Origin of the sequence: uncultured Desulfovibrio sp., from assembly GCF_910584445.1 — a bacterium.
GTDB lineage: Bacteria > Desulfobacterota > Desulfovibrionia > Desulfovibrionales > Desulfovibrionaceae > Desulfovibrio.
Genome location: NZ_CAJUBO010000006.1, coordinates 57307 through 107170, shown reverse-complemented (window position 1 = coordinate 107170; position 49864 = coordinate 57307). Strand labels below are relative to the sequence as shown.

Genomic DNA, 49864 nt, shown 5'->3' with positions numbered 1-49864 from the left:
TCCTGCAAAAATTCTGCACAGAATTCTGTGCAGAATTTTTGCAATTAGACACTAGTCCCGTTTGTCCCTGGTGCCCGGGGCGTCATGCAGGTCCGGGGCGCGCCGGATCTCGGGACGCGGCGCGGACAGGCGGCGGGAAGGACGCAATGGGGGGGCCTCCATGTCCCGCCGGGTGCCTGGCTGTTCGGCATCCGGCGGAAACGGCGCGGCGCATGCGCCGGACAGGCACTGGAGAAGCGCGGAAGGCAAAGGCTTGCCCAGCAGCGCCGTGAATTCCGCGGCATCGCAGGCATCCCCCACCAGGGGAGAGACGCCCGCGGCTGCCAGATGCAGCCAGCGTTCCAAAGCCGCCGCCGCAGCCATGGCATCGCCTTGCGGCGTGGGGAGCGCCATGCCGAAGCGCCACCTGCCGTCTGGGATCCCCGACGGCAGGCCGGGGATTTCGCGGCCTGCCATATCGCGTCCCCGTGGACGTACATGGACATGGCTGCCGTCCGCGTCCGCAATGATTTCGAGAGCATCGGGAGGGAAGAGCCGAAAGGTCCTGCGCCCGAAGCGGCGCAGGCACAGCGCGGCCACATCGTGTTCCCCGTCCAGCGCGAGAAGGGGGGCGTGGCCCGGGCGCACGGCACCCAGAAGGACCAGACCGGAAAAAATGCAGGCGCCCCCGGCTGCAAGGGCAGGGGCAAGATCTTTCTGGGTGCCCGCCAGGAGCAGGAGCAGCCCGAAGGCAAGAAACGTCGCGCCGAGAAACCGGCCGAGGCTTTGGCCGCGTCCGCCCTGTCGTGCGGCAAGAACAAAAAGCCGCCTCCCTTCATTCAGGCAGGGCCAGGGAAACCGGAGTTCCGGGGCATCCTGCGACGGTGGAGGGGAGGAGGCGGGGGCTTGCATCGTGACTGGCGGCCGTGGCGAAGCGCGGGCCGGTTTTTCCGCGCCTCGTCACGGCCCGGGAACGCCCGGGCTACTTGCCCATGGCGTTCAGGAAATCCTTGTTGGAGGGAGTGCCGCGCATTTTGTCGAGGAGGAACTCCATGCTGTCGAGCGGGGCCATGGGCGCGAGGATCTTGCGCAGCAGCCAGACCCTGTTGAGCACATCGTCGGGCAGGAGCAGATCTTCCTTGCGCGTGCCGGTGCGGTTGATGTCGATGGCCGGGAAAACGCGTTTTTCGGAGAGATGGCGGTCGAGATAGATCTCCATATTGCCCGTGCCCTTGAACTCTTCGAAAATGACCTCATCCATGCGCGAGCCGGTATCGATGAGCGCCGTGGCGATAATGGTCAGGCTGCCGCCTTCTTCAATATTGCGGGCGGCGCCGAAGAAGCGCTTGGGCCGCTGGAGGGCGTTGGCGTCCAGACCGCCGGAAAGCACGCGGCCGGAGGACGGGGTCACGGCATTGTACGCCCGGCCGAGACGGGTGATGGAATCAAGCAGGATGACCACATCACGCTTGCGTTCCACCAGTCGCTTGGCCTTTTCCAGCACCATTTCACAGACCTGGACATGGCGCTGCGGCGGTTCATCGAAGGTGGAGCTGATGACTTCCGCCTTTTTGACCGTGCGCTCCATGTCCGTCACTTCCTCGGGGCGCTCGTCGATGAGCAGGACGATGAGGTACACGTCAGGATTATTGGCATTGATGGCATTGGCGAGCGACTGGAGCAGGATGGTCTTGCCCGTGCGCGGCGGGGCCACGATAAGGCCGCGCTGGCCGCAGCCGATGGGGGCCATGAGGTCAATGACGCGGTTGGAGAGATTTTTCTCGCCATCTTCCATGACGAGCTGGTGATCGGGATAGATGGGCGTGAGGTTGTCGAACAGGACGAGATTCTTGGCGTTTTCCGGCGGCTCGAAACCGATCTCCGTCACCTTGAGCAGGGCGAAATACCGTTCCCCCTCCTTGGGCGGCCGGATCTGGCCCGAAACCACATCGCCCTTGCGCAGGGAAAAGCGCCGGATCTGGGAGGGGGAGACATAGATGTCGTCCGGCCCGGGCATGAAGCTGTAGAGCGGCGAGCGGAGAAAACCGAAACCGTCCGGCAGGATCTCAAGGACACCGTCGCCGTAGATGGCGCCGTTTTGTGAAGCGCAGGTGGACAGGAGGGCGAAGATGAGTTCCTGCTTGCGCATGGAGCTTGCATTTTCGATCTCATACTGTTCCGCAAGCTCCATAAGCTCTTGCATGCTGCGGGTTTTCAGGTCAGTGAGGCTCATGCCGCTGTCAGTAAGGAGGGCGGGTGTGGTTTTTTTCTTGCGCATACAGGGTACTGATGGTTTCAAACAACGGTGGAGGCATGTATGTCGCATGCCGGACACTGAGGCCCAAAAGGACAATGGGATGGGATGAAGTACAGATGTGCGGCAAAAAACTTAGGGCATTTCGTCACAAATAGCAAGAAAAAAGGTGAGGATTTTCAAAAAACGGGACTGTCGCGCTATCCGGTGCCCCAAATGGAATGGTTCCGGGGAATATCCGGGCGGCGCGCAGGGCGGTCCGGCCGCATGGGCCTCCCAACGCGCAACAGACTGTGGACATGCATGCACATCGTGATCTGCAAAATGCCCTGCCGCCCGCGCGGGCAAACGGTCGCGCGAGGGCGCGTTCCATGCCGGGCGCGTGATCTGCGACCGCGTGAGCTGCGAAGTGGGGGATGTCTTGCCTGATGCTCAGGCACTTTTGCACTGGGCTTCGGCAACGGCCTGGGGCGCCGCATACAGCGCAAGCAGCTCCTCTCGCAGTTCGTCCTGCGAAAGGCCGAGCACTTCCGCCAGCTCTCCGCCCACGAGGCTCATGGCCTGTTCCAGAAGGCGCCGCTCGCCGAACGAGAGTTCCTTGGTGCGGCCGATGAGCAGCAGTTCGCGCAGCACGTCGGCCACAACGGCAAGATCCGGGCTTTTCAGGCGTTCGGAATATTCGCGGAAGCGGCGGTTCCAGTTCTGGCCGGTGAAGACGGTGCGTTCGCGGTCGCTGCGGAGCGCGTCAAGGATGCGGGCCGCCTCCTTGCGTGTGATGAGCGAACGCAAGCCCACATTGATGGCGTTATGCACGGGGACCATGAGCGTGATGCTATTGGCCCGGATGCGCACGATATAAAATTCGCAGGCAACGCCGCCGATGTCCTTGTGGTCGATGCGCTCGATCCTGCCCACGCCCTGGGCCGGATAAACCACGAGATTGTCCGGTGCGAACATATGCCTTCCCCGTGCCTGAGGCGCAACTACGCAGATTGTGGATGGTTGGTTCATCACTGCGGCGGCTCCCGGCTGCGTCCGGGTGGCCGATTCCCGTGGGGGAGAGGCAGGGACAAGGACAAGGTTTCGCAAGGGGGCCAAAATACGACTATGCTTAACTTGTAACACAATCACATATGGGTGTCCAGTGAGGGAGCCTTTTTTCTTTTTTTCACCGGGCCTCCGTTTCCCCGGTCTCATGGGCGGGCACGGCGGCCGCGCGCGCCAGTCTGGCCGCTCCGGCCGCGTCCCCCCCGGCGGCGGCGAAGAAAACCTCCCTGGCGGCGGGCATGGCGCCGGCGATGCGTGCCGCGTCTTCCGCATCGGGGCGCCCCAGCACCCAGTTGATGACGTCGCCCTTGTGCGGCGGTCTGCCGATGCCGATCCTCAGGCGGGCGAAATCCGGCGTGCCCAGCTGGTCGCGGATGGAGGCGAGACCATTGTGCCCGGCATTGCCGCCGCCGACCTTGAAGCGCAGTTCGCCGGCCGGGATGTCCAGTTCGTCATGGGCCACGATGAGCCGGCCGGGCGTGATCCTGTGCCAGGCAAGCAGGGGCTGGACGCAGTGCCCGCTGGCGTTCATCATGGTCAGGGGCATGGCCGCGAGCCAGGTGCCACGCAGCCCCGGCATGCTGAAGCGCCAGAGATCGCACTGGAACTTGCCGCCGTTCAGGGGTTCCACGCGCCCCGTTTCCCGCGCCTGGGCGAGCAGGCGGTCCACGAAGGCGAAGCCGCAGTTATGCCGTGTGCCCGCATATTTGTTGCCGGGATTTCCCAGACCCACCAACGCGCCTGCATATTCCATGACTTCCTCCGTGGCTGGTTTTGCTTCAGACCGTCGCAGTGGGCGTGTCCTGCGCCTCGAGGCGCAAGGGCATGCCCAGGCCCGCGCAGACGGCGGCCGCATCACGGGCGATGAAGCGGGCAAGGGCCGGGTCCATGGGCGCGAGGTGTCCTCCCCCGGGGAGCCAGACGAGCGTCTTCGTCGGAGCCTGGATCTCGCTGAGGAACGCACGGGCAAGCGCTGGCGTGAACAGGGCGTCATCGCCGGCATTGTAGAGTCGGAACGGGCAGTGGAGCAGGGGAGAAACGCGCGCGCTGAAAAGGCTTGCCAGAAAGCCCAGTGGATAGGTGAGGCGACTGCCGCGCCTGTCGATGCGGATATCGCGATGGCCGGCCAGGACCCGCCGGACAGGGAGATAGCAGGCCAGCGGAACAGGCAGGCGCGGCAGGATGCGGCCCAGGGCGGCGATGCCGCGTTCGAGCTTTGCGCGCCGGTCCGCAAGGCGCGCGAAACGGGTCAGGGCAATGGCCTGCGGCATCTGCGGCAGGATGGCGCAGATGGAGAACGCGGCCGTGAGGGTGGTTGAGATCCCGGCATGGGCCGCGCTGAGGATGCCGCCCTGGCTGTGTCCGCACACGGCCACCGGGCCGAAGCCCGCGTCCTGGAGCCACCGCTCGGCGAAGAGTCCATCCTCAAGGAGCGAAGCGAAGGTAAAACCGCTCCGGCGCGGATTGACGCCATGGCCTTCAGGATGCAGCCCCGCCACGGCAAAGCCGGCTTCCCGCAGTGCGGCCATGAGCGGGCTGTATTGCCGGGGCGAAAGCATGGTTCCCGGATAGAAGAGCATGGTCCCGGCGCCGGGGTTGGGCCGGATTTCCAGCGCAAGGCTGTGGCCGTTTCGCCGGAGGCGTTGCAAGCGCAAGGTGGAGTGGGGCATATCCGTAACAGCAGAAAAGGCCGACCCGCGAGGGCCGGCCTCAAAATGGTGACAAACGCCGCGCCACAGCCAGGACGCTGCCGAAAGCGCCGTCCGCCGGGCAGGGCCATGAAGGGACGCCTATTCGGCGGCTTCCTCGGTTTCGCCCTCTTCCGCCACATCATCCTTGCTCTTGGCGAGCACGCTGACAATGGCGAAATTCCTGTCATGGACGGCGGAAACATTTTCGGGAAGCTTGAGATCGGCCACGGAAATGGTGTCGCCGATATTCATCTCCGTCACGTCCACAACGACCTTTTGCGGCATGTCCATGGGCTTGCTGGCAAGGCGCACATATTCGCGATAGGTCTCAAGGATGCCGCCGAGCTTGGTGCCCTTGGCAACGCCCACGAATTCCAGCGGCACATCCACCTTGACTTCCTTGTTCAGATCGACGCCGTAGTAGTCGATATGCAGGAAGCAGTTTTTGTAGGGATGGCGCTGCACCTGCCAGATGAGGACGGGATGCACTTCTTTGGCGCCGTCGTTCTCTATCTCCAGATTGAACACAGTGGTGTGTCCCACGGATTCGTAGAGCTTTTCCAGCGGCAGGGTCGGCGCCTGGACCATGATGTTCTCGCCCGAGGCGGTATAGAAGACGCCGGGCACCATGTCCCTGGAACGCAGACGACCGTTGGCCCCTTTGCCGCGGGCGTCGCGCTTCTGCACATTCAATGTCTTTTCGATGCTCATCTCCCTCTCCTTGCTGACCGCCGAAACGTGCGGAAACTGTTCATCCTGAAGATCCCCGCCATGCTACACGAAGAGCACGCTCACCGAGGAACCCGTATGGATATTGTGGATGGTCTTGCCGAGAAGCGCGGCCACGGAAGCCACCTTGAGCTTGGGGCAGCGCTCCAGTTTGTCGCCCAGAGGAATGGTGTCCGTCACGATGACCTGCGAAAGGGCGTCCGTCGCATTGATGCGGTCAATGGCCGGTCCGGAAAGCACCGGATGCGTGGCGCAGGCCACGATGCGGGTGGCGCCGTAGCTGAGGAGCACCTCCGCGCCGGCGCAGAGCGTGCCCGCCGTGTCGATCATGTCGTCCACCACAATGGCGACGCGGCCCTCCACATCGCCGATGACGTGCATGGCCTGGGCCTGATTGGGCTTGTCGCGCCGCTTGTCCACGATGGCGAGCGGCGCGTTGAGCCGCTTGGCATAGGCCCTGGCGCGCTCCACGCCGCCCGCGTCCGGCGAGACGATGACGATATTGTCCTCGTGCAGGTCGCGCAGGCTGTCCATCATGACGGGCACGGCAAAAAGATTGTCCACCGGGCAGTTGAAAAAGCCCTGGATCTGGCCCGCGTGGAGGTCGATGGTGACGACCCTGTCCGCTCCGGCCACGCTGATGAAATCCGCCACCATCTTGGCGCTGATGGGCGCGCGCGGGCTGACCTTGCGATCCTGGCGCGCATAGGCATAGTAGGGGATGACCGCTGTGATGCGCCCGGCGCTGGCACGTTTGAGGGCGTCCATCATCAGGCAGAGCTGCATGAAGTTGCGGTTCACTTCCGGCGGGCATGTGGGCTGGACGACAAAAACGTCGTCCTCGCGCACATTGTCGCCGATCTCGATCCGCAACTCGCCGTCGCTGAATGTGGTGGCAAGGGTGGGGGTGAGCTGACAGCCCAGATGATCGCAGATGGATCGGGCAAGCTCGGGATTGGAGGAACCCGTGACGATTTTCAGGTCGCTGAACATGGAGCCGCCTTGGCAAATCCGTTCAAAAACCGACAGTGGTCATCTGGCGCTGCCGCAGTTTGGCTGGGATGGAAGGGTTCGAACCTTCGGATGACGGAGCCAAAACCCGTTGCCTTACCACTTGGCTACATCCCAGCGGTCCCCAGTGCCTGGCAATAGACGCGCGGATATGCGCCGCGCAGCCGGGTCGCGGCATCCTGTGCCGCCGCCTCCGCCGCGAAAAGCCCGAACACGCTTGAGCCGCTGCCGGTCATGCCGGCTGCCAGCGCCCCGAGCCGCCCAAGCTCCGCCTTGAGTCGGGCAAGCTGCGGATGCCGGGGGAAGACGGCGGCCTCAAGATCATTGTGCAGATCAAGGCGCGCCGTTCCAAAGAGAAGAACTCCATTAACCGCGCACGCGCGCTTTGTCAAGCTGTTTTGGGCGCGGCATGCGGCGCCGGAAGCGCCCCCGGCCCGCAGTTCATCCAGCCGCGCGAAGGCCTGCCCCGTCGCCACATGGATACCGGGGCAGACGAGGACGAGAAACAGGGGCGGCCAGTCATCTTCCAGCGGTTCCACCATCTCACCGATACCGCGCACCCGGCTGGGACGGCCGCTGAGGAAGAACGGCACATCGGACCCGACGGCCAGCGCCGCCTGCGCCAGCGCCGCCTGCGGGAGCGGGCGCTCACGCAGGGAATCGAGCCAGAGCAGGAGGGCGGCCGCGTCGCTGCTGCCGCCGCCCAGGCCGGCGCCCGACGGGATGCGCTTGACAAGTTCCACTTCCACCCCGGGCGCCTCCCCCGCGGCGGCCAGAAAGGCGGCATGGGCCTTGGTGAGAGTATTGCGGGCGGGGTCGATGCCCGGAGCATCGCAGCGCACGATGATGCCGGCTCCCGGCCGATGGCGGATGCGCAGTTCGTCGCGCGGCGCGGCCAGCGGCCAGAAGAGGGAATCCAGCTCATGGTAGCCGTCCGGCCTGCGGCCGAGGACGCGCAGGCCGAGATTCACCTTGCAGCCCGCAGTGAGGCGGATCACAGGGTTTCCAGGGTCAGGCGGTCATTGGTATAGACGCAGATCTCCGCTGCGATTGCCATGGCCTCCCGCGCCACCTCGGCCGCGTCCAGGCCGCTGTGGCGCAGCAAGGCCCGCGCCGCCGCCAGGGCATAGGGTCCGCCGCTGCCGATGACCGCCACGTCGTCATCGGGTTCGATGACATCGCCCGTGCCGGAAACGAGCAGGAGGTGTTCGCTATCGGCGAGCAGGAGCATGGCCTCAAGCTTGCGGAGGTATTTGTCCTTGCGCCATTCCTTGGTCATCTCCACGGCGGCGCGCAGGAGATTGCCCCGCATTTCCTTGAGTTTGGCCTCAAAAAGCTCAAAAAGGGTGAAGGCATCGGCCGTGGCGCCCGCAAAACCCGCGAGGACGCGTCCTTCATGGAGCCGGCGCACCTTGTGCGCGGTATGCTTCATGACCATGCTCTGCCCAAGCGTCACCTGACCGTCCCCGGCCATGGCGACCTGGCCGTTTTTTTTCACGGCGAGAATGGTTGTGGCGTGTGTTTCCATCATCAGCTCTTTTCCCAGATTTCCTTGCGTTCCTTGTACGCGGCCTCCAGGCGCCGGAAGGCGCGCTGGTCCGCCATTTTTGCGGCCAGGGCCTTTGCCTGGTTGAAATAGCGTTCCGTCAGTTTGCGATTATTGGCGTAGAGCGCGCTGTAGGTCATGTGGATATAGGCTTCGGGCGTCCTGCCCGCCGTGCCGAGAGAGCGCGCATAGGCTTCATGCACTTCCGGGTCCTGCGGCACATGGCGCAGGACATCGGCATAATGCCTGGCCGCCTGCGCGTGACGCCCGGTTTCGTCCAGCATGCGGGCGTAGAAAAAGGATGCCATGAAGTCCCGGGGATCGCGGCGCATGGCTTCGCTCAGCAGCTTCTCGGCGCGATCCATGCTGCCCTTGCGGTAGTGGAAGGCTCCGGCCTCGCGCAGCACCAGGGGGTCGGCGGGGGCGGCGGCCAGCGCCTCCTCGAATGCCGCGGCGGCGTCGTTGACGCGGTTCTGGCGCGCCAGGACGATGCCCCTGCCCATGCGGGAGAGGCCGTCCCTGCCCGAAAAGCGCTGCAATGCCGCCTGTTCGTCGCCATAGCGCGCCCAGAGCAGCGTCTTGACGCGCTGGTAGCGGCGATTGTCGAAGGTGCGGTTGCGGACGGACGCGGGCAGCGTTTCGATACGGGCCTGGAGTCCGTTGACGCGGTCGCCGATGGCGGGATGGGTGGAAAGGTAGGTGGGGATGTTGATGCCGCTCATCCAGTTCTTGTGGCGCAGCACCTTGAAACCGCCGACCATGCCCGAGGGGGGGTAGCCCGCGGCCACCAGATATTGCAGGCCGAGGTTGTCGGCCTCGCTCTCATCCATCCTGCTGTAATTGAGCATGGCCGACTGGCTTGCCCCGGCGGCGCTCACCGCCGCTGCGCCCCCCGCGGGACCGCCCAGCGCCACCCCTGCCACGGCCACGAGCAGGGAACCCAGGGTCAGGTACTGGGCACGTTCCAGTCGCGCCGCCACATGGCGCTGCGTCACATGGGCCAGTTCGTGGGCGAGCACGCCGGCCAGCTCCTCCTCCCGTTCCAGATTCATGATCATGCCGGTAAAGACGAAAACATAGCCCCCGGGCACGGCGAACGCATTGAGCGCATTGTGCAGCACCACCGAGGACGTGAACTCAAAGGGCTGCGGCGGAATGGCCCTGACCAGCCGCTTGAGCACGCCGGCCACATACTGGCTGACTTCGGGGTCTTCGACGATGGGCAGGTGGGAGCGGACCATGACATCGAACTTGTGGCCCATCTCCTTTTCATCCTTGAGCGAAACGCCGCCAAGGAAGAATGCTCCGGCCCTGGGCGGAAACGCCAGGGGGAGCAGGAGGGCAAGAATGACGAAGAGCGCCGTTACGCGGCGAAAATGGCGGAGGGAAAAGGACATATGCTCCTTGGGTCGGGTCTGTCCCCGGAAGCGCCGGGAACGCGGGGGGCGGTGATCACTCCAGGTCCCATTCCTGGCCTTGGGGGGTGTCGCGCACGCTCACGCCCATGGCGGCGAGCGTTTCGCGCAGGGCGTCCGAGCCGGCAAAGTCTTTTGCGGCCCGGGCCTGGACGCGCCGCGCGAGGAGTTCCTCCACGCGGTCGAGGTCGAGCTTGCGGCGCCGGGCGCGCATGGCGCGCAGGTCCGTCAGGAACGCGTCTGGCTCCTGGCCGAAAAGACCGAAGCGCGTGTGCCACTGGCGGGCACGCGCGAGAAAGTCCTCCAGCAGGTCGCCCGTGCCCCGGGCGGCCCGCAGCGCCTTGTCTTCCAGCAGACGGTTGACGATGCGTACCTGCGAAAAGATGTGTCCCAGCGCCTGGGCCGTATTGAGATCGTCGTCCATGGCGGCGGAAACGGCGCCGTCGAGGGCGTCCCATTCCTCCCGCAGACCGGCGGGAAGCGGCGTCGCCTTCCACGAGGCGCGCCCCAGCGCACGCACGGCATCGCGCAGGGCCGCATATACGCGCTGCTGGCCTTTTTCCGCATCATCCATGGCCTCCGGGCTGAAGTCGATGGGGCTGCGGTAGTGCTTGCCCAGCAGGAAGAAACGCAGGCTCTCCGGCAGATAGTCGCGCAGGATGTCGCGGATGGTGGTGAAATTGCCGAGGGACTTGGACATCTTTTCCTGATCGATCTGCACGAATCCGTTATGGACCCAGAACCTGGCGAGTTCGCACGCGCAGACCGCTTCCGTCTGGGCGATCTCGTTCTCATGATGGGGAAAAATGAGATCCTGGCCGCCGCCGTGGATATCAAGCGGCAGGAAGGGCTGGCTCATGGCCGAGCATTCGATGTGCCAGCCCGGGCGCCCCGGTCCCCACGGGCTTTCCCACGAAGGCTCGCCGGGCTTGGCGGCCTTCCAGAGGGCAAAGTCGAGCGGGTCTTCCTTTTCCTCGCCGGGGACCACGCGCGCCCCGGCCATGAGTTCGTCGAGGCTGCGGCGCGAAAGCCTGCCGTAGGGAGCATAGGCGCGCACGCGGAAATAGACGTCGCCGCCGGGCGTGGCGTACGCCTTGCCGGCGGCGATGAGGCGGGAGCAGAGTTCCTGTATCTGGGGGATGGATTCCGTGGCGCGCGGCTCAAGGTCGGCCCGGAGGACGCCCAGACGATCCATGTCTTCATGGAAGGCTGCCATATAGGTGGCGGCGATTTCGCGCCAGTCGCGGTTCTCGCTTTCCGCGCGGCGGATGATCTTGTCGTCCACATCCGTAAAATTGCGGACAAAGAGCACTTCCAGCCCCAGGTGACGGAGCTGGCGCACCAGGATGTCGAAGACGATGGCCGAACGGGCATGGCCGATATGGCAGTAGTCGTAGGAGGTGATGCCGCAGACGTAGATGTGCGCCTTGCCGGGGCGCACGGGAATGAATTCCTCCTTGCGCCGGCCAAGGGTGTTGTACAGTTGCATGACAGTCCTTCAGGCCGCGCCGGCGGCCTCTGATGTCCGGATTCAGGCGCGGGGCGTGATCTGGTCGATGCGCCGCTGGTGGCGGCCGCCTTCGAACCCGGTCTCAAGAAATGCCGCCATGATGGCGAGCGCCAGCTCCTCACCCGTGATGCGCGCGCCCAGGCACAGCACATTGGCATCGTTGTGGCGGCGGCTCAACCGGGCATGGAGTTCGGTGGTGCAGAGGGCCGCGCGGATCCCGTCGTGGCGGTTGGCGGCCATGGACATGCCGATGCCGCTGCCGCAGACGAGGATGCCCTGGCCGCCCTCATGCAGCAGCGCCGAGCAGAGCCTGTGGGCAAAAACCGGATAGTCGCAGCTTTCCCGGGAATCTGTGCCGTGATCCCTGACTGTGAAGCCCCGGACGGCCAGCTCGCGGGCGAGAAGGTCCTTGAGCGCGTACCCGGCATGGTCCGAGGCCAGATGAACGAGGGACATGCAAGACTCCTTTGCGCGTGCGTCCGGAACCGCTCTCGCGGCTCAGGAATTGTGGGCGCGATACTGGGAAAGCGGAAGCAGGGGCGCCCCCTCCGGCAAGGTAAGTCGCATCTGCTCCGGGGTAAAGGGGGTGCCGGGATGTTCGCGCTCCTTGACGAGAAGGAGGGCGCGTTTGCCGCTGCCGTGGGTCAGGTTGAGCCGCCGGGGCAGGGGGGGGGGGCCGTCGTCATAGACGATCTCCATCCGCCAGCCGTCCGCCGCGGTTTCGCGCCAGGCGACGGGCCGGCCCGCGGCATCCAGGTCCAGGCGGCCGCCGGGCGTTCCTTCCAGCGCATACCGGGCCAGGCCGTCAGGCAGCAGGCTGGACCCGGCATGGCTGTCGCCGAACGCGGCGCTGTAGTGGCCGGTGAGCAGGGCCGTCAGGCGTGACAGGCCGAAGGGCACGGGCACGCCCACCCTGAGCAGCGGACTGGCCGCGCCCTGATGGAAGTATGCCTTGTTTTCCAGGGGCGCATAGACGAGGAAGTGCTGGCCGTCCTCAAGGATCTTGGCGACCACGGTGCCCACCCCCGCCATGACGTCGAGCCGGAGTTCCCGGCCGCCGTTGCCCCAGAGCAGCGCCGTGACGCGGCGGGTGTTGCCTTCCTCCCCGAAACGCAGGCTCATCTGGAGACGGTAGGGCGCCTTCGCCACAGCGCCGGTATCCGTATATGCCTGCCAGCGGCGCGCAAGGATCGACGCGTCTTCCCCCTCGGGGGCGCCGGGCAGGGGGGGCTGTTTGGCGCAGGCGCAGAGAAGCAGGGCCATGCAGAAGAGGACGAGCTTTTTCATGGATGGGCAAGCCGTTGCCGCAATGCCTCCGCATTGTCGGGTTTGAGGTCGAGCGCTTTCTGGTAGGCGCGGCGCGCTTCGCCGGCATGACCAAGGTGGCGCGCTATGTCGCCGTAATGCTCCCAAATGGTGGCGTCCACCGGGCCTTCAAGGCCCACGGCCTGCCTGATCTTGGCGAGCGCCTCTTCCGCCCTGCCGGCACGGAACAAGGCCCAGGCAAGGGAATCGACGATATACGCCTGATCCGGTGAAAGCGCATCCGCGCGTGACAGGAGCTGAAGCGCGCGGTCAAGTTCGCGGTTTTCCTCGGCCAGGGTATAGCCCACATAGTTGAGGGCCTGGAAATTGTCCGGCTGTTTTTTCAGAATGCCTTCCATGACGTCCATGGCTTCCCGCTTGTTGCCGCTTTCGTCCAGCAGGGAACCGAGCAGAAAGGCGAGGTCGGCATTGTCGGGCCATTGGGCGACCGCCGCGCGCGCGGCGGCGAGGGCGGCGTCCATCTGTTTCTGGCGGGCAAGGAGACGGATCTCGAGATCGCGCAGTTCCGCGGCGCGCGGAAAGTCGCGCTGGCTCGCGCGGGCAAGCTCCAGCGCCGCGTCGGTCTTGCCCGCTTCGGCAAGGAGCTGGATGCGGAGAACGCGGGCGCGCACGGCGGCGGGGCTGGAAGCCGCGATCCTGTCCAGCCAGGAAAATGCCATGTTCAGATCGCGGCGCTGCTCATAGGCGAGGTCGGCAAGCAGGAGATAGACATCGTCCGGCGCACCCTCTTTCGCCGTGAGCTGCTTGAGCAGGCGCTCGGCCTGGAGGTAGTGGCGCGCGTCCATGAGCATGCTCGCGGCCGTGAGCTTGAAGGGCACGGTGTCCGGACCCTGATTGATGTATTGGAGGGCTTTTTCCGGTTGCTTGAGCCGCAGGGAGAGATTCACGAGACGCAGGGAAACATCCTGCGGCGAAAAATGGGATCTGGCGAGTTTTTCATAGGTGGCGCGGGCCTCGCGAAGCTCGCCTTCCTGCTCAAGAAGAAAGGCCAGTTCGGCCAGGGCTTCCACAAAATCCGGCATGCCCCGGACGGCACGGCGCAGAAGGGGGATGGCCTCCGCCTTGCGCCCCATGCCCACAAGCGCCTTGGCATGGTAATATTCCACCAGGGGGGTGCGCTGTTTGGCCGGGATCCCCGTCAGGAGCTTTTCCGCCTCATCGAACTTGTGTTCCTTGACAAGCAGGAGCGCCAGCTCGAGGCGGGCATCAAGCGCGTCGGGATGCCGCGCGAGATAGGCGCGCATGAGTTCCGCGCCGCGCCCGGCCATGCCGTGTTCGCCCAGAGCTTCCGCATGGAGAAGATTGAGCGAAAGATCCTCGGGCTGCGCCTTGAGCGCCTGTTCCAGATAGGCGACGGCATTGGGCGACTTGCGGCTCATGAGCCAGACGCCGCCGTCCAGCCAGATTTGCGTGGGCCAGATCCCGGGGGCGTCTGTCCGCGCTGCTTCCGCGCGGGGTGCGCCGGTATGCGCCGGTCCGGGGGGAACGCCCGTGGCCGGAGCAACGTCTGCGCCGGATGCTGCGGACGCTGCGGGTGCTGCGGATGCCGGCGGCTCCTGTGCGGCATCGCTTCCGGCCGCCTGTGCGGTGAGCAGGGCGGCGGCATCGAGCAGAGCGGCCTCGTCATCATCAAGAATGGCGCGGACGGCGCGCATGTAGGCGTAAAGGCCAAGGGCTTCGGGCGAAAGCTCCCGTTCCACCGGGCGCACATGGATGGTCGGCAGGGCCTTGAGGCGCGGTGTTTCCTGAAGGATGCGGGCGGCGGCCTCCACGGTTGCCGGGAGGGCGGACTGCGCCTGGACGGCCGGCGTTGCGCCGTGTTCCGCGGCCGCGCGCGGGGGGGCTTCCTGCCCGTTGCCGCCGCAGGCGGCCAGCAGGAACGCGCACAGCACAAAAGCGCGGAGCCGCGCCGGACAAAGCGGCAGCGGCCGGCCGGCCGCGCGCGTGGAGCGCCTTGCCGTCGGAGCGGGCAACGGCAAAAAAACGGGACGGAGACCTTTCCGTGGCAGTTTCATGGAGTTCGGCGCGCCTTCCCGGCTGGCGTTGTTCCTGAATGCCGCATGTCGCCGCGCGGTCAGGACTGGATCCATTCCGGCGAAAAATCCTTGACGTCGAGCGTGATATGCTGGCCGATCTTTTCCAGCAGGCGCGCTTCAAGCTGGCGCACGCGCTCGCGGGTGATATTATACCGTTCGCCAATTTCACGCAAGGTCACGGGTTCATCCGTGAGCAGCCGGTGGCGCAGGATATATTGCTCCTTGTCATTGAGTTTGGGCAGGATGGTCTTGAGCTGCGCGCGGACGAGCTGCGCCACTTCGGCGGAGGCGAGGCGTTCCTCCGCTCCCTGGTCGAGGGCGGGGAGAAAGTCCATGCGCGTGGCGCCGCCCTCGTCGCCCACCTGGACGTTGAGGGAAAGATCGGTGGAGGCCAGGCGCTGGTCCATCTCGTTGACCTGCGCCTCGCTCACGCCGAGCCGTTCCGAAAGCATGGCGGCGTCGGGGTCGAAGCCCTGGGCGATGAGCTTCTGCCGTTCGCGGTTGAGGTTGTAGAAGAGCTTGCGCTGCACTTGGGTGGTGCCGATCTTGACCATCCTCCAGTTGTCCATGATGAACTTGAGGATGTAGGCCTTGATCCAGAAGGAGGCGTAGTAGGAGAACTTGATGCCCTTGTCCGGGTCGAACTTGTGAACGGCGCGCATGAGGCCCACATTGCCTTCCTGCACGAGGTCGAGGACGTTCTGCATCCAGCGGCGCTGGAAGTCCATGGCGATGCGGACCACGAGGCGCAGATGGGACGAGACGAGACGGAAGGCCGCGTCGGGGTCGTTGTCGTCGCGCACGCGCACGGCGAGATCGTGTTCCTCCTCCGGCTTGAGCAGCGGAAAACGGCTGACCTCGCGCAGATAGAGCTGAAGACTGTCGCGCGGGGCCGCCGGAGACGGCAGATATGCCGTCCGGCGCAGGGGCAGCCGTCCATGGCCGTCATCCCCGGCGTCGTCGGTATCGGGAGCCTCCGCGTCCAGATGGTCGTCATCGAGGAGCAGCCCTTCCTCGTCATCGGCATCCACATCGAGGATGTCGGCGCCGTCCTCAAGGCTGTCCTCATCCGCCGCTTCCGGTGGCACGGAAACATCCGCGCCGGCTCCGGCCCTTGAAGGCGTTGTGCCGGCGGTGGGGCGCGGCGCATCTTCCGGCAGGATCTCCGGAATGACGGCGTTGCGCGGGCCTGGTGCCCCGGCAGCGGCGGGGCTGTCCGCCGCCGGGGAGATATTCACGAACTCCGGAGCGTCGGTTCTGGCGGAGCGTTTTTGTGTTTTTGTCATAGGGTCTCATTGCCGCTCGGAACTGACGGCAGTGCCCTATGCTACAATTTTGATTTGTCCTTTTCAATGTTTTTCAGTAGTAAAAAAGCCGGGGCATGACGCCCCGGCCGCGCGTCCATCGCCTGAGGGTCATGAAATGAACACTTTTCCGTTTCGTCGCGCTCTTGCCCAGGGGCGTCCGCTCCTTCTGGACGGAGCCATGGGCACCATGCTTCAGGCGGCGGGGCTGCCCGCCGGAGTAAGCCCCGAACAGTATTGCCTGGAAAACCCCGATATCCTCCGGGGCATCCATCTCGCCTATCTCAATGCCGGTTCACACATCATCACCACATGCACCTTTGGCGCCAATCCGTTCAAGCTGCCCCCCGGGCTTGACAGCTTCGATGTCTGCCGGCGCATGGCGGGGGTGGCGCGCGAGGCGGCGCAGCTGGCGGCGTCCCGCGCGGGCCGTCCTGTCTTTGTGGCCGGCAATGTGGGGCCGAGTGGCCTTTTCGCGCGTCCTCTGGGAACGCTGGAACCCCGTGAACTGGTGGAAGGCTTCGCGGCGCAGATCCGGGGACTCGTCGCCGGCGGCGCCGATCTCATCTTTGTGGAAACGCAGTTCGACCTCGCGGAGGCGCGCGCCGCCGTTGCCGCCGCGCATCAGGTCTGCGACCTGCCTGTCATGGTGTCCATGACCTTTGAGCACGGGGTGAGCCTCACCGGCTCCAGCCCGGAGATCTTCGCCGAGACCATGCAGAATCTGGGCGCGGATGTGGTGGGTACCAACTGCAGCCTCGGGCCGGACGAGATGCTTCCCGTGGTCCGGGAATTGCTTGACGTGTGCGCGTGCCCCGTCATGGCGGAACCCAATGCCGGCCTTCCGGAACTGCGGGACGGGCAGACGGTCTTTCCCATGGGTCCGGAGAGCTTCGCGCAAAAGACGGCGTCCTTCGCGGCCATGGGCGTTGGCGTGCTGGGCGGTTGCTGCGGCACGACGCCCGAGCATGTGGCCGCGCTCGCGCGCGCGCTGGATTCCGTCACCTGTCCGCCGCGTTCCGCGCCGTCCTCCCGCGGCATTGCCCTCACCAGCCGCTCGGCGCTTGTGCGTATCGGCGCGGAGGAACCGCTGGCCGTCATTGGCGAGCGCATCAATCCCACGGGCAAGCCGGCCCTGGCCGCGGAGCTTCAGGAAGGGCGTTTCGATGAGGCCCTGCGGCTCGCGGACGAGCAGGTGGCCGCCGGCGCGGCCGTCCTGGACGTCAATGTGGGGGCGCCGCTCGTGGATGAGGTCGCGTGCCTCGCGGAGCTGTCCCAGCGTCTCATCGCCAGGCATCTGGTGCCGCTTTCGCTCGATTCCTCCAATGTGGAGTCCATTGCCGCGGCGCTCCCCTATTGTCCCGGTTCGTGCCTCATCAATTCCATCAGTGGCGAAGAGGGCCGCATGGAAGCGCTGGGACCGCTCTGCCGGCAGTACGGCGCGCCCTTTGTCCTGCTGCCGCTTCAGGGGAGGAAGCTCCCGGTGCGCGCGGCCGAGCGCATCCGTATCGTGGAGGATCTTGTCGGGCGCGCGACGGCTCTGGGCATACCGCGCCGTCTGATCCTCGTGGATATTCTGGCGCTGACGATCTCCTCCACGCCCGAAGGCGTCAACGAGTGTCTGGAGTTTGCCCGGTGGTGCCGGCGGGAGCATTTGCCCACGACCATCGGCCTTTCCAATATCTCTTTCGGGCTTCCGGCGCGGCCCCTGCTGAACGCGACCTTCCTGGGCATGGCCGTGGGGTCCGGCCTTGCCTCCTGCATCGCCAATCCGACAGCGCCGCTGATGCGCGAGACAACGGCGGCCGTGGCCGCCCTTCGCGGCCATGACGCCCATGCCGCGGCCTTTATCGGCGCCTTTGGCGACTGGAGACCCGGCGGCGGGAGCGCCGCCATCCGGGGCGGCAACGCCCCGGGAACCGCCGTTGCCGCGACCCTCCATGACGCGGTGCTCCAGGGCGACAAGGAAGGCGCCCCCGCGCTGCTGGAAAAGGAGCTTGCCGCCGGCACGGACCCGCTGGAGATCGTGGACGGGATACTTGTCCCGGCCATCACCGAGGTGGGCGAGCGCTACGAGCGGCGTGAATATTTTCTGCCCCAGCTGATCCGGGCGGCGGAGACCATGCAGCTGGCCTTCGGGCGCCTCAGGCCGCTGCTCGAGGCGCGGCGCGGGCCCGAAAAACGGCCGGTCATCGTGCTTGCCACCGTGGAAGGCGACATCCACGACATCGGGAAGAATATCGTGGCGCTCCTGCTCGGCAACCATGGCTTTGAGGTGGTGGATGCGGGCAAGGACGTGCCCGCCGAGGAAATTCTGGCTTGCGCGATGCGCCACAAGGCGCGTATCATCGGGCTTTCCGCGCTGATGACCACGACCATGGTGCGGATGGAGGATACGATCCGGCTCATCCGTGAGCGCGGGCTGCCCATCCGGGTCATGGTCGGGGGCGCCGCCGTGACCAGGGCTTTTGCCGAGTCCATCGGCGCTGACGCCTATTGCGAGGATGCCGTGAGCGGCGTGCGCGCAGCCCGGGGCTTTCTCCGGGAAGAGGCGGACGCCGCTTCCGGGCCGGATGCGGGCCGACAAGGTATGGAATCCTGAGGACACTGCCATGAAACGGATAGCTCTCGCATTGCTGTTCTGTCTCCTGCTTCCCTGCGCCGCCCGCGCGGCCGGGGAGGCTCCCCTGCCATCCCTGGACAAGGCCGGGCTTACGGCCCTGCTCCAGAAAAACAAGGGTAAGGTGGTATTGCTGAACTTCTTTGCCACCTGGTGCCCCCCCTGCCGGATGGAGATCCCCGAACTCGTCAGGGTGCGCGATGCCTATCCGGCTTCGCAGATGCTGCTGGTGGGGCTTGCCGTGGATGACGACAGCGCGCCGGTCGTGCCCTTCATCAGGAAGGCGGGCGTCGATTATCCCGTCTATCTTGCCGGGCGCGACGTGACCGATGCCTATGGCGTGACCAGCGTGCCGCACAATGCCTTTTTCGCCAGGGATGGGCGCCTTGTGATTTCCGAACCCGGCATGGCGGATGCCAATGTCATCCGGCAGGTGGTTGACGACCTGCTCGGACGGAAATAGACCGTCATGTGCGGCGGGGAGCGTCCGCATCAGCCTGGACCTGAAATTTCGGATCGGCCGTTGCCAGGGGCGCAAACACCGTGAAGCGGGTCTGCTCCCAGCCTGGGGCGCCGTGCGGCCAGAGGGAGAACGGCAGCATGACGGAAGAGCTGCGCATCAGGGAGCTGGTCAGTGTTTTCAGCCCGGAGCAGATCGCCGGGCGCGTTCGGGCCATGGCCGGGGAAATCGACGCGCGGTATGGGGATGAGCCTCTGGTCGCCGTCTGCGTCCTCAAAGGGGCCTGCATTTTTTTTAGCGATTTGGTGCGATCTTTGCATAATAAAAATCTGGAGCTGGATTTCATCCGCCTTGCCAGCTACGGCATGGGCACAACAAGCTCCGGCCGGGTGGTGCTCGGCAAGGATGTGGAGACCGACATCCGCGACAAGCATGTCCTGCTTGTGGAAGATATCGTGGACAGCGGGCGCAGCATGCGTTTTGTGCTGGATGCCTTTGCGGCGCGGGGTCCACGCAGTCTGCGCCTGGCCGCGCTTGTGGACAAGACAGGCCGCAGGGATGCCGAGGTCGTCGTGGATTTTGCCGGCTTTTCCGTGGAATCGGGGTTCCTTGTCGGGTATGGCCTTGATTATGCCGAACGGTATCGGGGCCTGCCGGGTATCTGCGAGATCGTGCCGGAGTAGGGGAAGATCGGTTCCCGCAACGTGTTTTCTGGAGTCATGGCATGGAAGTGAAATGTCCGCAGTGCGCGAGCCGCTTCAACCTGCCCGACGCCGCCGCCAGGCCGGGCGCGAAGTTGCGTTGCGCCGTCTGCAAGACGGTTTTTGCCCTTCCCGCAACGGGCGGCGCAGGCGCATCGCCCGCCGCTGCCAGGACGGCGCGCAGGGAGACCGGCAAAGAGCCGCTGCCGGAGCTTGGTCATAAGCGCGGCCGCCGCAGGCTCTGGCTGGCGTTGCTGCTTGTCCTGGTGCTGGCCGGCGCAGGCGCGGGGGGCTATTTTTCTTTCTTCGCCAGGGAGACGCCGCCCAGTGAGGCGGATATCGCCAAAAAGGTCGAGCTGCTCACCATGCGCAACGTGCGCCAGTACAATGTGCTCAATGAAAAGGTGGGCAAGGTCTTTGTCATCGAGGGGCGCGTGGTCAATGAATTTCCCGACCCCAAGGAACTCATCTCCCTGGAAGGGGCCATCTATGACAAGGACAAGAAACCGCTCGCCGTCAAAAAGCAGCTTGCGGGGACCCAGCTTTCCCTGTTCCAGCTCCAGGTGCTCAGTGAAAAGGAGATGGAATCTTTCCTGAACAACAAGGTGGAGATCCTCACCAACAACACCAATGTCCTTCCCGGCGCGGAAGTGCCGTTCATGATCCTGTTCTACGATCCGCCGGATGATGTGGCGGAGTTTGGCGTCAAGATCGTGGATGTCAAAAACGCCGGAGCCGGGTAGGGCGGTTTCCGCGATGCACAGGGGCCTGACGGTATCGCCGCCAGGCCCCTTGTTTTGTATGGTGGTGATCCCTGCGCGGCCGCCTGCGGGCAGGATCAGAACATCAGCTTCCTGAGCAGGACCAGCGCGGCGCGCGCACCGCTGTGGCTGATGGGAAATGGGGCTGTGGCGAAGTCGTTGAGCGCCTGCTCCACGCACGCCAGATCGGAGCGGAAGCTGCCGATGCGGACGGAACTTCCATCAGCGGCGATGTCGATGTCCGCGCAGCGGATCTCCACCTCCCGGTCAAGGCCGTTGGGCGCCAGGGTCAACCTGAGTTCGCCGTTTTCCAGGGCGATGCCTTTCACCTTTCCGTAGCGCCCGAGGGCATTTTCCACAGGCGCTTGCAGCAGGGTCTCCACGGTGAAGGCCGCGCCTTTTTTCCTGAGAGTTTTCCAGATGCTCATGGGTTTTCCTTCCGTTTCTGGCGGGACAGCGCCCACCCGTGGCCTGCCGGGAGCCGGCTTTTGCGAACGGATGCCCGGCTATCGCGCCGCGCGCGGCTCCCGCCAAGGCGAAAAATGGTCGCACGCGGCCGTCAGCGCTGTCAACGCACGAGGCCCCGACCGCCCATGGCGAACCTGCGGGCGCGGAAACGTCTTGATAGTTCGGGGAGGTTCAGGCTATACATTCTCAGGAGCGGAAGTTCCCGCGGCCGGCAGCGCACTGCGCGGCCGCCGATGATCGTCAACGCAAAGGAGCTTCGTGTGAAAAAATCGCTTTTGCGCCTTGGTCTGGCACTGGTCCTCGCCCTGACGTGCGCCGCCGCCCAGGCCGCGCCCGCCGCCTCGTCTTCCGACAACCCCGTCGGCAATCCTGCGGTGAACCCCGCCGGGAACCCCGTTGACCAGTTCACCGGCGAAATTTGGGTCAATACCGCGGAATCCGACAAGGCCGCCTACCTTTTCGGCATCGATTCGGCCGTGACGGTGGAGTATTTCGTCAATGCCCGGCAGACGGCCAAGGCGGCCAAGGCCGGCAAGAAACCCGTCTATACGCTTTCGCCCTTTGAAAAGGCCTGGATGGAAGCCTTTTCCGGCGTGTCGCGCGCCGAGATCATCAAGATGGTGGACGCGTGGTACGCGGCCCATCCCAAGGATTTGCAGCGTCCGGTCATGAGCGTCATCTGGTATGAGCTTATCGAACCCCGCCTCGCCGGGGCCAAAAAGTAACAAACCCCGTCCATGCGGCTGGTTTCGGCCAGCCTTCAGGAGTCTGATATGAAAAAAACACTGATTATCGGCATCATGGCCGTCATGTTCGCCTCCGGCATCGGCTGCACCAACATGAGCCGCACGCAGCAGGGTGTTGCCAGCGGTGCCGCCTTGGGCGCTCTCGGCGGTGCGGGCATTGCCGCCATTTCCGGCGGCATGGCCGGCTGGGGCGCGCTGGCCGGCGCCGGTGCCGGCGCGCTGGCCGGCGGTATCATCGGCCACGAGCAGGACAAGCGCTGGTAGCCGTCAGAAAACCTTCGGGCTGTGCGCCCGGTACAGAAAAGGGCCGGAATCTCCGGCCCTTTTTGCTTCTGCGCCGGCATTGCCGCGAGCTGACGCCCGGATGCGCGCGGCTCAACAGCGTTGCGCGGGCAAAGGGGAGAACGGTCAGGAGAGCAGGAGTTTCAGATGCCGATAGGCGCGGGCCGTTGCCATGCGTCCGCGTTGCGTCCGTTTGAGGAACCCGCACTGGATGAGATAGGGTTCATAGATGTCCTCAATGGTGCGGACTTCCTCCGAGCAGGCGGCGGCCAGCGTTTTCACCCCCACAGGGCCGCCATCGTAATGGGTGATGATCACCTCAAGAAGCTTGCGGTCCATCTGGTCCAGACCAAGTTCATCCACATCCATGCGCGCCAGCGCTTCGCCCGCTTCGGCGGCGGTGATCTCGCCATTGCCATGCACCAGGGCGAAGTCCCGCACGCGGCGCAAAAGGCGGTTGGCGATCCGCGGGGTGCCGCGTGAGCGCCGCCCGATTTCTTCCGCGCCGTCGGGGGTGATGCGTACGCCGAGTATGCGGGCCGACCTGCTCACGATGCGCGCCAGATCCGCGGGTTGGTAGTATTCGAGCCGCGCCACGATGCCGAAGCGGTCCCGCAACGGGGAGGAGATGAGTCCCATGCGCGTGGTGGCTCCGGCCAGGGTGAACGGCTCAAGGTCGATCTTGACGGTCCGCGCCGCCGGACCCTGGCCGATGACAAGATCCAGCTTGAAATCTTCCATGGCCGGGTACAGCACTTCCTCCACCGCCACGGGCATGCGGTGGATCTCATCCACGAACAGGATGTCATGCCGGGACAGGTTGGTGAGGATGGCCGCCAGGTCGCCGCTGCGTTCCAGCACCGGCCCAGAGGTGCAGACCAGGTTGACGCCCAGTTCCGAGGCCATGATCTGGGCGAGGGTCGTCTTGCCGAGACCCGGATTGCCGTAGAACAGGGTGTGATCCAGAGCCTTGCCGCGTTCGCGGGCGGCGTTGATGAACACGCGCAGGTTGGCGCGCAGTTCGTCCTGGCCGATGAAATCATCCAGGCTGCGCGGCCGCACGCTGTCATCGGCGCTGGATGCGGACATGGCGTCCCTGTCTTCGTCGGCGGCAACCATCACGCCTTCCCCTTTGCCAGGGCCTTGAGCGCGGCCCTGAGTGCGCCGGTCACGTCCAGATCAGGCTCGTCGTGAAGGATATTCTTGAGCAGAGACGCGCATTCCCCTTCGGCATAGCCCAGATTGGCAAGCCCCGCGAGCGCATCGCGGAAAACGGAACCGGGCCTGCCGTCCGCGGTGAGGGTGCTCCCCTGCGGGGCATCGTCGGTTTTGAGCTTGTACTTGAGTTCCAGAAAAACATGCTGCGCCGTTTTTTTGCCGATGCCCGTCACCTGCGTGAGGGCAAGCGCGTCATCCTCCAGGACAAGGCGGCGCAGGTCAGCGGGACGGAAGAGGGAAAGAATGCCCAGGGCCGTACGCGCCCCAACCTTGGAGATGGAGATCAGGGTCTCAAAGGTCTGGCGCTCCTCGAACGAGGCAAAGCCGAAAAGTTCCAGGGCATCTTCCCGCACGCAGAGGCAGGTGTGGAAGGCCACGCTGCTGCCCGCCGCAGGCAAGGCGGCCAGGGTGTGGGCAGGCAGCGCCACCTCATAGCCGACACCGCCGCCGGTGATCACCAGACAGGCGTTGCCCCACACTTCGCCGAGACGGCCCTCAAGATACGCGATCATGTTGCTCCTGCACAAGCATTGGCGGCACGGAACCCATGCCGCGGGCGAAGCCGGACCCCGGCGCGGGAGCGGTGCCCGCGCCATCCGGGGCGCCCCGGGCATCCGGCGGCGGAGGTTCCGGAGCATCCGGGATATTGCCAAGACGGCAAAATGGATTTACACCTCACGGCATGAATCTTCTGTTCCGCGGGGCATTCCTTCTGGGCTGCCTTCTCTTGCCGACGGCTGTTCCGGCGTGGGACGGCTTTGATGCCGATACCACCGACCTGGTCGAACTGATGCCCGACAAACTGCCCGCCCCCGGTGACACCGTGGATGTGCGCGAGTACGATGCGGATACCTCGCGGACCTATCTTGTGGAGCGTGTGGCCCGCAATTCCCGCACTGTTGAGGTGGTGGTGCGGGCGCCGGACGGTTCGCGCCGTACCCTGGTCATGGAAGGCCGCTGAAAATCCCCCAGAGCATTTTGCTGTCGCCATTCGTAAGGCTCGCAGGCTCGCCAGCGACGGGCGCACGCAGGCGGAGCCGCTGACGGCTCCCGCATTTCGCGTTCGGGACGCGGTCTGGACACTCCTTCGGCGCTGGCGTCAGCTACCGCTGCCGTCAGCGCGCTCATGCCCCGGCAGGACGATGCTGGCATTTTCGTCCCGGCCCTGTCCCTTGGGGCAGAGCGGTCGCATATGGCAGACCTCGCAGCCGCCCCTGAAGGGAAAATACGTCAGCACGGCATAGCGGCGTTCAAGCAGGCTGGAGTCTTCGCCCTTGTAGGGCAGGCCCTGTTCCGCAAGGGCGGCCCGGAGTTCCGGTGTCGGCCTGGGGGAAGGGGCGCAGCCTCCGGTTTCGACCTGGGGCAGCAGTTCCTGCACGCCGGTCATGCAGAGATATTGTGCAAGGGTATTGACGAGGAAGCCTTCGGAGGGCGATTGCGCCCACGCCTCGTCCACTGCGGCTTCCACCTCTTCCGGCAGCCAGACGGCAAGCCAGGAGGAGGGTCCTGAAGTTATCTGACATGCCTTGAGCCGGGGGAGCCATGCTTCCCACAGCCCGAGGAGCCTCTCCAGAACAGCTCCTCCCAGGCGTTTTTCCTGGCTCAGGGCCATAAAGTCTTCAATGTCGAAATACGGCTGAAGCTGATGTTCGGTGATGGTCGTTCCGCTCACGCGCGCTCCTTTGCGATCGCCCCGGCCATCCTGTAAAAGCGGCCGGCCGCCCAAGGCATTGTAGCCGAGCCTCCGGGGGCGTCAAGAGCTTTTCGGCATGCGTTGTGGCGAGGTGCTTTCCGCCGGCGTGAGGGCGTTGCCGTCCCGTCGCGCGGGCTTGCCCATGGGTCGCCGCTGCGATAGCATGGGGATGGCCGGAGTGTGCCCCGTTTCCGTGCAATTTTTCCCCCAAAGGATGCCCCTCATGCCCATAGCCACGTTCCCCCTTGGTCCGCTCAGTACCAACAGCTATCTCCTGCATACCGGAACGGCCGCCGTTGCCATCGACGTGGGCGGCGACCCGGCGCCTGTGCTGGAATATCTCATGGCGCAGCATCTCACGCTGGACGCCATCTGCCTCACGCACCGGCATTTTGACCATCTGTATGGCGTGGCGCGGCTTGCGGAGGCAACCGGCTGTCCGGTCTATTCGCCATCCGGGGATGATGCGCTTGCCCGGTCCGAGTCCGGCATGGGGGGGATCTGGGGCATGCCGCTGGTGACGCCGTTTGACAGCGAACCCATGCCCACGGGGCGGACGCAGTTCGGCGGGATGGACTGTGTCGTGCTGGAAACGCCGGGCCATACGCCGGGGGGCGTATCGCTCTACTTCCCCGCTGAGAAGGCCTGTTTCACCGGCGACGCACTGTTTTACCGCTCCATGGGCAGGACGGATTTTCCGGGAGGCGACCAGGAGCAGTTGCTGCGCTCCATCCGGGAGACCCTGTTCCGCCTGCCGGATGATGTGACGGTCTATCCGGGCCACGGGCCGGCCACCAGCATCGGCGATGAACGCCATCACAATCCCTTCTGCGGCGAGTTCGAGGGGTGAATCCGGCGCTCGTCCTCATGTGCAGTCCGCATGCGGACGGGGTTTCGGACCGGCTGGCGCACTGCTTCGCCGATGCGCTCGCCCATACCGGCTGCCCCGTGTGCCGTGTGCCGTTGCGCGCGCACCCTGTCCTTCCCTGCACAGGCTGCGGGACCTGTTCACGGCCGCCGCATGCGTGCGTCCTCGCTCCGCGGGATGAGGCGGAATGGCTGTTTGCGCGTTTTGCCGAAGCCCCGCTGGTCCTGATGGCATCGCCCATTTTTTTTTATGCGCTCCCGGCTGGTCTCAAGGCCTGGATCGATCGGGGCCAGCGCTTCTGGGCCGTCCATGCCGCACGCCTTCGGGCGGGGGAGGGGGATGGTCGACCTTTTCCGCACCGTACTGCGGCGGCCAAGCCGGTGCTGGCAGCGCTTGCGGCCGGACGCCCGCGTGGCGAGGAATTGTTTTCCGGGGCCTTGCGGACGCTGACCTGGTTTCTGGCGCCGCTGGGCGCGCGCCTTGCCGAGAACCGCGGTTTTCGCGGGCTTGACCGGCGGGAGGATCTGGATGCGCGCCCCGAGGTCGCCGAAGACATGCGGGAATGGGGGCGATGCTGGGGGGAGCGTCTGTGTGCCGGCCGGGAGGAACGGGGGGAAGAGGCATCGTGACCGTCGGGCCTTTGCGCCGCTGGCTGGGGCTTCTCGGGCTGGACGAGATACGTTGTTCCTGTTGCTTGCGTCCGTTTTCCCCTTCGGTGACGGAAATGTCCGGTGGCGACGGTTCACTGCCGCTCTGCCCGGAATGCGGGAAACTCCTGACGCCTTTCACCGGCCCGCGCTGCCCGTTGTGCGGGTTTCCCTTTCCCGCTGGGGCGGCAGCGTCCGTTGGCGGCGCGACGCCACCCTGCGGCGCCTGCCTCGCCCGTCGACCGCCATGGCGCGCTTTGGCCTATCATGGAGTGTACAAAGGCGCCCTCCGGGACCTTGTCTTGCGTTTCAAGTTTGGCGGGGAGCTTGCGCTGGGGCGTCTGCTGGCAGGGTGGCTGGAAAATGCCGCCCTGTGCCTGCCGGCGCCGGACGTTCTGGTGGGCATGCCGCAGCATCCGGCGCACCTTCGCCGTCGCGGCTTCAATCAGGCCCACGAGCTGGCCCGTGCCCTGCATGCGGCCACGCATATCCCGTTTCGGCCGGATATCCTTGTCCGCAGGTGCGACAGTGCTCCCCAATCGTCACTGAACGCGCAACTTCGCGCCGCTACTGTCCGTGGCGTTTTCGGCGTCGCCGCTCCCGTGTCGGGAATGCGTATTTGGCTTGTCGATGATGTCATGACCACGGGAAGCACGCTGCGGGAGGCTGCACAAACATTGCTCGGGTCCGGCGCCGCCGAGGTGTGCGCGCTGGTGATTGGCCGGACGCCGCGTGTGATCGCCTGAGAGATGCCTGCATGCGCGGCTTCTTTTTCTGGCGAGGGGAGAGGAGCGGACAGGCCGGAAGCTGCGCCGTGTCTGGCGCAGGCGCGGCTGCGGCGCGGATGGAGCGGCGTGGCGGGCACATGACAGGGAACGGGCTTTTTGCTATCCTTCCTTTTCCCTGCGCAGACCCGGTGGCCGGGAATGCGGTATGGACGTGCGAAGCGAATGAGGACAGGTCATGCGCGTCATCCGGTATTTTTTCGCGTGGTTGTGGCAGTTCCGCGGACAGGGAATGGCTGTGGCGCTGTGCATGTCTTTTTCGTTTGCGGGCGTTCCGGCGCGCGCCGATGCGCCGCTCACCCTGGTGGTGCCGAGCCGGCAGATCGTCAGCCTGCCCGACATGCAGGCCGGGAAGGACGCCCGGCAAAAACCCGGAGAGAAAACCGCCGGCAGGAATGCCGCAAAAACAGAGGAGCCGGGCGCTGCCCTCAAAGATGCCGCGATCCAGGAAGAGGTGGATGTCCTGCTTTCCATGATGCGTCCGGCCCTGCATGCAGCCGTGGCCGTGGACATGCCGCAGCTTTTCGCCGTGCTGCGGCATGATGCCGACGCTGCCGCTCCACAGGGCGGCGCGCAGCCGGAACGGCGGGACCTGCTTGGCGATGTCGAAGAGATCCGCTATCTGGACCAAAAGGCGTGGGGCGCCAATGTGGCCCTGGACAAACCGGGCCTCTATCAGTTTCTCCTGGAAGGACGTCCCTGGTGGGACGAAGACCGTCAGACCTTTCTGCGGCATCAGGTCAAGGTAACGCTGCCTGTCCACGGGGTGGACCGTGGCTGGAATGAACCGTGCGGCCAGAGCTTTGAAATCCTTCCCCTGATAAGACCTTTTGGGCTGACCGCGCCGGCCCTCTTTGCTGGCCGCATCCTTCTGGATGGCAAGCCTCTCGCGGGCACGCCGGTGCGGATGGTACGCATCAACGCGGATGGAGCGGCTGTGCCCACGCCCTGGCATGGAGAACTGGCCGGAGTGAGCAATGCCGCAGGCGAGTTTTCCTTCGTGCTCGCCCAGCCAGGCTGGTGGTGCTGCGAAGCCCTTGCCGCCGGGGAGCCGCTCAAGGGTCCGGATGGCGAACTCAAGCCTGTGGAACGCGGCGCGCTCTTCTGGTTGTTTGTGGAGAACGCGCCCCCTGTCCGTGCAGATGACGGTCGCAAACGGTAGACTTTTTTTGAGGGAAAATATCTGTCTTGCAGATATTTTCCTCAGCAAAATGTTCTAAATGAGAACGTGCCGGGGCAGATTTCCCGCTCGGGCACGTTTTTTTTCATACAAAAAAGGGGAGTCCGCGGCCGCGGACTCCCCTGATGGCGTTGTATCCGGGCAAGGCCCTACTTGGCGGCAGCCGCCTCCTGCTGGCCTGCGGGCTTGTACTCCTGCCCGAACCAGACCTGAGGCGCCTCGGGCAGCGTGGGCAGGATGCGGGTCCAGGGGTTCTTGTCCAGGAACTCGCGGTCCTGCTGGAGCTTGCGGCTCATCTTGAGGATCGGGGGCACCAGTTCCTTGATGTCCCTCGCCATGATGGGCGAGATGCCGTAATTGGTGGCGGCTTCGGCCAGTTCAACGGCCTTCTGGCTGCATTCCATGGAGGTCATCAGGGTATCCAGCGCCTTGGTGGGATTGTGGAAGCCCACGCTGTTTTCCGCTGAAACGTAGTCCCAGAAAAGCTGTCCCTTTCTGTTGATTTCACGCGCTTCGGCCATGAGCCTGTCATAGTCGGGCGACTTCGCGCCTTCCCAGAGGCTCGCCTGACGGATGGCCTCATGCGCGCGCACCGAGGCTTCCTGCGCCTTGAGCAGCTGCCTGTAGGTCCGCTCCTGCACATAGATGACGCGGCCCTTGAGGTATTCGGGCGTCTTGTCATAATGGCACTGGCGGCAGGCGCGCAGTTCCGGGTCCTTGAGCGGCGAGGTCATCCAGTGGCTGGAGAACTTCTGGCCGCCCTGGCGCATGTAGGGCATGTGGCAGTCGGCGCAGGCGACACCGGCCGAACCGTGCGGGCCGTCGATCCACGTTTCGTAGTCGGGGTGCTGCATCTTGATGATGGGCGTCTTTGACGCGGCATGCACAAAGTCCACGAACGGGCCTTCCTTGCCCTCGGCATTCTTGGGGCCGTGGCTCTTGTAGTACTGGTACATGTCTTCGGGACCATAGCCATTGTCCCAGGGAAACACGGGCTTGGCGGCGGGTCCGTTGCCCTTGGCCGTGAAATAGTATTCCACATGGCACTGGGCGCAGACGAGGCTGCGCTTTTCGTTGCGCGAGATCTTGCTCCAGTCGCGGCCGGAACGCTTCAGCCAGTCCTGCAACGGCACGGAATAGAGGCGAAGCTCCATGGTGGCCGGGTCATGGCAGGTGGCGCAGGAAATGGAGTTCTGGGTCTCGCTGACCTTGTCGGGCGCGCGGAAGCTGTTGACGTCCTTGGACCAGAACTGGTCGCCGTATTCCCTGACCCAGTCCATCATCTTGGGGGTCTTGCAGTTCCAGCAGGTGGCCGGCAGGCCGCCCTTTTCCGCATAGCGGTTGATGCGGTCGATATTGACGAAATCCTCGATGGCGCGGGTGTGCCCCCTGGTCTCGTTGTACTCGTACATGAACGGATAGCCGAGCCACAGATTCTTGAGGTAGGGCTGCGCGTATTTGTAGCCGACGGGCAGGGGATCCACATTGTCGTTCTTGTGATAGGGGATGGAACCCTTGTAAACGGTCATCTCCTTGTCACGGTTGTTCCACATGTAGGTTTCATACTGGTTGGGGAACTGCTCCTTGAAGGCGGACATGCTGATATTGTCCGGATTGATGCCGGTCTTGTAGGTGGGCGCCTTCAGGTCGGTATTGACATCATCGCAGCCGCAGACGAGAAGCGCCGCGAGAGCAATGGTCGCCAGTGACAAACCTTTTCTACTCATAGCCCACCGTCCTTTCGCTTATGGGATTCAGGCGCATGTGCGCGACACTTCTGTGGCAGTCCGTGCAATAGGGTTTCACGGCCATGCTCGCGACCTTCGCATTGACCGGCGCGTGGCAGTTGATGCAGTTCTGGTTGACGATGTCACGATGCTTTTTGGCCGGCGGGATCGGAACATCCCTGCCCTGGATATTGCCGAGGACATCTTCCATGGCCGCTTCGGCCTTGAAGGGGATCTTGGCGAGCAGCGCATGCGGGGCATGACATTCGTTGCAGGAAAGTTTGGCGTGCATGCCGAGTTTCTGCGTTACCGCCGCCTCGCGCATGATATGGCAGGAGGCGCAGAACTGCCGCTGGTCCGTGGCGTTCAGCGCCCAGGCGAACACCCCGGCAAGGATGACGCCGATGACCAGGCCGCTGAACAGCAATTTCCACACAGGTGCCCCGGGCTTTGTGCCCGGCCCATTCCTGGCGCCTTCCATGGGATCCCCCTTGTTCAGGTTGCGTAGGTCTTGTCCTGATACGTACCGCCTTTTCCACTGTTTCGCAAAGGGTTGCGCGCTACCGGCCTTTCCTTCATTGACAGCGGGGCCAGGTTCGGGCAAAGGGACCATGTCCCGTTGCGCGAAAAAAGGAAGAACCATGGGGCAGGGCTTTCTTGGCTATGGCAGCGCGTTGCTCGCCACGGTGATCTGGTCCGGCAACTTTGTGGTGGCGCGGGCCGTGGCGGCGCTCATTCCGCCGTGGCAGTGCAATTTCTGGCGCTGGCTCGTGGCGCTGGCGGTCATCCTGCCGTTCGCCTGGAGAGGGCTGCGCGCGGACTGGCCCGGCATCCGCAGGCATTGGGCCTATCTCGCGCTGATGGCGCTTCTCGGCGTCACCCTCATGAATACCCTCATCTACAAGGCCGGCCAGACGACCACCAGCCTGAACATGGCCCTGCTCGTACCCACGGCGCCCATTGTCATCCTTGTTTTTTCGCGCCTGCTCTATGGCGAACCCATCACGGCGCGGCGTCTGGCGGGCATGTTCCTTGTCATCTGCGGCGTGTGCCTGCTCGTGAGCAGGGGGGACTGGGACCGGCTCGCGCACCTGCGCTTCACCAGTGGCGACGTGTGGGCGCTGGGCGGGGCGTTCTGCTTCGGGCTGTATTCGCTCTTCATGCGCCGCCGTTCCCATGATGTTTCGGCCCTGGGGTTCAACGTGGCGACCTTTTTTCTGGGGCTGCTCTTTTCCCTGCCGTTCACCGTGGCCGAGGCCTGTCTTTTGCCGCTGCCGGAACCGGGGCCGGCCGTCCTCATCAGCATCCTCTATACGGGCGTGGGCTGCTCCTTCCTGTCGTTCTGGCTCTGGACGCTTGCCGTGGACAGGATCGGCCCGGTGCGGGCCGGCATGGTCTATTACAGCCTGCCGCTTTTCGCGGCGGCCGGCTCCTTCCTTGTGCTTGGCGAACGCGTGACCGAGGCCCAGATCATGGGCGGTTGCCTGGTCATCGGCGGGATCCTCGCGGCGACCTGGCCCCGGCACGCCGCTTCTTCCACAACCAAAAAAGGAAAAACGGAAAATGCGGATGGAACGGAACGTGACGCCTGAGGGGGCGGCTTTTTCGGAAGGCGCCCTGCCGCGCGTGGTGCTTGCCACGCGCAATGCGGGGAAGATCGCCGAGCTGGCGGCCCCTTTGGGGGCATTTGGCGTTGCCCTGGTCGGGCTGGAGAGCTTTCCCGGTATTGGCGAGATCGCGGAGGATGGCGCCACGTTCGAGGAAAACGCCCTCATCAAGGCGCGCGCTGTGGCCCTGGCTACCGGACTCGTCAGCGTCGCCGATGATTCCGGCCTTGTGGTGGAGGCGCTCGGCGGCGCGCCCGGCATCCATTCCGCCCGCTATGCGGACGACTGGGACCTGCTTCCCGGCGAGGACCGCGACCGGCGCAATATCCGCAAATTGCTGCATGCCCTGCGCGAGGTGCCCGCGGAGCGGCGCGCCTGTCGTTTTGTCTCGGTCATGGCGGCGGTGCGGCCCGACGGCCGGGAGCTTTGCGTCCGCGGCGAGTGGCCGGGGCGACTCCTCACGGCCCCTCGCGGAACGAACGGGTTCGGTTATGACCCCGTCTTTTTTGACCCCGCCATCGGCCGGACGGCCGCCGAACTTACGCGGGAGGAAAAAACTGCCCGCAGTCACCGCGGCCGGGCCGCCGCCGCGCTGCTTGCGCGCTGGCAGGAGTTCATGCGGCCCTGAGGCGCCGCGCCGTTGTTCGCCTCATGCCTCTGCGTCGCCGCAATGCTTGAAAGGGTCTAAACTTTTTCTTGCAGATGCCGATCGTTCTGAAAGAGGCGCCCCGCCCCTTGCCGATGCCTGGGCGGATCGCGCCGGGCCGTCCCGGTTTTGGCCGGAAGGGAATACGCGCTTGCACGGATCTTGCATCAAATCCGGCAAGCAAAGTTTTCCGCATTCCGGCCCCGGGCGGGGCAGAATTTTTCACGGCGAGAGGCACGCATGGGCATCAGTATCTCCGGTTCCAACGCCATTTCCGGCCTGAGCGGCAACGATACCGATTTTGACAAGGTATTGACGCAGCTCAAGAAGATAGAATCCACCCAGCTGAACCGCCTGGAAGCCTGGAAAAGCGACTGGAAACTCCGCTATGACGGCTTCACCCAGATCATCGAGCAGATCCAGGCCGCCAGCAGCATGCTCTCGCAACTGAGCGACAAGAACAATTTTGTCACCAAGCTCGTCAATTCGAGCAATGACAATATCATTTCCGCCGTCGCCAACGCCTCGGCCCAGGATGTCCAGCACACCATCAAGGTGAGCCAGGTGGCGAGCAATTCCATATGGGCCAATACCGGCCATGTGTTCGCGTCCAAGAACGACGTCATCAACACCACGGGTGCGGACCAGTATTTCAGTTATACCTATGCGGGCAAGCGTCATGACTTCAAGGTGCCCCCCAACACCACGCTGGATTCCTTCGTCAGCATGATCAACAATTCGTCGGAGAATCCGGGCATCAAGGTCAGCCTCATCCAGACGGGTTCCGGCTATGTTTTCCAGGTGGCGGGCAAGGACACGGGCGCCGCCAACGACCTCGTCATCCATGACAGCAAGCTTGTGGGCATGGACGCCACCGGGTCGACCTCCACCTGGCAGACCAATGCCGCCCTCGACCTCGACAAGACCATGACCGCCCCCACGAACTATGTTTTTGACCTCGTGCTTGCCAACGGCGTCAAAAAAACCGTGACCGTGAGCGGCGACAAGACGCCCGACGAGCTGTGCACCGCCCTGGAGAACGCCGCGGGCAAGGGCGTCATCACGGCGTCCGTGGACGAAAACGGCACGCTCACCGTCTCCGGCGTCCAGTCCATCAGCAGGCGTACGGACAAGGAAAATGCCTATGTGCCCGCCTCCACCCAGGTGACGCTTGCGGGCGACCTCAAGGACAAGCTCAACGCTGCGGGCGGCCTGGCCGGGGGCCTTGGTGACGACGACCTCATCACCTTCACCATGGAGATGGATGACGGCAGCACGCGCACGTTTGAGATCAAGGCCGGGTCCACCAAGCGCGAGCTGCTCGTCCAGATGGCGCAGGCCACGCAGGACGGCGGCAGCCTGGACATCGGCCTCGGCGCGGGCGGCTGGGGCACCAGGCTCTCCGGCGTCAAGGGCGTGACCTTTGAGGCGCAGAACGGCGCTGCGCTGAATGCCTCGGCCCTTACGGCCGAAACCACGGAGTCCACGGGCGTCAGGGACACGCTCGGCGGCACCGTGGACGCCACGACCACCCTGACCTTCGCCAAGGACAAGCTCGCTGACCGCATCGACGGCAAGAAGGCCGGGGAGGACGCCGAGGACCTGGTCTATACCCTGATCACGGATTCGGGCGAGGCGCTCTACCTCAAGGGGCTGAATGGCTCCATGACCAATGAGCAACTGCGCGACGCCATCCAGAACGGCACGGGCCTGGTGGATGGCGACGGCAATGCCGTCACCTGGGCCGGAAAGGGCATCACAGTCTCCTGGGATGAGGATGCGGGCACCCTCGCCATGGACGGCATCCAGAGCATCAAGGTCACATCGGGCGCGGTCACGCCCGAAGGCTATACCACAAGCCTCTCGGCCACCACCACCATCGCGGCCGTCAACGGCAATACCGGTCCGACTTCCAAGGGCGACCTCTTTTTCACGGATCCCGCCACGGGCGACTTCCAGCTGGAGAAAACGCCGGACCTTGTCTATTCCATCACCACCAACAGCGGGGTCAAGGGCACGCTGACCCTGGCATCCGGCCAGTCCATGAAGGACGTGCTCGCCGCTCTGAAAGACCCCGCCAATCCCGGCTGGTCCTGGACGGACGCGAACAAAAATTCTGTCGCCGCCCCGGCGGACTTTTCCGTGAAGTTCACGGATGCCGACGGCAAGGAATATGTGGATGATGCCGGGAATCCGCTTTCTCTGGACGACATCGACGGCCCGGTCTATCTGAATTTCGGCAATGTCCAGACGGCGACAGGACCCGGCGTCACCGGACAGGTGGCGACAAGTTCCAACTGGAATATCCAGCGCGCGGCCAATTCCCGCTATCAGGTGGACAACTGGCCCGTCGAGATGGAGTCGGCCACCAACAAGATCAGCGATGTCATCGAGGGCGTGGTCTTTACCATCCAGGATGTGGGTGACGCCCGCATTTCCGTGAGCACGGACATCACCTCGGTGGAGCAGTCCATCCAGAATTTTCTGGACGCGGTCAATTCCGTCCTGCTGACCATCAATGAGCTGACCAAGTATGACGAGACCAAGGAAGTCACGTCCAACGACCCGGACGACATCGGCAAGGACAACTACAGCCCCTCGGGCCTGACCAACCAGAAGGGCGGCCTGCTCCAGGGCAACTATGGCGTCCAGCTTTTCAAGTCGCGCTTTTCGAACGTGCTCAGCTCGTCCCCGCCGGGCTTCAAGAGCCGCCAGTCCGCCACGGACATCCTTTCCGGCGATGTGCTGGCAAGCCTCGCCAACCTCGGCATCAAGACCGATACGGACCAGAACAGCGATACCTACGGTCTCCTTGTCATGGCGCCCAGTTCCAGCATTGCGGAACTTCAGTCCATGGACAAGGAAAACTATACCAACATGATCACCAACAACCTGGAAGCCGTGGTGGACTTCTTCTGCGCCAGCGGCACAGGTTCGTCCACGAGTTCGGACTTCCGCTACGGCAGCCATGTCGAGGGCATCACCAAGGGCGGCAACTACGAGGTCAGATACACAGTCGACGATGACGGCAACATCACCAGCGTCACCGTGGGCGGTGTGGAGGCCAAGCGCGACGAAAGCCAGCCGGGCTATTACTACAGCGTGGCCTCGGGCGATGCGCGCGGTCTCTCCATCCTCATCGACGACCTCACCCCCGGCGAGCATCCCCCGGCGGGCAAGGAACCCATGTATGTCCGCATCAAGCAGGGGCTCGTCCAGACCACCAACAGCTTTCTCAAGGACGAGCTGGTCTTCAACGACGTCAACATCTCGTCCAATTCCACGCCGGACCAGATTGCGGATGCCATGGCGCTCAAGGCCAAGAACGGCGCGCTCATGTCCCTGCGCGACAACTACATGACCGTCATGGAGAACATCGACGCCAAGATCGAGCGCGAGCAGCGGCGTCTGGATATGTGGGAATCGCGGCAGAAGCAGATCTTCGCCAACCTGGAGACCCTGCTCAAGCAGTACGGGGATCAGCAGACCTCCCTTGAGGCCCAGCTCAAGCAACTGAGCGGCAACAGTTAGGGCGGTCGGGTGCGGTCGGGCGGCAGGACGGCCGTTGCGGCTGGCGGGCCGTGACGGACACAACAACGGGAACGAGAAGAGGAACGGCACATGAACAAAGCGGCAAATGCCTATTTTCAGACCAAGGTCAGCACCACGGATCAGGGGCAGCTTCTCCTCATGCTCTATGACGGCGCGCTCCGCTATCTCCAGCAGGCGCGCGACAAGATGCTCGCCAAGGATTTCGCGGGCAAGGGCATCCTCATCTCCAAGGTCATCGATATCGTCAACGAGCTTTCCGCGTCCCTGAACATGGAAAAGGGCGGCAGCCTCGCTGTCAATCTCAACAATCTGTATATCCTCTGCACGGCGCGCCTGCTCCAGGCCAACCTCAAGATGAACGTGGATTCTCTGGACAGCGTGGTGCAGATCCTTTCCGGCCTGCGCGGCGCCTATGCCCAGATCATCGAGACCCCCGAGGCGCGCAAGGCTGCCGCCGAGATAGCGGGGCGCATGCAGCCCATGGGTTCGGTGAGCAAGACCGCGCAGCCCCTCATGCAGACGAGCGCCACGGCCGTGCCGCGCATGCATGCCCAGGCTGTCTATGGCCGCAACGCCATGCACGCCGCGCCCCAGGCGCAGGCCGCCGCGCCCGAGGCGTCGCGCGCCCATGTGCAGCAGTTCGCTCCCCAGGATGCCGCAGGCGCAGGCGCCCAGGCACCCGCGGGTTCGCCCATGGCGCCGCGCGGCATGCGCCTTCCCGGTGCCTACGCCCGGGGGTGAGGCGGCCGGAGAGCCTGGCCCTTTCCCGGTTTTCCCGGAATGCGCCGGTGCCCGGAATGTTCGGGCGCCGGCGCTTTACTCCCGGTCTCCAATGCGGTAGAAAGGAGATGAAAGCGCCAACGGGCGCTTTCGTGAAAAAAACTATCGGAGGTTTCTCATGAAATATCTGCGTTCCCTTGCTCTTCTCGCCGCCCTTGCGGCGCCTGTTGCTCTTGCCCTTCCCGCCCAGGCCGCCTTTGACGGTCCCGGCGCCAAAACCGCCGCCGGTGGCTTTGAAGGCCCCGTGAGCGGCGTCATGGCGGACACGGTAGCCAAAGCCGTGACCCTGGGGGATGATTCCCCGGTGGTGCTCACGGGCAATATCGTCTCCCAGGTGGCGGGCAGCAAGGACAAGTTCACCTTCAAGGATTCCACGGGTGAAGTGCGCGTGGAGATCGACCGCAAGGTGTTCGCCGGCCGCACCGTGACCCCCAAGGACACCGTCCGCATCATGGGCAAAGTGGACAAGGATTTCGGCAAGGACGTGAAAATCGACGCCAAGGCTCTGGAAATCCTGAAGTAATCGGAAAACGCCCTACGGACGGGGTGCGAAGCCGCGCCCCGTCCTTTTCTTTCTTCCGCAGATTTTTCCGACCTTTTCCCGCTGCCGCGCAGCGGGGTCCCTGTGCCGTTCCTCCCCGTTGTTCCCAGGAGATGCCGGTGACGATGCCGACACAGCGCCCGATACTGTCAATGGCGCGCCGCAGGCGCTTCTGGTGGGGCGTGTGTCTGGTTGCCGCGCTTGCGGCGCTCGTTGCGCTCTGGCGGTGCGGGGGCGGGCGCGACTCTGCACCCGGCATGGGCGCGGACGCGCCGCCCGTGCGGGTGGCGGTGGCCGTGGCCCAGGATGTGCCGCATTTTCTCAATGGCCTGGGGACGGTCCTGCCCTCCAGCGATGTGCTTGTCAAAAGCCGGGTGGACGGCCAGCTCCTGCGCCTGCATTTTCAGGAGGGGCAGCGTGTGGCCGCCGGCGACCTCTTGGCCGAAATCGACCCGCGTCCTTTCAGGGCGGCGCTGGACGAGGCCGAGGGGCATCTTGCCCGGGACAAGGCCCAGCTGGAAAACGCCCGGCGCGACCTTGCGCGCTATGCGCGCCTTGCCAGGGGCGACTTCATCGCCGAACAGCAGCATGAGAGCCAGCGCGCACTGGTGCGCCAGTACGAAGGCACGGTGGAGGCTGATCAGGCCGCCGTGGATTCGGCGCGGCTCCAGCTGGAATACAGCCGCATCACCGCTCCTGTGGGCGGCAGGCTCGGCCTGCGCGCCGTGGACGAGGGCAATCAGGTGAAAAGTTCGGACGCCGGGGGCATCGTGCGCATCACCGAGGTCAGCCCCTGCGATGTCCTCTTCACCCTGCCGGAAAGCCAGGTGGGCCTGGTGACGCAGGCCCTGCACAGGCGCGAGGCGGACCCTGCCCTGCCGCCGCTGACGGTCCAGGCATGGGACAGGGAACAGAAGCGGCTCCTGGGCGTGGGCGAGCTGCTTTCGCTCGACAACCAGATCGACACCGCCACCGGCACGGTGCGCCTCAAGGCCCGCTTTGCCAATGCCGACGGCAGCCTCTATCCGAACCAGTTCGTCAATGTCCGCCTGCTCGTGCGGATCCTGCATGATGCGGTCACCATCCCGGCGGCCGCCGTCCAGCTTGGCGCGCGCGGCACCTATGTCTATCTGGTACGCAAGGAGGAACGGGACGGACAGGAAGCGGATGTGGCGGTGGTGCGCGAGGTGGCGCCGGGCATTGCGGCGGGCAGGCTTGAGGTCATCGACAGCGGGCTTGCGGCCGGAGACATGGTGGTGGTGGACGGCGTGGATCGTTTGCGCGACGGCATCCGCGTGCGCGTGGCCGCCACCATGGAGACTCCCCCGGCGGAAAGCCCGGACGGACCACGGGATGTGCCCGCCGCCGATCCCCCGGACCCACCGCGGGCGCCCGAAGGCGCGGCGGCTTCCGCCGGCGCGGACGCGCCATGAACCTCTCGCGCCTCTTCATCCTTCGCCCCATCGCCACCTCCCTGCTCATGGTGGCGCTTCTGCTTTCCGGTCTGCTGGCCTACCGTTCGTTGCCCGTGGCGGCCCTGCCGCAGATCGACTACCCCACCATCCAGGTGCAGACCCTCTATCCCGGCGCATCGCCCGAGGTCATGGCGTCGGTGGTCACGGCACCGCTGGAGCGCCAGTTCGGCGTCATGCCGGGCCTTGTGCAGATGAGTTCGCTTTCTTCCGCCGGGGCGTCGGTCATCACCCTCCAGTTCGATCTTTCCGTGCCGCTGGATGTGGCCGAGCAGGAGGTGCAGGCGGCCATCAACGCCGCGGACAACCTGCTGCCCGGCGACTTGCCCAATCCGCCCATCTACAACAAGGTGAACCCCGCCGACCCGCCCATCATCACCCTGGCCGCCACCAGCGACGCCATGCCGCTCACGCGGCTGGAAGACCTGGTGGACACGCGCCTTGCCCAGAAAATTTCGCAGTTGCCCGGCGTGGGGCTGGTGACGCTTTCGGGCGGTCAGCGCCCGGCGGTACGCATCCAGGCCAATCCCAAGGCGCTGGCGGCGGCCGGGCTTACGCTGGCGGATGTGCGCTCCGCCATTTCGCAGGCCAATGTCAACGGCGCCAAGGGCAGTTTTGACGGGCCGGAGCGGGCGAGCACCATCGACGCCAATGACCAGCTTGCCTCGGCGGCGGAATACGCGCAGACCATCATCGGCTACAGGGAGGGCGCGCCGCTGCGCCTCCAGGATGTGGCCGAGGTGGTGGACGGCGCGGAAAACGCGCGTCTGGCCGCCTATGTGGCCGCGCGCGGGCCGGGGGACGGCGCGGATGTGTTCCGCCCGGCCATCGTGCTTTCCGTCCAGCGCCAGCCCGGCGCCAATGTCATCAGCGTGGCCGACAGCGTGACGCGGCTCCTCCCCAGGCTTCAGGAGACCCTGCCCGGCAATGTGCAGGTGCGCGTGGTGACGGACCGCACCGTCACCATCCGCGCCACGGTGCATGACGTCCAGCTGGAGCTTCTGCTCGCCGTGGCACTGGTCATCGGCGTCATCTGGCTTTTTCTGCGTAATGCCGAGGCCACGCTCATTCCCGCGCTGGCGGTGCCGCTCTCGCTCGTCGGTTCGCTGGGCGTCATGTACCTTGCGGGCTATTCCCTGAACAATCTCACCCTCATGGCCCTGGTCATCGCCACGGGCTTTGTGGTGGATGACGCCATCGTGGTCATCGAGAACATCACCCGGTACCTGGAAGCCGGGGAACGCCCCCTTCAGGCCGCGCTCACCGGCGCCGGCCAGATCGGTTTCACCATCATTTCCCTGACCATTTCGCTGGTGGCGGTGCTCATCCCGCTGCTCTTCATGGGCGATGTGGCGGGCAGGCTCTTCCGGGAATTCGCGGTCACGCTGGCCGTGACCATCCTCATTTCGGCGGTCATTTCGCTCTCGCTCACGCCCATGCTCTGCGCGGTCATGCTCCGGCCGGAACGGCACGGCCTCCGGGAGGGGCGTGGTTCCGAAGGACCGGGCCGTTTTTTCCGCCGTCTGCTCGCCTGGTACGAACGCAAGCTCGACATGGTGCTCCGGCACCAGCGCCTGACCCTGGCCGTGGCCCTGGGCACCATGGCGCTGACCGTGGCCCTGTACGCGCTGGTGCCCAAGGGCTTTTTCCCCGTGCAGGACACGGGCGTCATCCAGGGCATTGCCGAGGCCCCGCAGGATACCTCCTTTGCGGCCATGGCCGGGCGTCAGCGCGAACTTGCCGACCTTCTGCTGCGCGACCCGGCGGTGGCGAGCGTGGTCTTTTTCGTGGGCGTGGACGGCATCAACCAGAGCCTTGCCACCTCTCGTCTGACCATTGCCCTCACGCCTCTGGCGGAACGCGACGCCCGCGCCCCGGCCATCGCGCGCAGGCTCATGGAGGAAGCCGCCCATGTGCCGGGGCTTTCGCTCTATCTCCAGCCTGTGCAGGACCTGACCATCGAGGACCGCGTGTCCCGCACGCAATACCAGTTCAGCGTGGAGGCCCTGAGCCGCGACCAGCTTGACGAATGGATTCCGCGCATGACTTCGGCCCTGGCGGCCCTGCCCGAGCTTTCGCATGTGACGAGCGACCTCAGGGCGCCCGGGCGCATGGCCTGGCTCGACATCAACCGTGACGCGGCCGCGCGCCTCGGCATCAGCATGACGGACATCGACAACGCCCTTTACGATGCCCTGGGCCAGCGCCTGGTCTCCACCATCTTCACCCAGACCAACCAGTACAAGGTGGTGCTGGAAGTGGCCCCGCGCTTCCGCCTGGGTCCGGGTTCGCTCGGCGATATCCATGTCCGCGGCTCCGGCGGCGAGGCCGTGCCGCTCACGAGCGTGGCTACGCTTTCGGAAAAGCCGGTGCCGCTTTCCATCGCCCGGCAGGGGCAGTTCCCCGTGGCGACCATTTCCTTCAACGTGGCGCCCGGCTCCTCCCTGGGCGCCGCCGTGGACGCGGTCCTTGGCGCGGAGAAGCGCCTCGGACTCCCCCCGGCGCTGCGGACGGAATTTCAGGGCGCGGCCCGGGCCTTTTTGTCCTCGGCGGACAACCAGGTCTGGCTCATCCTCGCGGCCATTGTCACCATGTATATCGTGCTGGGCGTGCTTTACGAGAGCTATGTCCATCCGCTGACCATCCTCTCCACGCTGCCCTCGGCCGGGGTGGGCGCGCTGCTCGCGCTCATGCTTGCGGACATGGAGCTTGGCGTGGTGGGCATCATCGGCATCATCCTGCTTATCGGCATCGTGAAAAAGAATGCCATCATGATGATCGATTTCGCCCTGGAGGCCGAACGCGGCGGCGGTCTGGCGCCGGAAGCCGCCATCCGTCAGGCCTGCCTCCTGCGGTTGCGGCCCATCCTCATGACCACGCTGGCCGCGCTGCTGGGCGCCTTGCCGCTCATGATCGGCTGGGGCATGGGCGCGGAGCTGCGGCGCCCGCTGGGCGTGACCATGGTGGGCGGCCTTGTGGTGAGCCAGGCGCTCACGCTGTTCACCACTCCGGTGATCTATCTCTGGTTTGACCGCCTGAGCCGGGGCTTCGCCGCCTGGCGCGCCCGGCGCATGTCCGGCGCCCCCGAGGAAGGGGGCGGGGCATGAACGGGCCGGACCACGGGCCACGGCCGGCGGCGCCCTCCGGCGGCGAAGGCGCCCATGCCCGGCGGCGCCGTTTCGGGCCGGAATTTTTGCCGCTGAACATTTCCGCGCCCTTTATCCGCAGGCCGGTAGCCACCACCCTGCTCACCATTGCCGTGGCCCTGGCGGGCATGGTCTCGTTCGGGCTTTTGCCCGTGGCGCCCCTGCCGGAAGTGGATTTTCCCGTGGTGGTGGCCCGCGCGCGCATGCCCGGCGCCGGGCCGGAGACCATGGCCGCCACCGTTGCCACCCCGCTGGAGCGCGCCCTGGGGCGCATCGCGGGCGTTACGGAGATGACCTCGTCCAGCAGCCTGGGTTCCAGCAACGTGGTCCTGCAATTCGATCTGGACAGGGACATCGACGGCGCGGCGCGTGACGTGCAGGCGGCCATCAACGCCGCGCGCTCCACGTTGCCGACCATGCCGTCCAACCCCTCCTACCGCAAGGTGAATCCGGCGGGCGCGCCCATCATGATCCTTTCCATCACGTCGGATGTGCTCACCCGCGCCCAGCTGTATGACGCGGCATCCACGGTGCTCGCCCAGAAAATTTCCCAGATCCCGGGCGTGGGCGAGGTCACGGTGGGCGGCGGCGCGCTCCCCGCCGTGCGCGTGGAGTCCATACCGGATGCCGTGTCCCGCCTCGGCCTGAGCATGGAGGATATCCGCAGGACGCTTGCGGGCGCCAATGCCTTTTTGCCCAAGGGCATGCTGGAAAACGACGCCCACTCCTGGCTGGTGGGCGCCAGCGACCAGTTGCGCGACGCCGCGGACTATCGGCCGCTTATCGTGGCCCAGCGGGAGGGCGGCGCCATCCGCCTCGGGGATGTGGCCCGCGTGGAGGATTCGTCCCAGGATGTGCGCAACATGGCCGTTGCCAACGGCAAGCCGGCCATCCTGCTCATCGTTTTCCGGTCGCCCGGCGCCAATATCATCGAGACCGTGGACAGGGTGAAGGCCATGTTGCCGCAGTTGCGCGCGTGGCTCCCTGAAAGCGCGGACCTTTCCCTGCGTATGGACCGCTCCCTGACCATCCGCGCCTCCCTGCGCGAGGTGGAGAAAAGCCTCATGCTCGCCATGGGCCTGGTGGTGCTCGTCACGTTCCTCTTTCTCCGCAATGTGCGCGCCACGGCCATTCCTGCGGTGGCGGCGCCTGTTTCGCTCATTGCCACCTTTGGCGTCATGTATCTCTGCGGCTACAGCCTGGACAACCTTTCGCTCATGGCGCTCACTGTGTCCACGGGCTTTGTGGTGGATGACGCCATTGTGGTGCTGGAGAATATCGTCCGCCGTCTCGAACTGGGCGAAAGCCCCCTGCGCGCCGCCTTGCGCGGGGCACGCGAGGTGGGCTTCACCGTGATTTCCATCTCGCTTTCGCTGGTGGCTGTCTTTGCGCCCATCGTGTTCATGGGGGGCGTGGTGGGGCGCCTGTTCCGGGAGTTCGCCGTGGTGCTGACCGCGGCCGTGCTCGTGTCCATGCTCGTTTCGCTCACGACCACGCCCATGATGTGCGCCCGGTTGCTGCGCCCCTTTGCCGAGCAGGCGAAACAGCGCAAGGAGCGACTTCTGGCCCTGCGCTCGGGGCGGTTCGGGCCGTTCGCGCGCTGGTCCACGCGCCTGGGGCTTTGGTGGGGCGCCGGACTCGCGCGGCTTCAGGGCGCCTATGCGGCGAGCCTGGATGTGATCCTGCGCCATCCGCGCCTGACGCTCCTGTGCCTGTTTCTTGTCATCGCGGGCAATATCTGGCTCTATGTGATCATTCCCAAGGGCTTTTTCCCGCAGCAGGACACGGGCGTCATCATGGGGGGCATCCGGGCGGACCAGAGCGCGTCGTTCCAGTCCATTCAGGGCAAGCTGGCAAAACTCGTCGATGTCATCCGCGCGGACCCGGCCGTGGAGCAGGTTTCGGCGCATATTTCCGGCGCGCGGGCGGGCGGCGGCGTCTTCATCGCCCTCAAGCCCCTGAAGGAACGCAAGGTCGGCGCCGAGGCCGTCATCGGGCGCCTGCGCGGGCGCCTTTCCGGCGAGCCTGGCCTGCGGATTTTCCTGCGGCCGGCGCAGGACATCATGATGGGCGGCCGCAGCTCCCGCTCGCAATACCAATATACGCTCCAGGCGGACGATCTTGAGGAACTGCGCCGCTGGGGCCGCAGCCTGCAGCAGGCGATGGCCGCCGAGCCGCTTTTCAAGGATGTGGACAGCGACATCGAGGAGCGGGGCCTCCAGACCATGCTCAACGTCAACCGGGACGCGCTCGCGCGCGCGGGGCTGACCATGCGCGATGTGGACGCGGCGCTCAACAACGCCTTTGGTCAGCGGCAGGTCTCCACCATTTATCGGGACAAGAACCAGTACCGCGTGGTGCTGGAATACGGGCCGGACTGGCTCCAGGGCGCCGAAGCGTTGGAAAAGGTGCGCCTGCCCGGCCGGGAGGGCCTTGTGCCGCTCCTTGCCGTGGCGAGCGTGGGTCCGGGCTTCGCGCCGCTTTCCGTGGCGCATCAGGGGCAGTTCGCGGCGGTGACGATATCCTTCAATCTGGCGCCGGGGGCCTCGCTTTCGCAGGCGCAGGCCGCCATTGCCGAAACGCGCGTACGCATCGGCATGCCCTCCGGCATCGTGGGCAGTTTTCAGGGCACGGCCAGGATGTACAGCGACACCATGCGCGGCCAGGTGATCATGATCCTCGCGGCGCTGGCCGCGCTCTATATCGTGCTCGGCATGCTGTACGAGAGCCTTGTCCACCCCCTGACCATCCTCTCCACCCTGCCCTCGGCGGGGGGCGGCGCGCTGCTGGCGCTCATGGCGTGCGGCATGGAGTTCAGCGTCATTGCCCTGATCGGGGTGCTGCTGCTGGCGGGCATCGTCAAGAAAAATGCCATCATGATGATCGACTTCGCGCTTGAGGCGCAGCGGACGCGCAACCTGCTGCCGGAAACGGCCATCCGCGAGGCGTGCGCCCTGCGCTTCCGGCCCATCATGATGACCACCGCCGCGGCCATTCTCGGCGCCGTGCCGCTGGCCCTGGGGCAGGGCGACGGCGCGGAGATCCGGCGCCCGCTGGGCGTCGCCATCGTGGGTGGCCTTTTGCTGAGCCAGTTGCTCACGCTCTATACGACCCCCGTGGTCTATCTGTGCCTGGACCGCGCCCGCATCCGGGGGCGCAGGCTCTGGCTGCGGCTGCGCTATGGCCGCGAACGGGGGCGCCGGCTCGCGCTTCTGGGGCGGAGAGCCTGACCGGCGCCCTCGCCGAATGAGCGTCCAGACCGCGTTCCGGACGCGAAATGCTGGCAGCGAAGTGAGGGAAAATGGAGATTTTCCCTCAAAAAAAGCTTTACGGAAACTCTCGGTGTCACAGAGAGTTTCCTCGGCAAAATGCTCTGGGGGAGCTGTGATGCGGGATGCGCCACGCCCGGTGGAGGTCTTCATCAATCACTTCCGGCGGCCGGATGTCCCGGCGGGGGATGTCCTTGCCGCCGCCCGTCTGGCGCGTCGCTTCCATGTCACGCTGCCGGCATATGCGCCCACGCCGTTGCGAATGCTCCCGGAACTGGCGCGGCGGCTTGGCGTGGGGAGCGTGCTCGTCAAGGATGAATCCCCGCGTTTCGGCCTTGGCGCGTTCAAGGGCCTGGGGTCCGTGTGGGCCGTGGCCCGCGTGCTGGCGCGGCGGTTGGGCATCCCGCTGCGGGAGCTTTCTCTGGAGAACCTGCTGACGGCTGCCGCGCGGAACCTGCCAGGAAAACTGACCTTTGTCACGGCCACGGATGGCAACCACGGGCGCGGCCTTGCCTGGGCGGCGCGCCTGCTGGGGCACACGGCGCAGATTTTCATGCCGGAAGGTGCGGCCGGGAGCCGGGTGGAGTCCATCCGCGCGCAGGGCGCCCAATGCGTGGTCACGGATCTTCCCTATGACGATGCGGTGCGCCATGCGGCGGCCCATGCCCGGGGAAGCGGCGCTATTCTGGTGCAGGACACGGCCTGGGAAGGCTATGAGGAAATTCCGGCCTGGATCATGGAAGGGTATGGCACCCTGGCGCTGGAAGTCCTGGAACAGATGGAGGCGCCGGAAAACGGCGGCGCGCCCCTGTGGCCGACCCATGTCTTTTTGCAGGCGGGCGTCGGCTCGTTCGCGGCTGCCATGATCGGCTGTTTCCGCCAGGCGCTGCGGGAACGCGGCGTGCCGATTCCGCGTTTCGTGAGCATGGAACCCCGGGCGGCGGATTGCGTTTGCCGGTCGCTGGCGGCCGGGGCGCCGCGCCGGGTCCCGGGCCGGCTGGCGACGCTCATGGCCGGGCTTTCCTGTGGCGAGGTGAGCAGCCTCGCCTGGCCCGTCCTTCGCGATGGACTTGCGGCCGCCTGTGTCTGCCCTGACGACACGGCACGGCGGGGCATGCGGCTGCTCGCGCTGCCGGCGGGCAGCGACCCGGCCGTGATTTCCGGAGAGTCCGGCGCGGTGGGGGCGGGCCTTTTGGAATGGCTGAGGGAAAACGACGGCTCCGCAGGCGGAGCGGCGCTCGGCCTGGGTCCTGAGGCGCGGATCCTGCTTATCAGTACCGAAGGCGCCACGGACCCTGTTGTCTGGCGGCAGAGCGTGGGGAAGAAGCCGCCGGAGTGCTGAAAGGGCGGCGTCGTTGCCGGATGTCCCGCGGTCTTCGGGGGAAGGGCGCCGCAACGGCGGTGCCCCGGGCCTTGCATGGCGGACTGCCGCAACGGGCGCGTTTCATGACGGCAAAAAACGGCACGGGAGCGTCGCCCGCGGGAGAAAATGGCGCGGATCTCCGCCCCGCGCCCTTTCAGGCGTGGTCCGCTATTTCCACCGTGATGTGATCCGCCTCCCGGTTGCGCAGGGAGATGGTCACGCCGGAAAGCCGCAGGGCCACGGGGTCCTTGAGGGGCGCGCGCCCCACGACGGACACTTTCGCGCCGGGGATAAGCCCCATGTCGCGGATGCGCTGATTGACCTCGCCGCATGCCTCCACCCGGGCGATCTTGCCGTGCTGGCCTATTTTCATCTGCCGCAGGCTGATAAGCTCGCTCATGTCCGCTCCTTTGTTGCGCGCCGTTTCGGGAAAGATCCGGGGCGCGTTAAAGGCTTGCCGCAAAGCGGGACGGGTGTCAAGAAAAAAGAAAATCATTTTCATTTAGTGCAGATTTTTCCAAATGCCGATGTGGCAGACGGGGAAAAACAGGAGGAGAGCGGTGTGGATCCTTTCAGTACCGAACCGCTCTGGCCGCGGGCAGGAGGAGACCCCGCCGCAGAAGCAGGGCGGCCAGCGGCGCCAGGGGCAGGCCCACCACCGTGCTCCAGGCGCCTTCCAGCCGTTCGGCAAGAAAGGCCCCCCGCCCCTGGATGGCATAGGCGCCCGCCTTGTCGTCAGGCTCGCCGGTGCGCGCATAGGCCGCCAGCACTTCGCGCGGCCATGCCGCGAACGTTACGGAAGCCGTGTCCGTCAGGCATTCCTCGGCGGGTCCGGCCCAGGTGCCGGGCATGCGGAGCGCCACGGCGCTGACGACCGTATGCGTGTGGCCGGAAAGCTGCTCCAGCATGTGGAGGGCCTCGGCGGCATCACGGGGTTTGCCGAGGATGCGGCTGCCGAGGCAGACGACGGTATCCGCCGCGATGACCAGGCTTGCCTGGGCGGCATCGGCATCCAGAAGGGCGTGGACGCTTGCCGCCTTGTTGCGTGCGGCGCGCGCGGCGTAGGCGTGCGCGGGTTCTCCTGCCTGGGGCCGAGGTTCCTCGTCCGCGGGAGCCGTCAGGACGGTGAACGGCAGGCCCCAGCCGGCCAGCAATTCCCGCCTTCGGGGCGATGCCGAAGCAAGCACCACGCGCACGCCGGGGGCGGGCGTAAAAAGCGGAGGCGCCGCCGTTGGGATCGTCTGCCGGTCCATGCCTGCCCGCGGAGAGTCAGCGAACCGCGTGAGGGGCCGACGCGGCGGCCGGCTCATGCCGCAGGATCTCCCGCCCCGCCAGGTCGAGGACGCGGAAGACGCCGTTTTCGCAGAGTCCGTAGCTGCGGGGAAAGCCCTGCTTGGGCAGGGAGAGCGAGCCGGGATTCCAGAAATGCAGACCGTCCAGGCTTTCGCCACGCGGCACATGGGTGTGCCCGCGCAGGACGACCGTGCCGGCGCCCAGGCCCGGGATGGGGGGGAACTCCGGCAGGTGGTGCCCGTGACTGGCAAAGATCCGCAGGCCGTCCACGTTGAGCCATGCGCTTTCCGGCATGGGAAAGGGCAGGTGGGTCACGTCGACCTCGGCGTCGCAGTTGCCGCGCACGGCCACCACCGGGGGACGCATGGCGGCGATGCCGGGCATGTCCCTGAGCAGGCCGGGGGTGTCGTAGCCTGCGGGCAGGGGATTGCGCGGTCCGTGATAGACCAGGTCGCCAAGCAGGACGAGCATGTCCGGCTCAAGTTCCCGGAGGCGGCCTTCAAGAAAATGCAGGCTGTCGAGGGAGCCGTGCAGGTCGGAAGCGATGAGCAGGCGCATCAGGCGCCCCCTTTCCGCGCGCTTTTGTCGCCGGGCTGTTGCCGGCGTTCCCACTGGTCCCGGGGGATGGCCTCTTCCACCAGCATGACCGGGATGTCGTCCCTCACCGGATAGACCACCCCGCAGGCGGCGCAGGCGAATCCGGCGGTGGCGCCGTCGCGGTCGAGCGCCGCAAGGTCGCCGAGACATTTCGGGCAGGCCAGCAGACGCAACAGTTCTTCAGTATTCATGACATGGCTCCCGAAGCGGTATACGACTGAAATACCATGTGTTCCAGGAAAAGCCCGGTGGGGCGCTAGCGGCCCCAGAGCGCCAGCAGCGGCGCTGCGGGAAGCAGCGCTTCCAGCGGCATTTCCACTTTTTGGACGCCCGCTGCCCACGGAGCCACCTGGAACGGCTGAAAATTGATGCAGATCCCCTGCGGCGTCAGGGTCAGGCTGGAAAAATTCTCCACCAGGGGGGCCGTGCCCGCCTCCAGCATGCTGGCGCGCGTGCTGGACCCAAGCCGTGGCGCCAGCTCCTTCCGCGACCAGTTGGACATCAGCTCAAGGGCGGTCTCCGGTTTTTCGAACAGATCCATGAACGCCAGGCGCTGCCCGGTAAGAAGGCTGTAATTGAGGGTGAGGATGTCCAGATTGCCGTGGCTCGCGCCGGTATAGTTCCATATCTCGAAGGTGATGCTCACCGCCGCGTCCGAGGGGCGGCTGATGCTGTAGGAGGCCCACAGCTCAAACGCGGGCCGGCCGGACGCGCCCGCGTCGGCATCGTTCCCTTCGTCGGCACCGCTTGCTCCGGCATCCGTCAGGGACGGTCGGCTCAGGTCCAGGTGGGCCGTGAAGGCATCGGCAATGCCCGTGACCCAGGTGCGGATGTCCGCATCCACCGCCGGAGCGCCCACAGAGGGATAGTCGATGTGGATATCCGCCCCCTGCGGGTCTTCCGGGCTTCCGGGCAACGGGCGTTGCAGGAGATGGTTGATGACGCCCGGCCACTGCGATCCGGAAAGTTGCGCCGCGGCATCTTCCGGGCTGGCGGGAGCCTCGCCGGCGGGGCCAGGTTCGCCATTGGTCGCGCCGGGAACGGTCCCGGCAGCGGATTCCCGGGTCGCCGGACGCCGCGAGTCGGCGGCCGTCCCCGAATAGGCGGCGGGCGTGGCTGCCGCCAGCAGGCGCGGAGTTCCCGCCAGGGCCTCGCCGGCCTGGTACTGGATGGCGGGCGCCGCGAGCAGCAGTGCCGCCATGGCAAGAGGGACGCGACGGAGTCGCCTGATGGCGGCCGTGGCGCCCGTGCCCTTGGCGAGAGAACGGCTGTGCGGGACAACGGCAACATCCGTGCCCGTGCATGGTGTCCAGAACATGGGGATCATCACCCTTGCGGAGCGGGCGCCGCCTGTCACGGCCGTTGACCGGGGGCGTCGCCGTTCAGGGAGGGCGCCGGCGCCTCGGGAGAGGTCCCGTCGGCGTCCCGGGGGGGGGCGGCTTTTTCCGCGTCGGGCCAGATGGCCGCCTCGGGCGCGGCGGGCGCCAGGGCCGCAAGCGGCATATCCACCTGCTGTGGACCCGCCGACCACGGACCCACCTGATACGGCTGGAACTGGATGCCGATGCCGCCCAGCATGAGGGAAAGCTCCCCG

General features: G+C 65.5%; 47 protein-coding genes and 1 tRNA gene (1 of these 48 cut by a window edge). 20 read left to right on the top strand and 28 right to left on the bottom strand.

The features are described from left to right. Positions 1-51: 51 nt before the first annotated feature. The 16 genes from QZ294_RS04415 to QZ294_RS04340 all read right to left on the bottom strand — a co-directional run bounded on the left by QZ294_RS04415 (position 52) and on the right by QZ294_RS04340 (position 15830). Positions 52-891 carry a hypothetical protein gene (locus tag QZ294_RS04415; protein ID WP_297047237.1) on the bottom strand — a complete coding sequence of 280 codons (840 nt, stop codon included), beginning with the start codon at positions 889-891 and terminating at the stop codon, positions 52-54. 70 nt (positions 892-961) lie between these two features. After that, positions 962-2212, bottom strand: coding sequence for a transcription termination factor Rho (rho, locus tag QZ294_RS04410; RefSeq protein ID WP_297047235.1), 1251 nt, complete (start codon positions 2210-2212; stop codon positions 962-964). A gap of 453 nt (positions 2213-2665) precedes the next feature. Then, positions 2666-3190 (bottom strand): CarD family transcriptional regulator, encoded by a 525-nt coding sequence (locus tag QZ294_RS04405; RefSeq protein WP_297047233.1) that lies wholly within the window; start codon positions 3188-3190, stop codon positions 2666-2668. Positions 3191-3401: 211 nt separating this feature from the next. Beyond that, on the bottom strand, positions 3402-4034 hold the full coding sequence (gene pth, locus QZ294_RS04400) for an aminoacyl-tRNA hydrolase (protein ID WP_297047231.1): 633 nt from the start codon (positions 4032-4034) through the stop codon (positions 3402-3404). A 25-nt stretch (positions 4035-4059) separates the two neighbouring features. Beyond that, positions 4060-4950, bottom strand: a complete 891-nt coding sequence (locus QZ294_RS04395) for an alpha/beta fold hydrolase (protein ID WP_297047229.1) — start codon at positions 4948-4950, stop codon at positions 4060-4062. Positions 4951-5070: 120 nt separating this feature from the next. Next, positions 5071-5682, bottom strand: coding sequence for a 50S ribosomal protein L25/general stress protein Ctc (locus QZ294_RS04390; protein ID WP_297047227.1), 612 nt, complete (start codon positions 5680-5682; stop codon positions 5071-5073). Between the two features lie 63 nt (positions 5683-5745). Further along, on the bottom strand, positions 5746-6693 hold the full coding sequence (locus QZ294_RS04385; RefSeq protein ID WP_297047225.1) for a ribose-phosphate pyrophosphokinase: 948 nt from the start codon (positions 6691-6693) through the stop codon (positions 5746-5748). 60 nt (positions 6694-6753) lie between these two features. Further along, a tRNA-Gln gene (locus QZ294_RS04380) sits at positions 6754-6828 on the bottom strand. Further along, the gene (gene ispE, locus QZ294_RS04375) at positions 6819-7709 is read right to left on the bottom strand and encodes a 4-(cytidine 5'-diphospho)-2-C-methyl-D-erythritol kinase (RefSeq protein ID WP_297047223.1); all 891 of its coding nucleotides are present in this window, start codon (positions 7707-7709) and stop codon (positions 6819-6821) included. Before ispE ends, QZ294_RS04380 begins: the two co-directional genes overlap by 10 nt. Further along, positions 7706-8239 (bottom strand): ATP-dependent protease subunit HslV, encoded by a 534-nt coding sequence (hslV, locus tag QZ294_RS04370; RefSeq protein ID WP_297047242.1) that lies wholly within the window; start codon positions 8237-8239, stop codon positions 7706-7708. The genes ispE and hslV overlap by 4 nt, the downstream gene beginning before the upstream one ends. A gap of 2 nt (positions 8240-8241) precedes the next feature. Then, a complete protein-coding gene (locus QZ294_RS04365) occupies positions 8242-9654 on the bottom strand; it encodes a M48 family metallopeptidase (RefSeq protein ID WP_297047221.1) in 1413 nt (470 codons plus the stop codon). A gap of 55 nt (positions 9655-9709) precedes the next feature. Beyond that, entirely contained in the window at positions 9710-11161 is a 1452-nt protein-coding gene (cysS, locus tag QZ294_RS04360; RefSeq protein ID WP_297047219.1) for a cysteine--tRNA ligase, read from the bottom strand. Positions 11162-11203: 42 nt separating this feature from the next. Then, a complete protein-coding gene (rpiB, locus tag QZ294_RS04355) occupies positions 11204-11638 on the bottom strand; it encodes a ribose 5-phosphate isomerase B (RefSeq protein ID WP_297047216.1) in 435 nt (144 codons plus the stop codon). A 42-nt stretch (positions 11639-11680) separates the two neighbouring features. Next, positions 11681-12469: a hypothetical protein gene (locus QZ294_RS04350; protein WP_297047214.1), complete on the bottom strand. Its 789-nt coding sequence runs from the start codon at positions 12467-12469 to the stop codon at positions 11681-11683. Then, positions 12466-14400, bottom strand: a complete 1935-nt coding sequence (locus QZ294_RS04345; RefSeq protein WP_297047213.1) for a tetratricopeptide repeat protein — start codon at positions 14398-14400, stop codon at positions 12466-12468. The genes QZ294_RS04350 and QZ294_RS04345 overlap by 4 nt, the downstream gene beginning before the upstream one ends. A 182-nt stretch (positions 14401-14582) precedes the next feature. Beyond that, complete coding sequence (locus QZ294_RS04340) at positions 14583-15830, bottom strand: RNA polymerase sigma factor RpoD/SigA (protein WP_297047211.1); 1248 nt, start codon at positions 15828-15830, stop codon at positions 14583-14585. A gap of 136 nt (positions 15831-15966) precedes the next feature. Between QZ294_RS04340 and QZ294_RS04335 the strand changes: the two genes are divergently transcribed. The 4 genes from QZ294_RS04335 to QZ294_RS04320 all read left to right on the top strand — a co-directional run bounded on the left by QZ294_RS04335 (position 15967) and on the right by QZ294_RS04320 (position 20372). Next, entirely contained in the window at positions 15967-18450 is a 2484-nt protein-coding gene (locus QZ294_RS04335) for a homocysteine S-methyltransferase family protein (RefSeq protein WP_297047209.1), read from the top strand. A gap of 10 nt (positions 18451-18460) precedes the next feature. Next, positions 18461-18931, top strand: a complete 471-nt coding sequence (locus QZ294_RS04330; protein ID WP_297047207.1) for a TlpA disulfide reductase family protein — start codon at positions 18461-18463, stop codon at positions 18929-18931. Positions 18932-19068: 137 nt separating this feature from the next. After that, entirely contained in the window at positions 19069-19611 is a 543-nt protein-coding gene (hpt, locus tag QZ294_RS04325) for a hypoxanthine phosphoribosyltransferase (protein WP_297047206.1), read from the top strand. 41 nt (positions 19612-19652) lie between these two features. Further along, positions 19653-20372, top strand: coding sequence for a zinc-ribbon and DUF3426 domain-containing protein (locus QZ294_RS04320; protein ID WP_297047205.1), 720 nt, complete (start codon positions 19653-19655; stop codon positions 20370-20372). Between the two features lie 95 nt (positions 20373-20467). Here the strand turns inward: QZ294_RS04320 and QZ294_RS04315 are convergent, their stop codons facing one another. Further along, a complete protein-coding gene (locus QZ294_RS04315) occupies positions 20468-20818 on the bottom strand; it encodes a hypothetical protein (protein ID WP_297047204.1) in 351 nt (116 codons plus the stop codon). A 300-nt stretch (positions 20819-21118) separates the two neighbouring features. On the opposite strand from QZ294_RS04315, the gene QZ294_RS04310 reads away from it, so the two are divergent. Together QZ294_RS04310 and QZ294_RS04305 are read left to right on the top strand one after the other, a co-directional pair. Then, positions 21119-21583 (top strand): hypothetical protein, encoded by a 465-nt coding sequence (locus tag QZ294_RS04310; RefSeq protein ID WP_297047202.1) that lies wholly within the window; start codon positions 21119-21121, stop codon positions 21581-21583. A gap of 48 nt (positions 21584-21631) precedes the next feature. Next, positions 21632-21868: a glycine zipper domain-containing protein gene (locus QZ294_RS04305; protein ID WP_297047201.1), complete on the top strand. Its 237-nt coding sequence runs from the start codon at positions 21632-21634 to the stop codon at positions 21866-21868. A 144-nt stretch (positions 21869-22012) separates the two neighbouring features. On the opposite strand, the gene ruvB is transcribed toward QZ294_RS04305, so the two are convergent. Together ruvB and ruvA are read right to left on the bottom strand one after the other, a co-directional pair. After that, a complete protein-coding gene (ruvB, locus tag QZ294_RS04300; protein WP_297047241.1) occupies positions 22013-22975 on the bottom strand; it encodes a Holliday junction branch migration DNA helicase RuvB in 963 nt (320 codons plus the stop codon). A 29-nt stretch (positions 22976-23004) separates the two neighbouring features. Next, positions 23005-23616 (bottom strand): Holliday junction branch migration protein RuvA, encoded by a 612-nt coding sequence (gene ruvA / locus QZ294_RS04295; RefSeq protein WP_297047199.1) that lies wholly within the window; start codon positions 23614-23616, stop codon positions 23005-23007. Between the two features lie 170 nt (positions 23617-23786). On the opposite strand from ruvA, the gene QZ294_RS04290 reads away from it, so the two are divergent. After that, positions 23787-24065 carry a DUF5334 family protein gene (locus QZ294_RS04290; RefSeq protein ID WP_297047197.1) on the top strand — a complete coding sequence of 93 codons (279 nt, stop codon included), beginning with the start codon at positions 23787-23789 and terminating at the stop codon, positions 24063-24065. A gap of 138 nt (positions 24066-24203) precedes the next feature. Here QZ294_RS04290 and QZ294_RS04285 read toward each other — a convergent pair whose 3' ends face one another. After that, the gene (locus QZ294_RS04285; RefSeq protein WP_297047196.1) at positions 24204-24776 is read right to left on the bottom strand and encodes a hypothetical protein; all 573 of its coding nucleotides are present in this window, start codon (positions 24774-24776) and stop codon (positions 24204-24206) included. A 244-nt stretch (positions 24777-25020) separates the two neighbouring features. Between QZ294_RS04285 and QZ294_RS04280 the strand changes: the two genes are divergently transcribed. From QZ294_RS04280 to QZ294_RS04265, 4 genes are all read left to right on the top strand, one after another. After that, positions 25021-25647 carry an MBL fold metallo-hydrolase gene (locus QZ294_RS04280; protein ID WP_297047194.1) on the top strand — a complete coding sequence of 209 codons (627 nt, stop codon included), beginning with the start codon at positions 25021-25023 and terminating at the stop codon, positions 25645-25647. Positions 25648-25664: 17 nt separating this feature from the next. Then, positions 25665-26294, top strand: a complete 630-nt coding sequence (locus QZ294_RS04275) for a flavodoxin family protein (RefSeq protein ID WP_297047192.1) — start codon at positions 25665-25667, stop codon at positions 26292-26294. 320 nt (positions 26295-26614) lie between these two features. Next, the gene (locus QZ294_RS04270) at positions 26615-27058 is read left to right on the top strand and encodes a ComF family protein (protein WP_297047191.1); all 444 of its coding nucleotides are present in this window, start codon (positions 26615-26617) and stop codon (positions 27056-27058) included. 289 nt (positions 27059-27347) lie between these two features. Then, positions 27348-28259 (top strand): DUF4198 domain-containing protein, encoded by a 912-nt coding sequence (locus QZ294_RS04265; protein WP_297047190.1) that lies wholly within the window; start codon positions 27348-27350, stop codon positions 28257-28259. A 167-nt stretch (positions 28260-28426) separates the two neighbouring features. Here the strand turns inward: QZ294_RS04265 and QZ294_RS04260 are convergent, their stop codons facing one another. Both QZ294_RS04260 and QZ294_RS04255 read right to left on the bottom strand, forming a co-directional pair. Continuing rightward, entirely contained in the window at positions 28427-30004 is a 1578-nt protein-coding gene (locus QZ294_RS04260; RefSeq protein WP_297047188.1) for an ammonia-forming cytochrome c nitrite reductase subunit c552, read from the bottom strand. After that, positions 29997-30485, bottom strand: coding sequence for a NapC/NirT family cytochrome c (locus QZ294_RS04255; RefSeq protein WP_297047186.1), 489 nt, complete (start codon positions 30483-30485; stop codon positions 29997-29999). Before QZ294_RS04255 ends, QZ294_RS04260 begins: the two co-directional genes overlap by 8 nt. A 160-nt stretch (positions 30486-30645) precedes the next feature. Between QZ294_RS04255 and QZ294_RS04250 the strand changes: the two genes are divergently transcribed. The 9 genes from QZ294_RS04250 (at position 30646) to QZ294_RS04210 (ending at position 46359) form a co-directional block, all read left to right on the top strand. Beyond that, entirely contained in the window at positions 30646-31596 is a 951-nt protein-coding gene (locus QZ294_RS04250; protein ID WP_297047184.1) for a DMT family transporter, read from the top strand. Continuing rightward, a complete protein-coding gene (gene rdgB / locus QZ294_RS04245; protein ID WP_297047182.1) occupies positions 31574-32239 on the top strand; it encodes an RdgB/HAM1 family non-canonical purine NTP pyrophosphatase in 666 nt (221 codons plus the stop codon). Before QZ294_RS04250 ends, rdgB begins: the two co-directional genes overlap by 23 nt. 258 nt (positions 32240-32497) lie before the next feature. Next, positions 32498-35788 (top strand): flagellar filament capping protein FliD, encoded by a 3291-nt coding sequence (fliD, locus tag QZ294_RS04240; protein WP_297047181.1) that lies wholly within the window; start codon positions 32498-32500, stop codon positions 35786-35788. A 90-nt stretch (positions 35789-35878) separates the two neighbouring features. Beyond that, positions 35879-36550: a flagellar export chaperone FliS gene (gene fliS, locus QZ294_RS04235; RefSeq protein WP_297047179.1), complete on the top strand. Its 672-nt coding sequence runs from the start codon at positions 35879-35881 to the stop codon at positions 36548-36550. A 157-nt stretch (positions 36551-36707) separates the two neighbouring features. Next, complete coding sequence (locus QZ294_RS04230; protein WP_297047177.1) at positions 36708-37112, top strand: NirD/YgiW/YdeI family stress tolerance protein; 405 nt, start codon at positions 36708-36710, stop codon at positions 37110-37112. Positions 37113-37255: 143 nt separating this feature from the next. After that, positions 37256-38563, top strand: coding sequence for an MdtA/MuxA family multidrug efflux RND transporter periplasmic adaptor subunit (locus QZ294_RS04225; RefSeq protein WP_297047239.1), 1308 nt, complete (start codon positions 37256-37258; stop codon positions 38561-38563). Further along, the gene (locus QZ294_RS04220; RefSeq protein ID WP_297047175.1) at positions 38560-41709 is read left to right on the top strand and encodes an MdtB/MuxB family multidrug efflux RND transporter permease subunit; all 3150 of its coding nucleotides are present in this window, start codon (positions 38560-38562) and stop codon (positions 41707-41709) included. The genes QZ294_RS04225 and QZ294_RS04220 overlap by 4 nt, the downstream gene beginning before the upstream one ends. After that, positions 41706-44978 (top strand): efflux RND transporter permease subunit, encoded by a 3273-nt coding sequence (locus tag QZ294_RS04215; RefSeq protein WP_297047173.1) that lies wholly within the window; start codon positions 41706-41708, stop codon positions 44976-44978. The genes QZ294_RS04220 and QZ294_RS04215 overlap by 4 nt, the downstream gene beginning before the upstream one ends. Before the next feature lie 157 nt (positions 44979-45135). Then, a complete protein-coding gene (locus QZ294_RS04210) occupies positions 45136-46359 on the top strand; it encodes a diaminopropionate ammonia-lyase (protein WP_297047171.1) in 1224 nt (407 codons plus the stop codon). 175 nt (positions 46360-46534) lie between these two features. Here QZ294_RS04210 and QZ294_RS04205 read toward each other — a convergent pair whose 3' ends face one another. From QZ294_RS04205 to QZ294_RS04180, 6 genes are all read right to left on the bottom strand, one after another. Next, a complete protein-coding gene (locus tag QZ294_RS04205; RefSeq protein WP_297047169.1) occupies positions 46535-46780 on the bottom strand; it encodes a FeoA family protein in 246 nt (81 codons plus the stop codon). Positions 46781-46952: 172 nt separating this feature from the next. Then, on the bottom strand, positions 46953-47633 hold the full coding sequence (locus QZ294_RS04200) for a nucleoside triphosphate pyrophosphatase (RefSeq protein ID WP_297047167.1): 681 nt from the start codon (positions 47631-47633) through the stop codon (positions 46953-46955). A gap of 16 nt (positions 47634-47649) precedes the next feature. After that, positions 47650-48231 (bottom strand): phosphodiesterase, encoded by a 582-nt coding sequence (gene yfcE / locus QZ294_RS04195; protein WP_297047165.1) that lies wholly within the window; start codon positions 48229-48231, stop codon positions 47650-47652. Then, positions 48231-48461 (bottom strand): Trm112 family protein, encoded by a 231-nt coding sequence (locus tag QZ294_RS04190; protein WP_297047163.1) that lies wholly within the window; start codon positions 48459-48461, stop codon positions 48231-48233. The genes yfcE and QZ294_RS04190 overlap by 1 nt, the downstream gene beginning before the upstream one ends. Positions 48462-48526: 65 nt before the next feature. Beyond that, positions 48527-49588, bottom strand: coding sequence for an RsiV family protein (locus QZ294_RS04185; RefSeq protein ID WP_297047161.1), 1062 nt, complete (start codon positions 49586-49588; stop codon positions 48527-48529). Between the two features lie 35 nt (positions 49589-49623). After that, positions 49624-49864, bottom strand: partial view of a DUF3298 and DUF4163 domain-containing protein gene (locus QZ294_RS04180; protein WP_297047159.1) — the final stretch only. It continues 773 nt past the right edge of the window; only the last 241 of its 1014 coding nucleotides appear in the window; its start codon lies beyond the right edge, outside the window; its stop codon occupies positions 49624-49626.

Coding starts and splice junctions, on each gene's coding strand:
- QZ294_RS04415 (WP_297047237.1), bottom strand. CDS start 891: ATGCAAGCCCCCGCCTCCTCCCCTCCACCGTCGCAGGATGCCCCGGAA.
- rho (WP_297047235.1), bottom strand. CDS start 2,212: ATGAGCCTCACTGACCTGAAAACCCGCAGCATGCAAGAGCTTATGGAG.
- QZ294_RS04405 (WP_297047233.1), bottom strand. CDS start 3,190: ATGTTCGCACCGGACAATCTCGTGGTTTATCCGGCCCAGGGCGTGGGC.
- pth (WP_297047231.1), bottom strand. CDS start 4,034: ATGGAATATGCAGGCGCGTTGGTGGGTCTGGGAAATCCCGGCAACAAA.
- QZ294_RS04395 (WP_297047229.1), bottom strand. CDS start 4,950: ATGCCCCACTCCACCTTGCGCTTGCAACGCCTCCGGCGAAACGGCCAC.
- QZ294_RS04390 (WP_297047227.1), bottom strand. CDS start 5,682: ATGAGCATCGAAAAGACATTGAATGTGCAGAAGCGCGACGCCCGCGGC.
- QZ294_RS04385 (WP_297047225.1), bottom strand. CDS start 6,693: ATGTTCAGCGACCTGAAAATCGTCACGGGTTCCTCCAATCCCGAGCTT.
- hslV (WP_297047242.1), bottom strand. CDS start 8,239: ATGGAAACACACGCCACAACCATTCTCGCCGTGAAAAAAAACGGCCAG.
- QZ294_RS04365 (WP_297047221.1), bottom strand. CDS start 9,654: ATGTCCTTTTCCCTCCGCCATTTTCGCCGCGTAACGGCGCTCTTCGTC.
- cysS (WP_297047219.1), bottom strand. CDS start 11,161: ATGCAACTGTACAACACCCTTGGCCGGCGCAAGGAGGAATTCATTCCC.
- rpiB (WP_297047216.1), bottom strand. CDS start 11,638: ATGTCCCTCGTTCATCTGGCCTCGGACCATGCCGGGTACGCGCTCAAG.
- QZ294_RS04350 (WP_297047214.1), bottom strand. CDS start 12,469: ATGAAAAAGCTCGTCCTCTTCTGCATGGCCCTGCTTCTCTGCGCCTGC.
- QZ294_RS04340 (WP_297047211.1), bottom strand. CDS start 15,830: ATGACAAAAACACAAAAACGCTCCGCCAGAACCGACGCTCCGGAGTTC.
- QZ294_RS04335 (WP_297047209.1), top strand. CDS start 15,967: ATGAACACTTTTCCGTTTCGTCGCGCTCTTGCCCAGGGGCGTCCGCTC.
- QZ294_RS04330 (WP_297047207.1), top strand. CDS start 18,461: ATGAAACGGATAGCTCTCGCATTGCTGTTCTGTCTCCTGCTTCCCTGC.
- hpt (WP_297047206.1), top strand. CDS start 19,069: ATGACGGAAGAGCTGCGCATCAGGGAGCTGGTCAGTGTTTTCAGCCCG.
- QZ294_RS04320 (WP_297047205.1), top strand. CDS start 19,653: ATGGAAGTGAAATGTCCGCAGTGCGCGAGCCGCTTCAACCTGCCCGAC.
- QZ294_RS04315 (WP_297047204.1), bottom strand. CDS start 20,818: ATGAGCATCTGGAAAACTCTCAGGAAAAAAGGCGCGGCCTTCACCGTG.
- QZ294_RS04305 (WP_297047201.1), top strand. CDS start 21,632: ATGAAAAAAACACTGATTATCGGCATCATGGCCGTCATGTTCGCCTCC.
- ruvB (WP_297047241.1), bottom strand. CDS start 22,975: ATGTCCGCATCCAGCGCCGATGACAGCGTGCGGCCGCGCAGCCTGGAT.
- ruvA (WP_297047199.1), bottom strand. CDS start 23,616: ATGATCGCGTATCTTGAGGGCCGTCTCGGCGAAGTGTGGGGCAACGCC.
- QZ294_RS04290 (WP_297047197.1), top strand. CDS start 23,787: ATGAATCTTCTGTTCCGCGGGGCATTCCTTCTGGGCTGCCTTCTCTTG.
- QZ294_RS04280 (WP_297047194.1), top strand. CDS start 25,021: ATGCCCATAGCCACGTTCCCCCTTGGTCCGCTCAGTACCAACAGCTAT.
- QZ294_RS04275 (WP_297047192.1), top strand. CDS start 25,665: ATGTGCAGTCCGCATGCGGACGGGGTTTCGGACCGGCTGGCGCACTGC.
- QZ294_RS04265 (WP_297047190.1), top strand. CDS start 27,348: ATGTCTTTTTCGTTTGCGGGCGTTCCGGCGCGCGCCGATGCGCCGCTC.
- QZ294_RS04260 (WP_297047188.1), bottom strand. CDS start 30,004: ATGAGTAGAAAAGGTTTGTCACTGGCGACCATTGCTCTCGCGGCGCTT.
- QZ294_RS04255 (WP_297047186.1), bottom strand. CDS start 30,485: ATGGAAGGCGCCAGGAATGGGCCGGGCACAAAGCCCGGGGCACCTGTG.
- QZ294_RS04250 (WP_297047184.1), top strand. CDS start 30,646: ATGGGGCAGGGCTTTCTTGGCTATGGCAGCGCGTTGCTCGCCACGGTG.
- rdgB (WP_297047182.1), top strand. CDS start 31,574: ATGGAACGGAACGTGACGCCTGAGGGGGCGGCTTTTTCGGAAGGCGCC.
- fliD (WP_297047181.1), top strand. CDS start 32,498: ATGGGCATCAGTATCTCCGGTTCCAACGCCATTTCCGGCCTGAGCGGC.
- fliS (WP_297047179.1), top strand. CDS start 35,879: ATGAACAAAGCGGCAAATGCCTATTTTCAGACCAAGGTCAGCACCACG.
- QZ294_RS04230 (WP_297047177.1), top strand. CDS start 36,708: ATGAAATATCTGCGTTCCCTTGCTCTTCTCGCCGCCCTTGCGGCGCCT.
- QZ294_RS04225 (WP_297047239.1), top strand. CDS start 37,256: ATGCCGACACAGCGCCCGATACTGTCAATGGCGCGCCGCAGGCGCTTC.
- QZ294_RS04220 (WP_297047175.1), top strand. CDS start 38,560: ATGAACCTCTCGCGCCTCTTCATCCTTCGCCCCATCGCCACCTCCCTG.
- QZ294_RS04215 (WP_297047173.1), top strand. CDS start 41,706: ATGAACGGGCCGGACCACGGGCCACGGCCGGCGGCGCCCTCCGGCGGC.
- QZ294_RS04210 (WP_297047171.1), top strand. CDS start 45,136: ATGCGGGATGCGCCACGCCCGGTGGAGGTCTTCATCAATCACTTCCGG.
- QZ294_RS04205 (WP_297047169.1), bottom strand. CDS start 46,780: ATGAGCGAGCTTATCAGCCTGCGGCAGATGAAAATAGGCCAGCACGGC.
- QZ294_RS04200 (WP_297047167.1), bottom strand. CDS start 47,633: ATGGACCGGCAGACGATCCCAACGGCGGCGCCTCCGCTTTTTACGCCC.
- yfcE (WP_297047165.1), bottom strand. CDS start 48,231: ATGCGCCTGCTCATCGCTTCCGACCTGCACGGCTCCCTCGACAGCCTG.
- QZ294_RS04190 (WP_297047163.1), bottom strand. CDS start 48,461: ATGAATACTGAAGAACTGTTGCGTCTGCTGGCCTGCCCGAAATGTCTC.
- QZ294_RS04185 (WP_297047161.1), bottom strand. CDS start 49,588: ATGTTCTGGACACCATGCACGGGCACGGATGTTGCCGTTGTCCCGCAC.